Here is a 56,120-nt window from a genome sequence, read left to right as displayed (position 1 = left end):
CTTGTCTTCGTAGGGGACGGAGCACGGCGCCAGCCAAGGCGGCACGGGTGCATTTTGCAGGAAGTTTCGCTTTCCGGGGGCACGGCCTCGCCCGGCCGCGTCGCCTTGACGGGTGGGGTCCCCGGCCATGACGGCCGGCGTCGCACAAGCACGCCCTCGTGCGGCTGCCGTACTTCGAGTACGGGCGGGAGGCTCACCCGGAGTCGGCGTCCCGGCCGACTTAGAAAGCGCTTGTCCGGACATTGGCAGATCGAGTCGGAAGCCGTCAATCCTTCTCCCCCGCGGCCTCGGTCACGGTTTGGACTCCTCGGGAGACCGCGAGCCGGGCGGCGCCCACGACGGTGCCGAGATCGCCGACCGTGCTGCTGACGACTTCGGTGGGCCAGCTCAGCCGGGCGAGCTCGGCCCGCACACCGGGCAGGATCTGCGGGTCCGCGCCGGTGCTGCCGCCCAGGACGATCAGTCCCGGGTCCAGTACGGCGGTCACAGCGGCGGCGAGCCGGCCGACGTCGACGGCATGGCGGCCGATCACGGCGAGGGCCGCCGCCCGGCCCTCCCCGGCCAGGGCGAAGAGCTGCTCGGCGGTGCGCGGGCACGGCCGGTCCTCGTCCGGCCAGACCTCGGCCGCCCGCCGCAGGAGCGAGCGGGCGCCGATGTACTCCTCCAGGGCCTCATGGCGCGGCTCGCTGCCGTCGTCCCAGGGGTAGGGCAGCCGGGCCAGCTCACCGGCGGCACCGTTGGCTCCGCTCAGCACCTGCCCGCCGACCACGATGCCGAGGCCGATACCGACGCCGATCCGCAGATAGCCGAAGGTGCGCCGACCGCGCGCGGCACCCTCGTGCAGTTCGGCGAGGGCGGCGCAGTTGACGTTGTTCTCGAGGTGGACGGGAACGCCCGGCGGCAGGGCGACGGCCATGGCGTCGAAGGCAGGGCCGGCCTTGGCCGTGGCGGGGCGCATGCGGGCGCCCTCCTCCTCCCGTGCGGTGACATCACCGACGGCGACGACGACGGTGCGCAGCGGTGCACCGGCGGGCAGCGCGACGAGCGCCTCGCGCACGACGCCGGCTGCCTCCTCCCGGGTCCCGGTGGCCTGGGCGAGCAGGGTGCCGTCCAGCGCGCAGCCGCGTACCCGCGTGAAGGCGGGGCCGAGGTCGACGGCGAGTACGGCACCGGCGGCGGGGCCGAGGCGGTAGACGGCGGCGGAACGGCCCGTGCCGCTGGAGGCGGTGCCGGAGTGGGCGGCGAGCCCGGCGCTCTCCAGCTCCGCGACGGCGGAGGACACCGTCGGCTTGGACAGACCCGCCAGGGTCGCGAGCTGCGGCCGGGTCGCGGTGCCCGCCCCGGCAAGCACGGCGAACACCGCGCTCGCGCTCTCGGTCAGGCGAGAGGCTCTCGCCACGTCGTGTTCCACAGTTCTCCCGCACGGGTCATGGGCCGCACTCCCGGAGCGATCGCTTCCCGGGATGCGGCGATGGGATGCCCTGGCGCCCGCGGTTCCCGCCCCGCCGCGGCCCGGTGGGAGCGCTGCGGTGGTCGGGTGCGGGACGCCTCTTGACACGCACTGTACTTCGTTAGTTAACTTCCTAACGAACGTCACGGTACTCGCCTGCCGTGCCCGTCAGAAGCCCGTCCCGGGGCTTCCCTAGTTCATCAACTCCCCTTGCCCCAGGCACGGTTCGCCCGCCGTCGCAGCCAAGCGCAACGACGAAAGAGGATCCGTGCAGGACGCTCTTCCCTCATGCCCTCTCGTGGTCGGTATCGACGTGGGCGGCACCAAGACGCATCTCCGCGCCTTCGCGGGGGACGACCTGGTCGCCGACCATGTCCGCCCGAGCAGCGGCTGGCGGCCGCACGACCCCGTGGCCGCGGCTGCCTGGGTCGCGGCACTGGTAGCCGGGGCACTGCCGACGGGCGCGCGCCCTGCCGCCCTCGCCCTGGGCGGCCACGCCTGTGAGACGCCCCGGCAGTGCCACCAGATACGCACCGCCCTGCATCTGCACTTCGACGCGCCCGCACTCGTCATGGGCGACGCCGAACTCCTCGTACCCGCCGCCGGGCTTGAACGGGGTGTCGGCCTGGTCGCCGGCACCGGTTCCGTCGCGGTCGGCCGCCTCGCCGACAACAGCCCCGTCCAGGTCGGCGGCTGGGGCGCGGTGCTCGGGGACGAGGGCGGCTCCGCAGGTCTCGTCCGCGAGGCCGTACGGTCCGTCTGGGCGGCCCACGACCGCGGCGAGACCCCCGACGAACTCGCCAAGGGCCTGGTCGCCGCGTTCGGCGTCGCCGAGGTACCGGCACTCGGCGCGGCCCTGGAGCGCGCCACCGACGTCTCCGCCGAGTGGGGCCGGCACGCACCCGTGGTGTTCACCGCCGCCGAGGCCGGCTCCCTCCTCGCCCGTACGGTGATCACCGAGGGCGGCCGCTCCCTGGCCGCGCTCGTCCGACGGCTCGCCGACCGCGGAATCCCGGTCGAGGACGTCGTCGTCGCCGGCAGCACCGTGCTCGCCCAACCCGCCCTGTACGAGGCCTTCGTGACATCCCTGGCCAGGAGCGTTCCCGGGGCCCGCCCGAGGCCCCTGGACGCACCGCCGGTCGAGGGAGCGGTGGCGATGGCCCGTTCACTCGTATGACATGCGGCGTACGCCGGATCCTCCCTGATCCGACACAACTCGCCCGTAGATCTTCGCTCGTGGGACTCGGGAAAGCGCGTTCGACGCACACGTCACGTGCCGCACCATGAGTCACGATCGATCGCTCCACCTCCTTCCCGCGGCCGCAGGGCCGAAGAACTCAAGAGAGGCAGACGCATGCCGTCACCAGCCGGGCACCCCTCCCCCTCGTCGGTCCGTGAACGCGCCGTGAACCGGAGGGGGTTCCTCAAGACGTCCCTGGGTGCCTCGGCCGGCGTGCTGGCCGCACCCACCCTCGCCACCTGGCTGGCCGCCACGGACGCCAAGGCGGCCACGGCCTTCGCCGCGTTCGTCGACGACTACAAGACGAACGTCCTGACGAACCTGACGCCCGAGACCAACGCCGTGGTCCGCGTCCTCGGCGGCTTCGCCAAGGTGTGGAAGACGGGCGGCGCCTGGAACACCGGCACGCCGCTGATGCCCGAGGTGCTGCGCGCCAACATGGGCTACTGCGCCCGGATCACGTCCGCGCGCACGGAGGAGCAGGCGAAGGAGGCGTTCGTCTACGACCGCCAGCACCAGAGTTACGCGATGATCGCGGGCCTCGGCCCGCTGACCGACCTGTACAAGGCGGGTGCCAAGGCGGTCACCTCGATCACCCGGGCCCCCGAGGGCACGCCCGCCACCACCATCAGCGACGCCGTCCCGGCCGGCGCCCCCGCGGGCTCCGCGATCGGCGCGGGCTCCTACGACTCGGCGCTCGGCCAGGTGGCCAAGCTGGTCGACACGGTGCGCGGCCCGTTCGCCTCGGGCAACCCCGGCAAGTACGCCTTCCAGTACCCGCGTCCGTGGCGCATGAACGAGGACAGCGAGGTCGTCGACACGGGGGCGAAGGACGCGCTCGGCTTCCCGGTGTACGACTCGAAGGTGGTCGTCGTGACGCAGTTGCTGCGGCAGCGCGGCACGTCCGCGACCGACGACGGCGGCTTCCCGAGCGGTCACACCAACGCCTTCCATCTGGCGGCCCTGGGCTTCGCGTACGCCGTGCCCGAGCGGTTCCAGGAGCTGGTCACCCGCGCCTTCGAGCTGAGCCACACCCGGATCATGTCGGGCATGCACTCCACGGTCGACGTCCTCGGCGGCCGGATCATGGCCACCGCCCTGGCCGCCGCCGCCCTGGCCGACCCGGCGAACGCGGACCTCAAGGCGGCGGCACGGGCCCAGGCGCTGGCGTACTTCCAGGAGCAGACCGGCACGACGGCGGACACGCTGTACACGTACGCCCACTCGGACGGCACCGACCCGTACGCCGACCGGGACGCCAACGAGCGTGCCGTGCGGCCCCGGTTGACGTACGTGCTGACCCGGCGCGGTCGCAACGAGCCGCTGACCGTACCGAAGGGCGCGGAGGTGCTGTTGGAGACGCGCCTTCCGTACCTGGACGCTTCGCAGCGCCGCGAGGTGCTGCGGACGACCGCGCTGCCCTCGGGGTACGTCCTGCTGGACGGCTTCGAGCAGTGGGGCCGCCTGAACCTGTTCGCCGCGGCGGACGGTTACGGCGCCTTCGACTCCGACGTGACCGTGACGCTCGACGCGGCGGCCGGCGGCTTCAAGGCGGCCGACAGCTGGCGCAACGACATCGACGGCGACGGCGTCCTCACCAAGCGCGGCACGGGCACACTGACCCTGACGGGCCACAACCGGTACACGGGCGGCACCGTGCTGGAGGACGGTGTGCTGGCCGCCGGTTCGGCCCACGCGCTGGGCCACGGTGATGTGCGGGTGACCGGCGGGACGCTGGAGCTGGGCAAGTCGCTGCAGGTCCACGGCACTTATGCCCAGGAGTCCGGCACGCTGGAGGTGACGCTGCGGTCGGGCCAGGAGCCGGTCCTGGAGGTGACGCGCCGGGCGGTGCTCGGCCGGGGCAGCGCGCTGTCGCTGAGCCTGGACGCGAACAGGCCGCCGGCCGCGGGCAGCACGGTCCGCGTGCTCGGCACCCCGGTGCTGCGGGGCCAGTTCGACCGCGTCGAGCTGAACTCCGACACGCTGCGGGCCGTACCCGTCTACACGGCGGAAGGTCTGTCGGTACGACTCCTGAAGCGGTAACGCCCTTCGTGGCGGGAGCTGATGCAGAGTAGGCGCATGAGACGCCCCTGGATCGCTCCCGCCACCGCTCGCCCGGTGTCACCGCGGGGCGGATGATGACGCACGAACGGCACCCGGTCCTCGAACCGGCCCCGCTTCCCGAGGTTCCCGACGCCCCGGCGCCGAGGCGTCCGTGGTCCGGCAGGCGGTGGCTGGTGCCGCTCCTCGTGGTCGTGCTGCTCGCCCAGATGGCCGCGGCGATGGTGACCACCGCCGTCCAGCAGACCCCGACCATCGACGAGCCGGTGTACGTGGGGACGGCCGCCGACTATCTGCACGAGCACCGCCTGCGCTTCAACCCCGAGCACCCACCGCTGGGGAAGCTGGTCGTCGCCGTCGGCGTGGCGCTGGCCGACCCGCACGTCGATCCGTCCTTCACCGGCGGCCAGAGCCTCCTCGGACAGCACCTGCTGTACGAGTCCGGCAACGACCCCTGGCAGCTGATGCTGTGGGCCCGCCTCCCGGTGATCGCGCTGACGCTGCTGTTCGGGCTCGTCGTCTTCGCCTTCGCACGTGAACTCGCCGGTCCGGGGGGCGGGTTGGCGGCTCTGGCGTTGTACGCCTTCTCCCCCGACGTCATCGCCCACGGCTCGCTGGCCACGCTCGACGTGCCGCTGGCCGGATTCCTTGTGACGTCGGTGTGGCTGCTGTGGCGGGCGCGGCGACGACCGCGGTGGTGCCTGCCGCTCGCCGGGGTGGCGCTGGGGGCGGCTCTGGCCACGAAGATGAGCGCGCTGGCGGCGTTCCCGGTGCTGCTGGTGCTGGCCGGTGTGTCCGCCTGGTGCTCGGGTGCGGATTCGGCGGAGCGGCGCAGGAAGCTGCTCCGGGCGGCCGGGGGCGCCGCCGTCGTGGCGCTGGTGGCCGTCGCCGTCGTATGGGCGTCGTATCTGGCCGTCGATCCACGGCTGCGCTGGTCGCCGCAGCAGTATGTGCCCGTCGTGCACGGGCGGCGGGGGCTGCTGGTGGAGCTGCTGCCGTTCCCCGAGGCCTACCGGGACGGGATGCGCATCCAGTTCTCTCTGGAGAACCGTCCGTGGGAGGGCTTCCTCTTCGGCCGGGTGTACACCGGGTCCCTCTGGTACTACCTGCCGGTCGCGCTGCTGGTGAAGACGCCGCTCGGGATGCTCGCGCTGTGGGCGGCCGGTGCCGTCGTGGTGGTGGCGGTGCGGCGGCTGCGGCCCGTGGCGCCCTATCTGCTGCTGCCGGCCGCGGTGCTGCTGGCGGCGGCCATGGAGGGGGCGAGGGACTTCGGCACCCGGTACGCCGTCTTCCTCCCGATGTTCCTGGCGGTGGCGGCGGGCTGTGTCCTGGTCGTGCGGTGGCGGTGGGCGCCGGTGGTGGCGGGGGCGCTGGTGCTGTTCGTCGCGGTCAGCTCCGTGCGGACGTTCCCCTGCTATCTGCCGTACTCCAACGAGGCGTTCGGCGGGCCGGCCGGGACCCGGCTCCGGCTGCACGACTCCAACGTCGACTGGGGCCAGGACCTCGGCCGGCTCGCCGACCGGCTGCGCGAGCGCTACCGGGGCGAGCGGATCTGGCTCGTGTACAAGGGAAGCGGAGTGCCGTCCTTCTACGGTATCGACGCGTCCGATCCGCGTACGGTGCCCCGGCGTGAGGTGCGCGGACTCCTTGTCGTGTCGGACTCCGCGGTTGCCAAAGCGAAGGGCCGGCTGGCCGAGTTGATCGACAGCAGTCGACCGATCGACCAGGTCGGTCATTCGATCACGATCTATCGTCGCTGACCTCCGCTCCTAGTGGGCGGCGTACTGGAAACCGTCGGCGCTCACGTGCGTCATCACGCTGCTGGCCACGCGGTAGCGGCCGTTGGGCACGTACGCCGACCTGGTGACGTGCACGGCAAGGGGGCCCGCCCACTCGTAACCCTTGTGTTCGGCGTGCCGCATCAGGCTGTCGGTGAGCGCCTGGCCGACGTTGGTGCCGCGGCGCGTGAGTTCGTCGTACACGGAGTCGGCGAGCTCGACGTCGTAGGCGTTGGGGACCACGACCCGCGTCTCACTGCACACGACCACATTGCTGTCGCACTCGCGCCGCATCGCGTCGAGGAGTTCGACGGGTTCCTTGTCGAAGACCCGCGCCCACAGCGCCTCCCACCGGTTCTCCAGGGCCTGTTCCATCGCGCTGAGTGCGCTCATTCGCCTCTCACCTGCCGAAGGGTCTGGTTGCGTGTGCCGGTCTCGAAGGTCGTAGCCGGTCGATGGCCGTCGGTTGCCGTCGGTCGTCGCCGAGGGGGCTTTCGCGGGGGCGGGTTCCCGTCCGAAGCGCGCGTATCCCTCCTCTCGGCGGGTCGATCCGTCGCCCGGGCCGGTCGGCAAGGGCTTTCGCACAAGCCCTGGTCACCACGGTGCGTGAGCTATGTTGAGGCACTGTGGGAGACAAAGAAGGCGCACCCGTGCCATCGCCGCAGCAGGCACGCGCCCAGGCATCCGCGATCACCTCGGGGAAGACCGCACCGGAGACGGAGGCCTCCCCGACTTCCCAGCTCAGGGGCCTGTTCGACCGGCCCCGGCTGTCTCCTGGGCAGCGCCGCATCGCCCAGTACCTGATCGAGCACATCACCGAGGCGGCCTTCCTTTCGATCACCGATCTCGCGGAGCGGGTCGGCGTGAGCCAGCCGTCGGTGACGCGTTTCGCCGCGGCGGTCGGCTTCAGCGGTTACCCCGCGCTACGGGAGAAGCTCCAGGCGATCGCCCTCGGTACCCTCGCCGGCGGTCCCCCCGCGGCGGAGGAGAACGGCAGCAACGAACTCCAGGCGGCGGTCGACGCCGAGATCGACAACCTGGAGAACCTGCGACGCGACTTCGGCGACCCCGACCAGGTGATCGACGCCGGACGCAACCTGTCCCGGTCGACCCCGCTGACCATCCTGGGCCTGCGCATCTCGGCGTCCCTGGCCGAGTACTTCGCGTATGCGGCACGCCGGGTCCACCCGGACGTGCGGCTGGTGACCCGGGGCGGCAGCGTCGCCTACGACGCGCTGCTCCAGTCGCGCGAGGCGGGCGGCACCTGGGTGCTGGCGTTCTCGATGCCCCGGCACGCCCAGGAGACCCTGACCGCCGTACGGGTCGCGCGCAGCGCCGGACTCAAGGTCGCCCTGATCACCGACCTGGCGCTCGGGCCGGTGGCCGACGAGGCGGACGTCGTCTTCGCCATCGGCACCGGGTCCCGTCTGGTCTTCGACTCCTACGCCGCGCCCGGCGTGATGGCCGCCGCGCTGCTGCAGGCCATGACCGACGCCGACCCGGAACGCACGCAGGCGCGGCTCGAGGATTACGAGCACATTTCCGACCAGCACCAGTTCTTCCTGCGGGACTGACTCCAGGACTGGCTCCGCCTCCCCCATATCAGGACACAAGGGGATCACCCGTCCCATATCGCGCATGAATGTTTTCATGCTTCTTGCAAAGCAGACGGCATATATAAATACTGCTCACGGATCGCACCCCCGGCCATTCCGGGACACACGTTCCACACCCGCATCCGCCCGCACAGAGACGACGGTCCGCCCATGCGCACGCTGCACCACACGCCGCGCGGGCGCCGCCTGTCGTTGCGGGCTCTTGCACCGACACCCGAAGCCGCCGTCTCCTACCCGCGTCGGCGCCCAGGGTGTTCGGTCGGGCATCGCTTTCGCGAGCGCCCGTGGCGGCCCCGGTCATCCCCTAGACCGGGGCCGCCCCACCCCGTCGGATCACCCCCCACGACGCCGCACACCCGGGAGCGATGACCATGCCCCTGACGACCACGCGAACCACCACGCGGATCAGCCCCGACTGGCCGTGCCAGGTCAAGACCCCCGGCAGCTACGACTGGGAGCGCTCGGCGGCCAAGTGGCTGCGCGAACTGGTGCCGTCCCGCTACGCCAGCTACCCGGCCCTGATCCGCCACCCCGTGCTGCTCGCCCGGCATGCGCAGATCCAGGTCCAGCACGAGGTCCGGGTCGCCCGCACCGCCCTGCAGACCGCCCGCGCCGACCTGCCCGGGCTCGGCCTGCCGGAGTCGGTCATCGAACACACGATCAAGCTGTACGCGGCGGAGGTCATGCAGCTGCAGCACATCGCGCGCAGCGTGCGGGCGGTCACCCAGGCTCTGACCGAGCACGGGCACGGGCGCTGACCTTCTCACGGCATGAGCCGCCTCATGCGTGGCACACGTGATGAGCATGAGCACCACCGACGTACGGCGGGGCGATCCCGTCACCACGGTCCTCACCTGGCAGGTGCGCCCCGGCCATGAGCAGGAGTTCGAGCAGTGGACGCACGGGATCAGCGGCTGCGCCAGACGCTTCCCCGGCAACGAGGGCGTCTCCTGGCTGCGCCCTGAGGACGGTCACCGCTTCCACGCGGTGCTGCGCTGGTCCGATCCACACCGGCTGGCCGCCTGGCTGGAGTCGGAGGAACGGGCCGCGTGGCACGAGCGGATCGAAGGCATCGCCACGGAGATCGGCAGTGAGCGCCAGTCGACGACGGGGATGGAGACCTGGTTCGGCCTTCCCGGCACCACGGTGCAGGCCCCGCCCCGGTGGAAGATGGTGCTCACCACCTTCCTCGGCGCCTATCCGTTCACGTTCCTGATCCAGTGGCTGGTGGCACCCCACACGACGACATGGCACCTGCCGCTGCGCGCCGCGGTGTTCCCGGTGGTGCTGCTGCCCGTACTGACGTACTTGGTCATGCCGGCGCTGAGCCGCCTGCTGCGGCTGTGGCTGTACCCGCCGCCGGACCATTGACGAGTGCGCGGACGGGCGGTGCGGCGGGTGGCGCCGAGGCCACCGACGTCCGCTTCACCGGTGCGTGCGATCTGCCGCCACAAGGCAGCGATCGAGGCACGCCTCATGTGCGATGCTCAATCCGTGACGAGCGAGCCCGCCAGCCCCGCCGAGCCCGGAGCCGCGCCCGACATGGCAGCGCTGGCCAAGGTTGTTGCCCGGCAGCGTGCCGAGATGGACCGGTTGCGTGACCAGGCGGCGATGTCGGCCGTCCTGGAGCGGGCCAAGGGGGCGCTGATGGCGCTGACCGGCTGCACGCCGGACGCCGCCGACGAGGAACTGCAGCAGCGCGCCAAGGCCGGGAACCGGACACTGCTGGAGGAGTGCTGGATCACCCTCGGCGGGCTGGTGCCCCCACTCCACCACGCCGCACCACAGTCCGAGCCCGCCGTCCCCGAGCCCGTGATCTCCGGGTCCGAGAACGCCCCCGGGCCCGGTGTGCCGGTCACCAGGGGGACGCCCGACGCAAAAGCCACGGATGGTACGGGCGACGCCTTCGCCGCGCTCGGCCGGCTCGGCGAGGCCCTGGTCCGGGTCGGCACCGCGCAGGATCTCGCCCGGTGCCTGCTGGACCACCTGGCGCCCGAGGTGGGCGTCGACGCGGTCATGATCTTTCAGCGCATGCCCACCGGAGAGCTGGAACTCGTCGGGCACGCCGGCATCGAGGACACCCTGGCCGCCCAGTGGCGCCAGGTGCCTCCGCTGACCGGGATCGCCGCCCTGGACGCGCTCCGCGCGCGGGAGCCGCGCTGGCTGGAGAACCCCGACTCGGACCGGGAGCGGTACCTGCTCATCGGGGACCCGCCCGAACGCTGGCGCTCACGCGCCTGGCTGCCGGTACCGACCGGGGACACGGCCGAGGTCTGCATCGGCCTCCTGCGCCGCCGCGACGGGCCGTTCACCCCACCGGTCCGGCAGCTCCTGCGGGCCGTCACCCGGCTGTGCGCCGGCCGGCTTCGGGCGTTCGGCGCCCCGGAGGAGTACGCCGCCGACGGTGCCGCCCAGGCGGTGTTCGACGTGCTGCCGGGCGCGGCGATGCTGCTTGCGCCGCTGACCGCCCCGACGGGGGAGGTCGAGGACTACCGCATCGACGCGGCAACGGGCGACGCGGTCGACATCATCGGCCGTACCGGCCGCGAGCTGGTCGGGCACCGGATCCTGGAGTGCTTCCCCGGCATCGCGGGCGAGGAGCTGTGGCACGGGTGTCTGCGCACGCTGACGACCGGAGAGCCGTTCGAGGGCCCGCCGTTCGCCCACCAGCAGGTCGACGCCGGTACCGCGGAGCTCTCGACGTACGCGGTGCGGGCGGCGCGGCTGGGGGGCGGGCTGCTCCTCGCCTGGATCCGGCAGGACTCCTCGGACCGGCAGGAGCAGCGGCTGGCGGACGTGCAGCGACTGGGCAACCTGGGCTGGGCGACGTGGAACCTGGTCACGCACGAGGTCGACTGGTCGTCCCAGGTCTTCGACATCCTCGACCGGGACCCGGCACGCGGGCCGGTCCACCTCACCGACCTCCCGGGCCTGGCGCTGCCCGAGGACGTGCCCGTCCTGGCCCGCTCCGTCAGGGAGCTCATGCGCGGCAGGCGCCAGTTCGACGTCCCGTTCCGGATCAGGGCGGCCGACGGAGTCCGCCATCTGCGAGCCGTCGCCGAGGCGGTGCCGGCCCTCGACGGCACGCCCGTCGAGGTGCACGGCTTCGTGCAGGACCTCACCGCGCAGCGCAGCGCGGAACTCGCCCTCGTCGAGAGTGAACAGGAGATCCTGACCCAGCACGGCGTGCTGCGCGCCGAGCGGACGCTGGCCGCCCGGCTCCAGCACGCCCTGCTGCCATTGCCCACCCGGCCCGTTCAGCTGGCGGGCCTGCGCGTCGAAGTGGCCTACCTGCCCGCCCAGTCGGGGATCCATGTCGGCGGCGACTGGTTCAGCGCCATCGAACTGCCCGACGGCGACGCCCTGTTCGTGGTCGGCGACGTCGCCGGGCACGGCATCGACGCCGTCGCCACGATGGCGCAGCTGCGCTTCACCGCCAAGGGCATGGTCATCACCGGCTCGTCGCTGACCGGTGCGCTCGCCCGGCTCAACACGCTGCTGCTGCACTCCCGTGACTCCCACGCCACCGCGACCATGGTCCTGGCCCGCTACAACCCCCGTGAGCGTCGGCTGGTCTGGGCTCAGGCGGGCCATCCGCCGCCGTTGCTGCTCCGCGACGGCGAGGTGCGCTATCTGGGCCGCCCGGGCGGGATGCTGATCGGGGCGAGTTCCTCGCCGGTCTACCACGAAGCGGAGTGCCGCATGGAGCCCGGAGACCGGCTCATGCTGTACACGGACGGGCTGGTCGAGCGGCCCGCGGAGGGCATCGACCTGGGCCTTGCGCGGCTCGCCGAGGCGGTCCTCGCCCATCACACGGACGAGGCCGGCTCCCTGAGCCCGTTGCTCGCCGCGCTGCTGGAGGACGAGCGGCGGGACGACGTCTGCGTCGTCGACATCCGGGTGCCCGCCGAACCGGAATGAGGGGCGGCGAAGGCCCCGCGAGGGGAGGGCGCCGCCCTGCCCTCGCTCAGTCGTCCCCGCGATGTCGCCAGTACCAGAACGCGCCCACGACGACGGCCAGCAGGAACACGGTGGGCAGTACCAGGCCCGGGATACGGGAGCCGCTCATCGGCGTGGCCTTCGGTTCGGGTGGTGCGGGGTCCCTCGCACGGGAGCTGCCCATGGTGACGGCAGCTGCTCTGTGGTCGCACGCCACTTTCCCGACGCGTTGCCGGGTGTTCGAGTAGCGGGGCGGAACGTCAGTCCACCGGATGACCGGGGGCGATGGTGCGGGCGTCGTCGAGCCGCAGCACCGGTCCATCGTCAGCCCCCTCGCGCTCGCCGCTTGCCACCGGATCGAGGACGAAACCGACGTGATCGCCCCCGTCGGCGCGCAGCACGACCTCGCCGACGAACCAGGCCGCCGCATCCTCCAGTACGAGCGCCCCGCCGCGCTCCTCCCGCAGGCCGACGTGCTGGAACTTGTCCGTCGTGTCGCCGGTGCGCCCGCCGAACAGCTCGGCCAGTTCACGCTGTTCGCGGGTGAGCAGATGCACGGCGAGGAACTCAGCGTCCTGGGCAACACGGTAGGTGTGGTTCACCTTGGACAGCCACACCACGAACCGCACCGGCCGGATGGAGCACTGCGAGGCGAACCCGACCAGACAACCCGCCCGCTCCCCGTTCGCCGTGGCGGTCACCACGCACATGTCCGGGTCCAGCCGGTCGACGAACGCGTCGATGCCCGCCATGCTCACCTCGCTCCCGTTCGGTGGGTGTCACGCGGTGGGTACCCCGGTTTCAGCTCACCACGGCACAGCTGCCCATGCCATCCGGGGTGCCACGCCTTCACCGGCGGGCCGACGGTGCGGGCGGGGACACGGTCGGGCCCGGGGCACGGCCGGGGCTGCCTCGTGTCATCCGCCGCCGGTACGGGATTCCAGTGCGAGTCGCGTGTCGTCGCCGTAGACGCCGGTCTCGTCGCCGCGGATGCCGTACCAGAGCTGGAAGCGGGCCACCGCCTCGGTCAGGGCGGCGTCGTAGCTGCCGCTGGTCGAGCCCTGGTCGTAGACGTCCGGGATGCGCAGCAGACGTTGCTGGAGGTCGGTCACCTCGGGGCCGGCGGCTCCTTCGCGGAGGGTGCCCGGGCCGTCGGGGTCGGTGACGGCCGAGGCGGTGGGGGCGGGAGCGGTCGTGGTCGCCGTCGGGAGGGCGGGCTGTGCCGCACTGGCGTCGCTCCGGTCGGGCAGCAGGAAGGCGCAGCCGAATCCGATCAGGGCCGCCGCTGCCACGGCGCCCACGACGGTGGTGCGGCGCAGGCCGGGCACACGGCCGACGGGACCGCCGCCCCGTACCGGGTAGCCGTCGCTCGCGGCCGGGTGACCGCCGCCGGGTTTCACCTGCCCGTAATCCGTGACGGGCGGCAGTTCCTGCGTCTCCGGCTCGGGACGCGGCAGGGGCACCACTTCGTAGTCCCCGGTGCGCTCTTGGTACTGCCCGGTTTCATGGTCCCCGGTGCGCTCCTGGTACTGCCCGGTCTGCTCCCGGAACTCCCTGATGAGCTCCGCGAGGGCATCGGTGTTGCGGGGGCGCAGCACCCGGACCGGTTCGAGGGGCCGGTCGTCGGGTCGTTCGGGCGGCTGCCCACGATCGGTCGGTGTCGGCATACAGCACTCCTTCCGTCCCTTCCACAGGGACCTCCGGCATCCCCCGGGGAGTGATACGCGCCTGCCGCACCGGGAGTTCAGTACCCGCGGCTCCTGTCGATCCACCACTGCACCGCGCACGAAGGCATCCCGGAAGGCTCCGTCGTGACGACGGGTCCAAGACGCTCACCGGCACCGCGTGGGTCCACATCGGCGGGCGTGGCGGCCACGTCTTCTCACGTTGGGGTGACCGCGCGCCGTGGCGCGGCGAGGAACCGGTGCAGGGACGCCTTCATCGCACGGACGAAGGCGTCCCTGTCCTTGTCGCTCAGGGCGTCCATGGAGAGGTACGGGTTGAGGTCCTCCAGCTCGACGAGCAGGAGCCCCCCGCCCGGGGCACGGCAGGCGTCGACCCGCTGGATGCCGTGGTCGATGCCGTTCCAGTCGATGAACCGCCCGGCGAACTCGAGGTCGTCCGAGGTGGGTTCGTACGGTTCCAGCTGCCAGCGCCGGTCGGGACGGGGCGCGTAGAGGGCGTACTGGAAGTCGTGGTCCACGTAGTAGAAGGACACCTCGTAGGCGAAGTCGACGCACGGCTGCACCAGGACGTCCCCGTCGACCAGGTCGCGCACGCCGGCCGCGGGCACGATCCGCAGGCCCAGGGAGTCGGCGCCGAGCTTGGGTTTGACGACGTACCGGTCCGTGTCGGGCAGTCGGTGCAGGTCCTCCGGGCGGTCGACGGTGGGGATGACCGGGTACCCGGCGGCGCTCAGGTCGAGCAGGTACTGCTTGCCGGCCATGTCGGCCTTGCCGGAGAGCTGGTTGTAGACGCGGGTGCCGGCGGCGACCGCGCGCTTGCGGAACGCCTCGTACGCCTCCTGGTGGGTCAGGACCGGACCGCTGTTGCGGACGACGACGCCGTCGAAGGCTTCCATCAGCGCGGCCGCGTCCCGCGGGTGGCACAGGGCCAGGTCGAAGTCCTCGCGCAGACGGGAGGTGAGGAAGATGTCCTCGTCGCAGTAGCGCCGCCCGCGCGCCTGGTACGCCAGGTCGGTGACGTACAGGACGCGGGGGCGGGCGGACGGCATGCGGGACTCCTCGGCGGTGCGGGGAGCCGATCGTATGCGACCGGTGTCCGGGGAAAGGAAGGCGGGCAGCGCGATCGGAGGAGCATGATTCGGTCAGCGCGGACGGCGAGCACGGGGGAACACGGTGAGCAGGGAGAGAGCACTCAGTTCCCCCCAAATGATGCACTGAGTGCCATCGGCCCCGGTCAGGTGCTACTTTCCCGTCCATGAGCTCCAGCAGCGCGGCGCCCCGTCGCGGCGAGAAGGCGGAGGCGGCGGCCGCGAAGCCGCCCATGCGGGACGCGCTGGTCGCGGCGGCTTTCCGGCTGTTCCTGGAGCGGGGATACGAGCAGACCACGGTCGACGACATCGTGGCGCTGGCCGGGGTCGGGCGGCGGTCCTTCTTCCGGTATTTCCCCTCCAAGGAGGACGTGGTCTTCCCCGACCACGAGCGATGCCTGTCCGACATGACGGAGTTCCTGGCCGCCGGCGACGCAGGGGACGAACCGGTGGGCCGGGTCTGCGACGCGGCTCGGCTGGTACTTCGGATGTACGCCGAGAACCCGACGTTCTCCGTTCAGCGCTACCGCCTCACCAAGAAGGTGCCGGGCCTGCGCGCGTACGAGCTGTCCGTGGTGTGGCGCTACGAGCGGGCCCTTGCCGAATATCTGCGGGGCCGTTTCGCCGAACGGCGCGACGGCACCCTGCAGGCCGACGTGATCGCCGCCGCCGTGGTCGCGGCACACAACAACGCGCTGCGTTCCTGGCTGCGTTCGGACGGACAGGCGGACGCCGACACCACGGTCGACCGGGCCCTCGGATACGTGCAGTCCGCCTTCGGCAGCCCTCCCGCGTCCCTCGCCGGCGAGCAGCCCGAGGACGTGGTGGTCGTGGTCTCCCGGCGCGGGGCACCCCTGTGGCGGGTCGTCCAGGAGATCGAGACGACGCTCGGGCGCGACTGAACCCGGCAGCCGGAGACGGACGTCCACCCAGGCTCCGAGATCAGGGGTACGGAGTGCCTTTACGAGTGGCACTCAGTGCCATACTCTGTTGGCGTGCACGGTGGCACGGCGAACCGGGCACGTGCGTGCACGGTGACCCGCGCACGCGGGATTCCGGCCGAGCGCAGGGAGTTGACCAGCGTGTACCACCCCTCAGGAAGCGTTGTTCGTCAGACAGCGGGCTTCGCGACGGGCGTCCTGGATCCCGGGGCTCCGGATCGCCGGAGCGCGGACACGGACGCCATCCTCTTCCAGCGCTGCACCTGGTGCGGCACCGCCATGTACCACCGGCTGCTGTGTCCGGTCTGCCAGGGCAGCGACCTGCGGACGGAGCGCAGCGAGGGCGCCGGGACGGTCCGTCACTCCACGGTGGTGCACCGCAACACCCCCGCCGCGCGGAACGTGTCCCTGATCGAGATGGCCGAGGGCTTCGTCGTGCGGGGCCGGGTCATGGGCCCGCCCGTCGGCATCCACAGCGGGGACCGGGTCCGGCTCTCCACCGCGAAGGACCCGGTGCGGGGCGAGCCGGTCTTCCAGCTGATCGACGAGCCCTATCGCGCCTGGAGCTGACGGGACGGCAACCGACGCCGGCGGCGGCTGGACAACCCCGTACCCCTCCCCCGCCGAGTCGGCCTCACCACCCGCCGGGCCCCGCACCTCACCGCTCCCACACCCCGGGTATCAGCTCCCGCACCCCCACCGGTCGCCCCGATTCGAAGCACCGGTTGGCGGCGAGCCCGACCGCCAGCGCGAGTGCGCCGTCGCGTTCGGTGGCCGTGGGGTGTCCCTCGGCACCGGTGTCCGCCGGCGCACTCTCGTCCACGGTCCCGAAGAGCGCGTCGAGCATGCGCGGGTCACCCCCGCCGTGGGCCTCGTGAGCGGTTTCGAGCGGGACGTCGACCGGGGGCCGCCACAGCGGGCGGAGGGTGAGCCGCGCACCACCCGCGTTCTCGGCGGCCGTGTCGCCGTGCAGCGCGCCGCTGCCGGAGGTGATCCGGATCCGAGGAGGCTGCCAACGGCTCTCCTCCACCTCGAGCTCCAGCCGGCCGGCGCTGCCGTTGAACATGACACGGTAGCCCTCCCACGGGGAGTAGGCGGTCAGGTGGTACGTCATCGTCGCGCCGCGGGCGTAGCGGACGAGGACCGCCATGTCGTCCTCGATGGTGACGGGGCCGTCGAAGACGTTGCGGTCGCGGACGTAGCCGTCGTCCTGCTCGGCGTCCAGATAGAGGGCGCGCAGGGTGTCGTCGGCCGCGAGGTCCAGGGCGAAGGGGTCGTCCGCGGCCGGGGCGGCGCCGTGGGCGCGGTCGTAGTGGCGGCGCAGTCCGTGGCGTTCGCCCGCCTCACGGCCGTAGAAGGCGAGCCGTCCGTAGCCGAAGACCTCCTGCGGATGGTCGGCGAGCCACCAGTTGACCAGGTCGAAGTGGTGGCCGGCCTTGTGCACCATGAGGCCGCCGCTGTGCCGCTTCTCGCGGTGCCAGCGGCGGAAGTAGTCGGCGCCGTGCCGTACGTCGAGCAGCCACTCGAAGTGGACGGACAGGATCTCGCCGATCGCGCCGTCGGCGAGCAGGGCGCGGACCTTCTCGTGGGCCGGGTTGAAGCGGTAGTTGAAAGCGACGGTCAGGGTGTTGCCGGTGGCGCGGACCGTGTCGAGGATGCGCGCGCAGCGTTCGGCGTCGACGGTCATCGGCTTCTCGGTGACCACCCGGCAGCCGGCCCTCAGGGCCGGGACGATGTAACGGTCGTGCTCGGCGTCGACGGTGGTGACGACGACCTCGTCGATGTCCTCCTTGGCGAGCATGTCGGTGAAGTGGTCGGGTTCCCACTGGGTGGCGGCGGGTTCGCCGGCCTCGGTGAGCAGCCGGTTGTGGAAGGCCATCCGGGTCGGGCTGGGGTCGCAGAGGGCGGCGACGCGGTGGTGGGGGCGTTCGGCGAGGGCCCGGGTGAACATCCGGGCGCGGTGGCCGGTGCCGACGACGGCCGCGCGGTGGTGGGCGGTTCGGCTCATGGAAAGCGCTTCCCCCGCCCTGGGTCCGGCTAGTCCTCCGTGTTCCGGGTGGCTCGATCGCGTCGCTCGGCACCGGTCGGTTCCGCTTCACAGACAACCCACAGCCCTGTACTTCCCGTCCTTTGTGACGCGAGAGGCCCCCGGGACCAACGGGACGCCTGCGCTTGGGTTTTGAGGAGGGGACCATTGATCCGTGCCCGGCGAATATGTGTGACCGCCGTGGCGGTGCTGGCGGCCCTGGCGGGATCGCCCGGACCGGCACAGGCCCAACAGCCACCAGAAGCACGGCCGTCGACCGCGAAAGCCGACGGCGAGCTCCCGCCGGGCTGGCGGCTCACCGGGGAGGGTGCCGCGCATGAGCTGGTCTGGCGTGCGCCGAAGCCCGTGCCCATGGGAGACGCTCGTGTCGAGTTCCATGCCGAGGGTCGGCTGCTCGGGGTTCCGAAGGCCGGCAAGGACGGCCGGACGTTCCGGCTGGACCTCGGCGAGGCCCGCTCGGAGCAACTGACGGACCTTCAAGTGCTGGCCGGCGGGCGCCGGTTGGATACGACGTCGACCGGTGGCACCGACCGGCCCCGCGAGCGGGATTCCCGTGCGGCCGCGCAGCCGCCGGCCCCGCTGCCGGCGGGCGGCGTCGACCCCGGGCGACCGGGCTCGTACCGCACGGTCATCGGCGAATACGACCTCGCCCCGGTGAAACTGCCCGGCTTCTCCGCCCCGGTCGAGATGCGTGCCGAGGTGGTGGCCCCGCAGGGTGCCACCGGCAGTCGCCCGCTCGCACTGTTCCTGCACGGCCGCCACTCCACCTGCTACAAGCCCGGCGCCGAGGACGACGTGACCGGTGACTGGCCCTGCCCGGCCGGCACCGAGCCGATCCCCAGCCACAAGGGCTACCTGCGCGACCAGAAGCTCCTGGCCTCCCAGGGCTATGTGACGGTGTCGATCTCCGCGAACGGCATCAACGGCCAGGACTGGACGGCCGAGGACGGCGGCGCGCAGGCGCGTTCGTCCCTGGTGCGGCAGCATCTCGCCCGCTGGGCCGGCTGGTCCGCCCACCGGTCCACCGCCCCGGCCGCCGTACGCAAGGCGCCGAAGGCGGACCTCTCCCGCGTCCTGCTCGTCGGCCACTCCCGCGGCGGCGAGGGCGTGAACCGGGCCGCCATGGACAGCCTCTACCCGCCGCCCGCGGCCCAGGACGGCTATCGGGGCCCGGTGCGCTGGAAGGTGCGCGGCACGGTGCTCATCGGACCGACGATCTTCGGCCAGAATCCGGTCGCGGACGTGCCGTCGGTGACGATCCTGCCGGGCTGCGACGGCGACGTGTCCGACCTCCAGGGCGAGGTGTACGCCGACGGGACGCGCGGGATCAGTCGGGGCACCGCGCTGCACAGTGCCGTCTACGTGGTCGGCGCCAACCACAACTACTTCAACAGCGAGTGGACGCCGGGCCAGTCCGAGGCGCCCGCCTGGGACGACTTCTGGGAGGACGAGGAACAGCCGGACCCGGTGTGCTCCGCGGGTACCCCGACCCGGCTGGCCGCCGACCAGCAGCATCAGGCGGGGGCCACCTACATCGCTGCCGCTGCCCGGTTGTTCGTCGGCGGGGACGACCGTGTGCGTCCGCTGCTCGACGGCTCGGGCAAGCGGGCTCCCTCCGCCGACCCCGCCCGCGTCCTGACCCACGCGGTCGGCGCTCGCCGGAGTGCCGGGTTCCTGCCGGACGGCCCGTTGACGGTGACCGGCGCCCGGTTGTGTTCGGCCGTCGACCCCGACCCGGCCGTCGCCTGCCTGGACCCCGAGGCCGCCGGGTCCTCGCCGCACTTCGCCTGGTGGGACACGGGACGGGAGGCCGGCCGCCGCGCGGTCGCGCTGAAGTGGTCGGCGCCGGGTACGGCGGCGCGCGTCAGCCCCGCCGCGCCGCTCTCCCTCGCCGGTTCCAAGGACCTGGCGCTGCGGGTGTTCGTGCCGCCTAACACGACCGGCACGAAGCTCGACGTCTCCGTCACCGACTCCACCGGTCGCCGGGCCGAGCTCGGCCGGGTCCAGGTGGACGGGCTGCCGGGCAGCGACCGCACCGCCTCCTACTGGGCGCGCGAGGTCCGCGTGCCGCTGGCCGCGGCCAGCCGGGCCGGTCTCGACCTGAAGCACGTCAAGTCCCTTGAGCTGACGCCGCGTTCGCAGTCCGGGCAGGCCTGGCTGATGGACGCGTGGGGCTGGGCCCCCGGTACTCCGGCGGTGCAGGCGGCGGCGCTGCCGCGCGTCGACGTCGGCCGCACGATCGTCAAGGAGGGCGACTCCGGCACCCGCACCTACCGGGTCCCGGTCGAGATCTCCGGCCGCGGCAGCGGCCAGGTCCGCGTGTACGTCCTCGACCCGGACACCGGCCTCGGCACGGACCAGCTGGTGACGGTACGGCCCGGCAGCAACGCCATCGACGTACCGGTCGAAGTGAAGGGCGACACGGCGTTCTCCTACGACGTGCAGCACGACATCGTCGTGAAGGCGGTACGCAACGCGGTGGTCGGCTCGCACCGGGGTGGCGTCACCGCGGAGAACGACGACCCCGAGCCCGTGATCACCCTGACGCCGGTCGTGGACCGGGTGACCGAAGGGGAGACGCTGACCTGGCGGATGTCCCTGGCCGAGCCCGCCGCCGTGGATATCTGGCAGCCGGTGCGGGTGCTTCCGGTCTCCGAGGGTGCCGAGTTGTCCACCAAGGACGTGGACCCGCAGTGGCTCCTGGAATACTCCGGTGCCTCGCCCGACCCGGAGCGCCCGCTGTCCGGGGCCGACCTGTGGGTGTGGCTGGACATCCCGGCCGGGAGCACCGGCGTCGACTTCGACGTGCGGACCGTACGGGACCAGGTGGCCGAGCCGACCGAGTCCCTGCGTCTCGCGCTGACCGACTTCGACGCCGAGCCGCTGCCCGGCCGTCCGGTGCTGACGGGCACGGTGCTGGACGCGCCGTAAGCCGTCTCGCGATCGGGGGCACGGGCCGTGTGGTCCGTGCCCCCGATCGTCAGAGTGTCACGCGGATCCCGACGGTCCCGTCCAGTCCGCGGCGCAGTCGGCTGCCGAGGAGGGTGAGGCGGCCGAGGATGCCGTACTTGCGGGCGAGCAGCCGCCGGTAGCGGGCGGTCGTCTCCGGGTCGCAGATCTCGGCGGTGGCGGGCACCTGGTCGCCGGTCGGGTTGCCGCGCAGGTCGCAGGGGCCGACCAGGACGTCACCACGCGCCCGGATCCGCTTCACCTTCCAGGCGTCGGCGGCCGACCAGGCACCGAGCGCGTCCCCGTCGCGGACCACCCACACCGGGGTGGCGACTGCGGTGCCGTTCTTCCGATAGCTGGTGATCAGCAGGTACTTGCCCGCAGCGAGCCGCTCCAGCGCCGTGTCGTCCATGGCGGGCAGTCTAGGCAATCGCACCGGACGGGAGGAGGTGGAGCGCAGCACCGGGCGATCCGCAGCACCCCCGCAGCCGCGCGTGGTCACGTCAGCGCCGCGGCCATCCGCCGTACGCCCTCTTCGAGGATCTCCGGCGAAGTCGCCAGATTCAGGCGTACGTGACCGGCCCCGCCGGTGCGGAAAGGGAGCCCCGAGCTGAGTGCCACCCGGCCGCGGCGCAGGAAGACGTCCGCCGGATCGTCGCCGAGGCCGAGCGCACGGCAGTCGAGCCAGGCCAGGTACGTGGCCTCGCCGGGGCGGTACACGATCGCGGGCAGGTGTTCGGCCAGCAGGTCGGCGAGCAGGAGCCGGTTGTCGTCGAGGCCGTTGAGCAGGGCGTCCAGCCAGGCGGTGCCGTCGCGCAGGGCGGCCGTGTGGGCGATGACGCCGACGTGGCTCGGGCCGTGGCCGACCTCCTCGGGCAGCCGCGCGAGGTCGGCTGCGGCCGCGGGGCCCGCGACGGCGAGCGCGGCCTTGAGACCGGCGAGGTTCCACGCCTTGGACGCCGACATGAGGGACAGTCCCCGCTCGCCGCCCGGCACGCTCAGGTAGGGCACGAAGTCCACGCCCCCGGCAACCAGCGGCGCGTGGATCTCGTCGGCGACGACGCGCACGCCGTACCGCTCGGCGAGGGCGGCGACGGCGGCCAGTTCGTCGGCGGAGTGCACGGTGCCGGTCGGGTTGTGCGGGCTGCACAGGAGGTGGGCGGCCCGGCGACCGCCCGAGACGGCCTGCCGGAAGGTGTCCTCCAGGATGCCGAGGTCGAGGCGCCCGTCCGGGCCGAGCGGGGCTTCGGCCACCTGCCGGTCCATGTGCTCGATGAACTGGAAGAACGGCGGGTACACGGGCGGGTTGACGACGACCGGGTCACCGGGTCCGGTGACCAGTCTGATCATTTCGACCACCCCGAGCATCACGTCCGGAACGATCGCGGTGCGTTCCACCGCGAGCCCGTCCCAGCCCCACCGCTTCCCGGCGAAGGCGGCGAGCGCCTCGGCGTACGCGGTGCCCGCCGGGTAGCCGGTGTCGCCGAGTGCGAGGGCGTCGGTCGCCGCGCGGACCACGGCCCCGGCGAGCGGGACGTCCATCTCGGCGACCCACAGCGGAAGGACGTCGTCGGGGTAGGTGCGCCACTTCATGCTCGTACGGCATCGGAGGCGGTCGAGGGTGAGTGCGTGCAGGGGATTCGGTTCACCGGACGAGTCGTGCGGGATCCTGGTCATGGGGCACAAGATAGGGGGCTGTGGTGTGACCGGGAATCGTGAGGACGGGGTGCGGGCAGCGCGTCCGGTGTCCGTCGGCGGGGTGGGCGTCCTGGAGGTCGCCTGCGACGAGTCGGGGTCGGACGGCGAGAACCTCACCGGCGGGAACACCGACGTGTTCGCGCACGCGAGTGTGCGGCTGTCCGTGGAGTCCGCCGCCGGGCATGTGCAGGAGATCCGGGGCCGGATCCGCTCGCCCGCCGAGGAGTACAAGGCGAACCATCTGCTGCGGGAGAAGCACCGGGCCGTACTGGAGTGGCTGCTCGCACCCGCCGGCCCGATCCACGGGCACGCGCACGTGCATCTCACCGAGAAGGCGTTCTTCGTCGTGGACCGGGCCGTCGACCTGCTGCTCGACGACGCATCGGCGCAGGCCCTCACGCTGTTCCGGGAGGGGCGGCGGGCCTTCGGGGACGAGCGGTGGCGGGTGTTCCTCGCGGCGGCCAACCAACTGCTGCGGGTCAGGAACGACGGCGAGCCGCAGGAGCCCGTCGACGCCTTCTTCCAGGAGGTGGACAGCCTGCGGCGCGCGCATTCCGGTACGCCCGTGTCGGGCATCCTCGATCGTCTCTCGGCCGCCCGGCTCCGCGCCGACGCCTACCGGGCGGGCGTCAGCGGCGGGCCCACACTGATCCCGGTCCTCAATCCCCTGCTGCCCGCCATCGTCGCCACGGCCGCGCACTGGAGCGGGGGCGGCCGGTCCGTCCGGCTGGTGCACGACCGGCAGAACATGCTGACGCCGGAGCGCATCGCGTGGATCGAGGAGACGGCCCGGCGGGCCGGGGCCGGCCTCGACGGGTTTCGGCTCGTGGTCGCCCGGGAGGATCCGCGGGTGCAGCTCGCCGACTTCCTCGCCGGCATCGCCCGCAAGATCGCCTCGGACGAGCTGAACGGACGCGGCGATCCCGTGCTCACCGCGCTGCTGCGCCCCTACGTCGACCCGGCGTCCGTCTGGGGGGACGAGCCCAGTTGGGCGCGGCTCCGGTCGACGCCGGGTGGCACACCGGTCGACTCCGGCGTCCCCTCCGCACGTTGACGCCGGTGACGCCGGTGGAGGCCCGTCGGGGAGGACTCCGGCCTCGGCGGATTCGGAGAGATCACTCGTGCCGTGAACATGCCGGTCTCCGGCCACGTATGGATGGTGGGCGCTCAACGACCGGAGGGCCCCGTGGTGTTGACACCGCGAGTTCGGGTTCGGGAGCCATGCATGAGGCACGCACGACGACGGGTCCTCCGGCGAGTGACACGGCTGGCGGCCGTCGGCGGACTCCTCCTCGGAGGCACGATGGTCACACGGGCCATGGCGAGCGAGCCTCCCGACGGCTCCGCCGTCCCGCGGACGTACGCCTCGCAGCCCGCGGACACCGGGACAGCGCTCGTCTCGCGGCTCGGGAACTCCCGCACGGCGGGCACCTGGATCGGTGACGACGGCCGGCCGGTCGTCGCGGTCACCGACAAGGAGGCCGCCGCCGAGGTCCGGCGGGCGGGCGCCGAGGCGAAGGTCGTGTCGCACAGCATGAACGAGCTCAAGTCGGCTGCGTCTACGCTGCGTTCGGCGCCCCGGGTGACCGGCACGGCCTGGGCGATGGACTACCGGACCAACCAGGTGGTGGTACGAGGGGACAGCACCGTCTCGGCCGACGACTGGTCCCGGATGACAAAGGTCGCGGGCGGTATCGGCACGTTCGTCCGTATGGAACGCACCGAGGGCACCTTCACGCCCCGTCTCAACGGCGCGCTGCCGATCCTGTCGACCGCCGGCCGCTGTTCGGCCGGCTTCAACGTGACCGACGGGCAACGGGACTTCATCCTCACCGCCGGGCACTGCGGGCCCACGGGTTCCGTCTGGTTCGCGGACACCGGAGGCTCGGAGCAGGTGGGCAAGACGGTCACGCAGAGCTTCCCGGGCAACGACTTCTCCCTGGTGCAGTACGCGGACGGCAAGGCCGGCGACGGTGCCGCCGTGGTGGCCATCGGTGACGGCAAGGGCGTGCAGATCACGGGCGCGGCCGATCCGTCCGTCGGGCAGCGGGTGTTCCGCAGCGGCAGTACGAGCGGGCTGCGCGACGGCCAGGTGACAGCGCTCAACGCGACGGTGAACTACCCCGAGGGAACGGTCACCGGCCTGATCGAGACGAACGTGTGCGCCGAACCCGGCGACAGCGGCGGGCCGTTGTTCTCCGAGGGGGTCGCCCTCGGCGTGACCTCGGGCGGCAGCGGGGACTGCCAGTCGGGCGGTACGACGTTCTTCCAGCCGGTGACGAAGGCCCTGACCGACCTGGATGTCCAGTTGCTCGTGGCGACCCCTGCCGCGGGCGGCAGCGCGGCGCCCTCGCCGTCGGCCTCGGCCACGCAGAGCGCCATCGCCCCCGGTGCGGCCGCGCCCGGGGCGTCGGCTCCGGTGGCGGGCGGCACCGCGGGCGAGCCGCTGCTGTCCCGGCTCACGGACAGCAGGAACGTCGGTCCCGGGTTGCTGGTCATCGCGGGCAGCCTGATCGCGCTGGTGGCCACGCGGTACATCCGGGCGGAGCAGGACCGCAAGGCGTACCGGCGGTACTACTCGGCGACCTGGGGGTGACCCGCCCGGCCCCATCCGGCGGTCGGCGCTGCCGTGGCCACGGCAGCGCCCGGCAGACCGGCCGCCTGTCCGCGGGTGACCTTCTCGTGCAGCAAGGCGAGTCCGAGGACGGCCTGAGGGCCCATTCGATCAGGGGCGCCCGCGGAGGGCACAGCGATGCCCGGCCGGTTCCTGGGGATACCGGGCCGGGCGTCGAGGATCAAGAAGCGGTGGCGGGCCTTCGAGGAGTGTTCAGGCCGCTTCCGCCGGCTGCGGGGCCGCGGCGGCCCACTCCATGACGAGCCGCCGGTACTCCTCGCGCTGCTCGCCGTTCAGTGTCCCGCCCGACCGGAGCCACAGGGCCCTGATCTCCTCGTTGACCTCGTCAGCCGATCGTTCGGTAGCGGGTTCAACACTGGTGGACATGATGTGAAGCATACGGCTCCGGACGTGAAGGCCATGTGAGTAATCACGAGCTAATGGGACATTACGGACCGTGTTGCTGATCACGTCCATGTGTCAAACCCCGTGGCGGACCTCACACTTCGCCCGCCCCCAGCACCAGCACCCGGATCGCCAGCACGGCGGCGCCGCGCGCCCAGTCGTGAAAGTCGGACACCTTGGTCTCCAGGTCGATCGGGGCGGCCAGCGGGTGCCGGTGAGCGCGGATGGTGTCCTCGACCGTCTTGCCGGCCACGTCCATCAGCCCCACGCCTTCACCGGCGAGCAGGATCTTCTGCGGCATGGCGAAGTTGGCGATCTGGGCGACCAGGGTGCCAAGGGCGCGCGCGGCCTCGTCGACGACGCGGGCGGGCAGGGGCTCCCCGGCGGCGGCGAGCGCGAGGATCTCCTCGTAGGTGTGGTCGCGGCCGGTGGCGGCCTGGACCTGGTAGCGGATGTTGCCGATCGTCAGCAGGGAGACGGCGCTGCCGCGTTCGCCGTCGGGGGTGAGGGGGCCGTTGGGGTTCACGATCCAGTGGCGGCCGAAGCCGCGGTCCTCCTCCGCGTACGGCACGCGTTTGCCGCCCAGGACGAGGCCGTAGCCGATGCCGGCGCCGATGGTGAGGACGACGAACCGGTCGAGGCCGCGGCCGGCGCCGAACCAGGTCTCGGCCTCGACGAGGGCGGCGACGTCGTTCTCGACGACCACGGGCAGCCCGGTGCGCTCCTCGACGAGCGCGGCCAGCGGGACCTCGCGCCAGTGGAGGAACGGGGACTCCCCCACCACGGCCCGGTCCTGGACCAGGCCGCCGACACCGATGCCGACGCCGGCGATCCGGGGGTGGCTGCGGGTGAGTTCGTCGGTCATCTCGGCGAGCAGGTCGGCGACTTCGGCGGGGTCGTGGGTGGTGAGCGGCCGGTCATGGCGGGCGACGATGTCACTGCGAAGGGTGGTGACGACGCCGTAGACCATGTCCTCGGTGATCTTGAAGCCGAGGAAGGAGCGGGACTCGGCGACGACGTCGAGCGGCTGCGAGGGGCGCCCCTGGCGGACCTCCGCCGGGGTGCCCGCCTCGGGGACCTCGACCAGCAGGCCGGATTCGATGAGCGGCTTGGTCAGCCGGGTGAGGCTGCCCGCCGAGAGGTCGAGCCGCCGGGCGAGGTCGGTGCGCGACAGCGGACCGTGGACGAGCACCTCGATCGCCACCGAGCGTTCGCCGGAGCTCAGGGGAAGCCAGCTGGCGGCACCTGCGGTCATGTACGTCAGACTCCCACAAAGATTTCTTTCGCTGTAAAAACAACGTGACCATTCTAAGGCGCTTCGCCCGCCCCGGAAAAGATGTTTGCACACCTCTTGACGCCTGGATTCTTTCGCCACAAAAGTAAGTGGCCGAGGACGAGCCGCCGCAGACGAGGGAGTCTCCCGATGACTATCGCCTCCAGCAGCCCTCCGTCGCGTCTGCCACTGGGCAGCGCCGAGGGGGCACGGACCAAACCGAGGGCGGACCGGGCAGGAGCCGGTGAGAACCGGGGCGACGGGCGTCTGGCCGCGGTGTTCATCGCGCCGGCCCTGCTGGGCTTCGTGGTGTTCCTGCTCTGGCCGACGCTGCGGGGCATCTATCTGAGCTTCACCCGCTTCAACCTGCTCACGCCGGCGGAGTGGGTGGGCCTCGACAACTACGCCCGGATGGTCCACGACCCGATCTTCTGGGACTCCCTGACGGTCACCGTCGAGTACGTGCTGATCAACATCGGCATACAGACGGTCTCGGCTCTCGCGATCGCCGTACTGCTGCAGCGGCTGACGCAGTCCGCCGTGCTGCGCGGCCTCGTGCTCACGCCGTACCTGATGTCGAACGTGGTCGCCGGCATCGTCTGGCTCTGGATCCTGGACACCCAGCTCGGGATCGGCAACGAGATCATCTCGGCGGTCGGTGCCGACCGGATCCCGTTCCTGGCGGACGAGACGTGGGCGATCCCGACGATCGCTCTGATCAACGTGTGGCGGCACGTCGGCTACACCGCCCTGCTGCTCTTCGCGGGCCTGCAGGCCATCCCTGGCGACATGTACGAGGCCGCGAGGGTGGACGGCGCGGGCGAGTGGCGGATGTTCCTGCGGATCACCATGCCCCTGTTGCGACCGGTCCTGGCGGTCGTGTTGATCATGACGGTGATCGGTTCGTTCCAGGTGTTCGACACGGTGGCCGTGACGACCGGCGGCGGACCGGCGAACGCCACCAACGTGCTCCAGTTCTACATCTACGGCGCCGCCTTCGGCCGCTTCCAGTTCGGCTACGCCTCCGCGATGTCCGTGGCCCTGCTCGTGGTCCTGAGCGCGATCACCGTCATCCAGTACCGGCTCACCCGGGCCGGCCAGACCGACCTCGGCTGAGCGGAAGGAGTTCGCCATGGCTACCGTGACCTCCCCGACGACACGGACACACGTACGACCCCTCAGGCGCCGGCCCTCCCTCGGGCGGATCGCGGCCTGGGCGGTGATGACCGCGATCGTGCTCATCACCCTGCTGCCGTTCTACTGGATCCTGCGCACCGCGCTGTCCTCGAACGCCGGACTCGCCGCCAACCCGGCCGACCCCCTGCCGGTCGATCTGACCACCGGCGGTTTCGAGCGAGCGCTCGGCCTCCAGTCGACCAAGGAGGCGATCGCCCAGGGCGGTGCGGGCGGCGGACTGAAGTTCTGGCGCTATCTGCTCAACTCGGTGGTCGTCTCGACCCTTGTCACCGTCTGTCAGATCTTCTTCTCCGCCATGGCCGCCTACGCCTTCGCGCGGCTGCGCTGGCGCGGCCGGGACAAGGTGTTCGCGCTGTTCCTCGCCGGGCTCATGGTGCCGACCATCTTCACGCTGCTGCCGAACTTCGTCCTCATCAAGGAACTCGGCCTGGTGGACACGCTGCTCGGGATCTCCCTGCCGACTCTGTTCATGACGCCGTTCGCGGTGTTCTTCCTGAGGCAGTTCTTCATGAACATCCCGAGGGAGGTCGAGGAGGCCGCCCTGCTCGACGGCGCCGGGAAGGTGCGGATCTTCTTCCGGGTGCTGCTGCCGATGGCGTCCACGCCGGTGCTGACCCTGGCCGTGCTGACGTACATCACCTCCTGGAACGACTACTTCTGGCCGCTGATGGTGTCCTACAGCGACAGCTCGCGCGTGCTCACCGTCGCACTGGCCGTCTTCCGTGCGCAGACCCCGCAGACCGGCACCGACTGGTCGGGCCTGATGGCGGCCACGCTCATCGCCGCCCTGCCGATGCTGGTGCTCTTCGGGTGCTTCGCGCGCCGCATCGTCAGCTCCATCAGCTTCACCGGAATCAAGTAAGGGGCGGACATGCGGATTCGGCTGCACACACGGATACGTACGGTCGTGGCCGTGACCGGGGCGCTGGCACTCACCCTGGTCGGCGGATGCGCCAAGGGCGACGGCACCGGAGCATCGGCGAACACGGTGACGTACTGGCTGTGGGACGCCAACCAGCTGCCCGCCTACCAGGCGTGCGCCAAGGACTTCGAGAAGCAGAACCCCGGTCTGAAGGTGAAACTCACCCAGATGGGCTGGGACGACTACTGGACCAAGCTGACCGCGAGCTTCATCGCCGGTACCCAGCCGGACGTGTTCACCGACCACATCCAGAAGTTCGGCCAGTTCGCCGACCTCGACGTCCTGGAACCCCTCGACGATCTCGGTATCGAGGACGCCGACTACCAGCCCGGGCTCGCCGCCAACTGGATGGGCCAGGACGGCCACCGCTACGGCGCCCCGAAGGACTGGGACACCGTCGCCCTCTTCTACAACCGGAAGATGGCGAAGGACGCCGGCCTCACCACCGACCAGCTCAGCGACCTGGCCTGGAACCCGAAGGACGGCGGCACCTTCGAGAAGGCCATCGCCCATCTGACCGTCGACAACAAGGGCAGGCGGGGCGACGAACCGGGCTTCGACAAGAACAACGTCAAGGTCTACGGCCTGGCCACCAACGGCGGCGGCGACGGAGACGGCCAGACCCAGTGGAGCAACTTCACCGCCTCCGCGGGCTGGACCTACACCGACAAGAAGCGCTGGGGCACGAAGTACCAGTACGACAGCAAGACCTTCCAGTCGGTCATCAAGTGGTACTTCGGCCTGGCGAAGAAGGGCTACATGGTGCCCTTCACCGACTACAACTCCCAGTCCAACCAGGCCAACACGCAGGTCGCCGCGGGCAAGGCGGCCACCGCCTTCGACGGAGCCTGGATGATCTCCTCGTACGACGGCTTCAAGGGCATGGACATCGCCACCGCCGTCACGCCCGTCGGCCCGGCCGGCAAGCGCGCCACGATGATGAACGGCCTCGCCGACTCGATCACCAGGAACGCCCACAACAAGCAGGGCGCGAAGAAGTGGGTGCAATACCTGGCGTCGAACGAGTGCCAGAAGACGGTGGGGAGTTACGGCATCGTCTTCCCGGCCACGCCCGACGGCACGAAGGCGGCGGTCGCGGCGTACGAGAAGAAGGGCATCGACGTCTCGGCGTTCACCGAGCCGGTCGCCGACAAGAAGGACTTCACCACCTTCTCCTATCCGATCACCAACTACGCGGCCGACGTGTACGCGTTGATGCACCCGGCCATGCAGGACCTCTTCGGCAACGGCAAGTCCGTCAGCAGCCTCGACGAGACCAACGACCAGATCAACCTGATCCTCGACCAGTAAGCCACCAGTGAAGGGCACGCCCCACATGACGTTCTCCCTCGGCATCGTCGGCGCCGGACAGTTCTCGGGCCAGTTCGCCAAGCTGTTCCTGGCCCATCCCGGCGTCAGCGATGTCTACGTCACCGACCTCCTTGCCGAGCGGGCCGGGCAACTCGCCGCCGCCGAAGGCCTCACCGGCACCTTTCCCTCGTACGAGGCCATGCTGGAGTCGAAGGACGTCGACGCGGTCGCGATCTTCACCCAGCGCTGGACGCACGGACCGCTGGTCGTCCAGGGACTGAACGCCGGCAAGCACGTGTACTCCGCCGTCCCCATGGCCGTCACCACCGAGGAGATCGCGGCGATCATCGACGCCGTCAAGGCGACCGGTCTGACCTACATGATGGGCGAGACCAGCCAGTACAACCCCGCGACCGTGCACGCCCGCAACCAGATCGCGCAGGGTGCCTTCGGCCGGATCTTCTACGCCGAGGGCGACTACGTCCATGACATGGACTTGGGGTTCTACGAGGCGTACCAGTACAGCGGCGGCGCGAACTGGAAGGAGACCGCCAGCTATCCCCCGCTGCTGTACCCGACCCACTCGGTGGGCGGGGTGCTGGGCGCCTGGCAGACGCACGCGGTGAGTGTGTCGGCGATCGGCGTGGTCGACGAGCGCGGGGACGGCGTGTTCGACAAGGAGGTCAGCCGGTTCGGCAACGACCTCTCCAACGCGACCGCGCTCTTCGAGGTGGCAGGCGGCGGGTCGTTCCGTACGAACGAGTTCCGGCGGGTCGGCTATCCCTCCCACATAAGGGAGTCGCGTTTTAGGTTCTTCGGGACGGAGGGGAGCATGGAGCAGCTCGCCACGGTCGCCCTGTGGCAGGACAAGAGCGGGGTGCAGGACATCAGCGAGCTGCTGGAGCCCAAGCCCACGATGTCCCCTGACGATCCGTCACTTCAGCACATCGCGCCGGATCTTCGGGCCGCCTTCACCTCGGGGTCGGCGCCGGTGCACGACCGGGCGCGACTGCCGCGGGAGTTCGACAACCTGCACAACGGTCACGAGGGCAGCCACCACTTCCTGGTGGACGACTTCGTGACGGCCGTGAACACGCGAACGCTGCCGTCGGTGAACGCATGGGTGGCCGCCCGCTACACCCTGCCGGGCATCGTCGCGCACGATTCCGCGCGGCAGGGCGGGGCCAGGCTGGAGATCCCGGACTTCGGGGACGCGCCGGGGGCCTGAGCGTCCCGTGACGGCCGGGTGCCTGAGCCGCGTCAGGTGCCCGGCTTGCGGCCGTACACGAAGACGTCGTCGCCCTTCTTCAGCAGCGACCAGTACTTCTTGGCGGTGGTCGTCGTCATGTTGACGCAGCCGTGCGAGCCGGGCGGGTTCCACATGCTGAGGCCGACGGAGTGGAAGGCCTGCCCGCCGTCGAAGAACTGGCTGTAGGGCATCGGCACGTCGTAGATGCTGGAGACGTGGTCGATGTCCCGCCAGTAGATCTTCTTCAGGCCGGTGCGGGTCTCGTAGCCGTCACGGCCGGTGCGGACCGGGACGGGGCCGTAGACGAGCTTCTTGCCGTCCTGGATCCAGCTCAGCTGAAGGCTCAGGTTCACGCAGGCGATGCGGCCCTTGTTGACCGGGCACTTGCCGTCTTTGTTGGGGTTGGTTCCCACGGCCTTCTGCTTCAGCATCAGGTTCATCACGCCCCAGGTGACGGGGCCCGCGTACCCGGCGTTCGGCGTGATGCCGTGCTTGTTCTGGAAGGCCTGGATGGCCTTGCAGTCGGCGGCCGACTGCTTGCCGTCGACCGGCCGGCCGAGGAACTTCTCCACCTGCTTCTGGTAGGGGCCGGTCTGCGTGGTACAGCTCGCGGCCTGCGCGGGCGTGGCGCCCAGCGCGAGCGTGAGCGGTGCCACCAGTCCGGTGATCCCGAGTGCGACGGCGCCTCGTCTGCGTATGTCCCCCATGACGGACCTTCCTTTTTGCCTGGATCTGCACGGTTTTGCTCATCCGGTTTCACGTTCTTCGCCTGCTAGACCGGTGCCCGGCGCCATCGGTTGTAGCACCGCTCACGTTGCGACGAAACGGTGACATCTCACACCGCGGGCCGAGCGCTACCGCCTCGGTGCCGGCTCTCCGACGTCGGTGTCTGTTGCCGGGTCGGGAGTTCGCGGCGGGTGCGGACCGGGGAGAGGTAGACCGGCAGGAACGCCGTCGCCAGCAGCGCGCCGCCCACCCAGAGCGTCGGGCGTACGCCGGCCAGCTCACCGATCAGGCCCGACACGGCGGCGCCGACGGCGAGGGATCCCGACAGAACGAACCGGAACGTGGCGTTCATGCGACCGAGCAGGTCGTCCGCCGTCATCCCTTGGCGCAGGCTCACGCCGAGAACGTTGTCCATGCCCGTCTTGAACAGCGCGAGGACCCAGCCCGCACCGGCGATCCACAGCCAGGGACCGTGGCCGATCAACGGCACCAGGAGTCCGGCGGGCGCCAGACACACTCCTGCCAGCCCGAGGGTACGGCCGTGGCCCAGGCGCCCGGCGACGGCTCGGGCGCAGCGGGCGCCGAGCAGCAGACCCAGGCCGCCTGCCGCCCAGAACAGGCCCAACGCGCCGGCGGGGAGCCCGAGTTCGCGGACGAAGAGGATGGGCAGCATGGTGTTGACGATCTGCATGCCCAGATTGGTCAGGGCGGCGGTGAGGGCGAGGGCACGCAGTTCCGGGTTGCCGAAGACATGCCGCAGGCCTTCGGCGATCTGGGCGCGCAGTCCGGCGTGCCCGGCGCGGTGACCGGGCGGGGTCTCCTCGCGGCGGATGAAGGTGAGTTGGAGCGCCGAGGCGAGATGGGCGGCCGCCGCGCAGAACACCGCCACGGGTGCGCTGAGCAACTGGACGAGGGCACCGCCGGCGCTGCGTCCGGCGACGTTGCCCATCGCCTGGAGGCTGACCATGGCGGTGTTCGCCCGCACGAGGGCTCCGTGGCCCACCAGTCGGGGCAGGGTGCTCTGTGAGGTGACGTCGAAGAAGACGGTCGCGCACCCGTTCAGCAGGACGACGGCGTACAGCTGGCCGAGCGTGAGGGTGTCCGCCCACCAGGCGAGCGGGACGGAGGCGAACAGGACCGCACGGGCCAGGTCCGCCCCGATGAGTACCCGGCGGTGCCGCATCCGGTCCACCCAGGCCCCGGCAGGCAGCCCGATGAGCAGGAACGCCAGGGTGCTCAGCGTGGCCAGGACACCGACCTGGCCGGGGCCGGCGTCGAGCGCGGCGACGGCGAACAAGGGGACGGCGACGTAGGTGACGTTCGTGCCGAGCTGGCTGAGCGTGGTCGCGGCGAACAGATTACGGAAGTCGGCGGTACGCCATGGGGAGTCGGACAGCACGGAAGAACGCTGCACGAGACCGTCGCCGCAGGACAAGTGAAAAGATCTACAGATACCGTTAAGCGTTCCTAAGGTGTCCGATCGCCTGGCGGAACCCCGTGTTGGCCGCGGTGAGGCCGCCGTCGACGGTGAGCGTCGTCCCGGTGATCCAGGCCGCGTCGCGCGAGGCCAGGAAGGCTACGGCCGCCGCGATGTCCTCCGGTTCGCCGACCCGGCCGAGGGGGTACAGCTCGCGCACCGCGTCCAGCTCGTCCTCCCGGCCCTCCCAGGCGGTCGTGCGTACGGTGCCCGGAGCGACGAGGTTGACGCGGACCCCGCGAGCGGCGGCGTGTCCGGCGAGGGTGCGGGTCAGGGAGCCGAGGCCGGCCTTGGCGGCGCTGTAGGCGTGGTTGCCGAAGTCCTGGAGGCCGTTGACGGAGCCGATGTTGACGACGGCACCGCGTCCGGAGGCCGCGAGGTGCGGAAGAGCCGCCCGGGCGCAGCGGTATGCGCCGGTCAGGGTGACGTCCAGGTCGCCGGCCCACACCTCCTCGGGCTCGTCCTCGAAGAGCGGGGCGTCGGGGGTGCACCTGCAGGCGTTGTTGACCAGGACGTCGAGGCCGCCGAAGGCGGTGACGGCGTGGGCGACGGCCGCATCGACGGACGCCCGGTCCGCCACGTCGCACGTGAACGCCCGGGCCGCGAGCCCCTGTCGGCGGAGAGCGGCGGCGGTGCGCTCCGCCTCGGGCGGGTCGACGTCGGTGACCAGGACCTGTGCCCCTTCTTCGGCGAACCGCAGGGCGGTGGCGGCTCCGATGCCTCTGGCGGCGCCGGTGACGAGAACTCCGTACCCCTCGAAGCGCTGTGTGTGCGTCATGGGGCCGACGGTAGTGCCGCAACGATCAACCGGGCAGGTACCGTGCGGCCATGTCCGCGTTCCTGCAGCAACTCCCCGCCCTCTTCGGTGTCGTGATCGGCGCGCTCGGCTCGTACTTCGCGGTCGTGCGCAGCGACCGGGCCCGGTTCCAGCGTGAGCAGGCGGCCCGTTGGGAGGAGCGCAAGCTCTCCGTGTACGCCGAGTACGCACGGACGTTGAAGAAGTCCGTCACCCTGACGTACCGGGTCGCCGCCCACCTCGGCAACGACCCGCACCCCCACCCGCTGTCCCCGCAGGAGGCGGCACCGCTGATGGCCGAGGCGACGACCGCCCGGGATCCGTCCGGGGAGGCGCTGATCCTGCTGGGCAGTCCCGAGGTGGTGGAGCGGGCCCGGGCGTGGGTGGTCGCCGTGATGGAGATGGAGCGGTTCCTGCGCGAGGGGACGCGTGATCCGCAGGCGTGGCAGGGCCTGCTGGAGCGGCAGCGCGCCGGACGCGAGGGCTACTACGCGGCCGTACGGGACGACCTGGCGCTGCCGCCGGGTCACTCGGCGCGCTGGCCGCTGCCCTCGGGTGGCACCACGCTTCAGCGGTAGCCGGTGACGTCCGCCGGCTTGTCCGCGTCCTGCACCTCGACGAGGTAGCGCCAGGCGTCCGGGCGGCTGCCGTCGAGGTCGGTGAAGCCGTACACCTGGGCCAGCCCGCCGCTGGAGAGGGACTCGCCGTTCCAGCGCGCCACGTCGGGGTCGGCGGCGAGGGCGGCCACGGCGCGGCCCACGAAGCGGGGGGTCTCGGAGATCGCGAAGTGGGGGACGCGGGCGGTGGCGTCGCGCCAGTTGTCCTCGCGCACCCCGAAGTTGTCGAGCATCATCTCCGACCGCAGCCAGCCGGGCGTGAGGGCGACGGCGGTGGCGCCGCGCGGGCCGAGTTCACGGGCCAGGGCGAAGCCCATGCGCAGGACGGACGTCTTGGCGAGGTCGTAGAAGAAGCTGTTGCGGTAGGTGTCGCGGTTGTACTCGGCGGTCCCGTCGGTCATCTCGACGACCAGGCCGCCGGGGCGGCGCAGGAGCAGGGGCAGGGCGTGGTGGCTGGTGATCGCGTGCGTCTCGACGGCGAGCCGGAGCAGCCTGAGGCCCTTGTCCAGGTCGTGCTCCCAGACGGGGGCGTCCCAGGCGAAGAGGTGCTCGCCGCCCCAGACGTCGTTGACGAGGACATCGAGGCGGCCCTGCTCCTCCGCGATGCGGTCGACGAGCGTGCGGACCTGTGCCGGATCGAGGTGGTCGGTGGGTACGGCGATGCCGTGACCGCCGGCTTCGGTGACCAGGTCGGCGGTGTCCTCGATGGTCTCCGGCCGGTCGTACTCCGAGCGCCGGACGCGGGTGCTGCGACCGGTGACGTAGACGGTGGCGCCGGCCGCTCCGAGCTCCACGGCGATGCCCCGGCCGGCTCCCCTCGTCGCCCCGGCCACCAGCGCGACCTTGCTTTCCAGCGGCTGTGACATGTTCGGCCTCCCGTGCCTCGTCCCGATGTCCCTTCCAGGGTGACGGGTAAGCCGGACATCTTCTGTCGCCTTTTACGGTGGCCGTGGCGGCGAAGCCTTTCTGACGCCTGGATCGGCAACCGACTCGCCACCCGCCACGACGCGGGCATCGACAACCGGCCCTGCGTGCTCCGGATCCGTCACGGCCGGACGGCTCGGCCCCGCGTGCGGCCCGGGCCCTTTCTTAGCGGGATGTTAGATCTGGATTCCGGACCTTGTACGGGCTCGGCAGCCACCCGCATGCTCATGCGCACTCCCCGCATCGGGACATCTTCCCGTCTCCCGTCAAAGACGACTTCCCTTTGGAGCCGCCATGTCTTCCGCTGCCGTCATGCCTGGAACCCCGCCCGAAGACCTCCGCGCGAAACGCCGCCTCGCCCTGGTCGGCGGATCGCTCGGCAACCTCGTCGAGTGGTACGACTGGTTCGTCTACGCCAGCTTCGCGATCTACTTCGCCGACTCGTTCTTCCCCGGCGACAACCCGACCACGCAGCTGATGAACACCGCGGGGATCTTCGCGGTCGGATTCCTGATGCGGCCGGTCGGCGGCTGGGTTCTCGGCCGCGCCGCGGACCGGCACGGACGCAAGAGCGCGCTCACGCTCACCGTCACCATGATGTCGGTGGCCGCCCTGCTGATCGCCCTCGCCCCCACCTACGGCCAGGCCGGCTACTTCGGCGCCGTGGTGCTGCTGCTGGCGCGGCTGCTGCAGGGCATGAGCATCGGCGGGGAGTACGCGGCCAGCGCCACGTACCTGGTCGAGGCGTCCGCCCGCAACCGGCGCGGCCTCGGCTCGTCCTTCCAGTACGTGTCGATGACCTGCGGCCAGATCCTCGGCCTGGGCATCCTCATCACGATGCAGCACACACTGACCACCGCCCAGTTGGAGAGCTGGGGTTGGCGCATCCCGTTCGTGTTCGGCGCGATCTTCGCGCTGGTGGTGTTCTGGCTGCGGCGCCGGCTGGAGGAGACCGACGCGTTCACCGAGGAGACCGGTGGTGCGACGGGCCACGACGACAGCTCGCGCGGCACGCTGAAGGTTCTGTGGCAGCACCGCCGCCAGGCGGGCCTGGTCATGGCGCTCACCCTCGGCGGCACCGTGGCCTACTACACGTACACCACGTACCTCACCAAGTACCTGGTCGGCAGCGCGGGCATGGCGAAGAACACCGCCACGCTGGTGAGCTTCACCGCGCTGACCGTCTTCGCCGTGCTCCAGCCCCTCGCCGGGATGCTGTCCGACCGGATCGGCCGCCGCCCGCTGCTGATCACCTTCGCGGTCGGCTGCACCGTCGGCACGTACCCCATCATGACCGCGCTCGGATCGGCGTCCTCCTACTGGGGCGCGCTCGGCCTCTCCCTGCTCGCCCTGGTGATGATCACCGGCTACACGTCGATCAACGCGGCCGTGAAAGCGGAGCTGTTCCCGACCCGGGTGCGCGCCCTGGGCGTGGCGCTGCCGTACGCGATCGCCAACGCCCTGTTCGGCGGGACGGCGGAGTACGTGGCGCTGTGGTTCAAGGACAGCGGCCACGAGACCATGTTCTTCTGGTACGTGTCCGGGTGCGCCCTGGTCTCCCTGATCGCCTACGTCCTGATGCCGGACACCCGCAATGCCGCGCTCAGCCGCGCCGAGACCGAGGCGGACGCCGACGGCGCCCGGGGTGCGGCAGCCGCTCCCGTCGAAGCCGTCCGCTGAACCGACGACTGCACCCACGATGGAACCCACGGTGACCTGGGCGAGCCGCTTCCGTAAGCTGCTGCCCTGGTCACTGCGGCTCAAGGACTCCCATGCACGCGCTTCTCGTCGAGGACGACGACCGCATGGCCCAGGCCCTCGGCACGGCCCTCTCCCAGCGCGGGCACACCGTCCGCCGGGTCGGCCGGGCCATGGACGCCCTGCGGTACATCCGTGAGGCCGAGTTCGTGCTGCTCGACCTCGGGCTGCCGGACCTCGACGGACTTGAGCTGCTGCGGCGGCTGCGCACCGTCTGTCACGCGCCGCTGATCGTGGTCACCGCCCGCTGCGAAGAGCGCGACATCGTGCAGGGACTGCGCGCCGGCGCCGACGACTACGTGGTCAAGCCGTTCCGGATGAACGAGCTGATGGCCCGGATCGACACCGTGCGCCGCCGGACGGGCACGCCGTCGGTGCGTGCGGAGGGCGAGGAGGTTGCCGTCCGGGCCGGCGACGTGGAGATCGACGTCGTGGGCCGCGCGGTCACGGTCGCCGGGACCGCGGTGCGGCTCACCCGGCGCGAGTTCGACGTTCTGGCCTTCCTGGCCGCCCGCCCGGAACAGGTGCACTCCCGCGAGGAGATCCTGTACCGGATCTGGGGCGACGCCTTCCTCGCCGCCTCCCGTTCCCTGGACGTCCATGTGGCCGGCATCCGCGCCAAGACCGGTCGGTCCGACCTGGTCCGCACCGTCCACGGCTTCGGCTACCAGCTCGGCTCCCCACAGGCGCGCGGCGAGCGATGAGACGCAGACTCCTCACCGTGCTCATGGTGCTCATGGGAGCCGCGACGCTGCTGCTCTCCCTGCCCCTCGCCGGCTCCTACGCCGACGGGCGCACCGAGCACCTGCTCCTCCAGCGGCGCTCCGAGGCGGTCCGGTTCGCCGAGCTCGCCGACCGGATGCGCACCGACGCCGACCGTACCGAGCTGTCCACCGAGATCCGTCGCTACGCCGAGCTGTACGGAGCCCGGGTGACCGTGGTCGACACGACGGGACGTGCGGTAGCCCGGGCGGGACCGAGCACCTCCTCGTCCTCCGACCCGGCGGCGGACGAGTCCCTGCAGCGTGCCCTGACCGGCCGTTCCACCGAGCGCCTGCCCACCATCCGTCCATGGGGACCGGACACGGTGGTGCTGGCCGAGCCCGTCGGGCGGGACGAGCGGGTGAGCGGGGCGGTACTGCTGACCGTCCCCACCGAGGCCGCCCGCCACGACGTGACCGTACGTTGGTCCCTCATCGCGGCCGGCGCGCTCGCCGCCTTCTCGGCCGCGGCCCTGGTCGCCGTGGGCATCACCCGGTGGCTGATGCGCCCGGTCCGCGACCTGGACCGGGCCGTGGAGGGCCTTGCCTCCGGAAGCCTGACGACACGGGCCGTCTCCGACACCGGTCCGCCGGAGCTGCGTAGCCTGCGGCAGCACTTCAACACCATGGCCGAGGCCATGGCCGACTCCATCGGCCGCCAGCGCGACTTCGTCGCCGACGCCTCCCACCAGCTGCGCAACCCGCTGGCCACCCTCGTGCTGCAACTGGAGAACGTCGAACCGCACCTCTCACCCGGCCTCGGCCGGACCGAGCACGCCCGCGCCCTGGACGAGGCCGAACGCCTGGAGGAACTGCTCGACGGACTCCTCGCGCTGGCCCGCGTGGAATCCGGCAGCGCGGAACCGGCCGAGCAGGACGTGTCGCAGGCGGTACGCGAACGGGTCGTGGCCTGGACCCCGGTATTCCGAAAGGCCGGGGTGGAGCTGGCCGCCTCCGCCGTCCAGGACGACCTGCGGGCACGAGCCCTGCCTGACGCGGTGGGCCGGATCCTCGACGCGCTCCTCGACAACGCGGCCAAGTTCGTGCCCTCCGGCGGCCATGTCGAGGTGCGCGCCGTGCTCCGGGACGGCGAGGCGGCCGTACGGGTCGCCGACGACGGACCCGGGGTGCCCGAGGAGCAACTGCCCTTGCTGCTACGGCGGTTCGCCCGGGCGCCCGAACATCAGAACGTTCCCGGCAGCGGGCTCGGCCTGGCCATCGCCGACGAACTCGCCCGGCTCAGCGGCGGCCGGCTCGGCGTGAGTGGCAACGCCCCGCACGGCCTTGCCGTGGAGCTCCGGCTGCCGTCCTGCTGAGCGCGCCTGCACGCCCGCTCCGCCGCACGCCCGCCCCGCCGCACGGCTGCTCAGTCGTACACCGACCGGTAGTACGCCACGGCGCCGGGGTGCAGCGGCACCTCGGCGGTGGAGATGGCGAACCGGGGCTCCAGCCGGGCGCCCGCCGTCACCTCCCGCAGCAGCACGCGCCACCGGTCGAACACCACCTGGAGCACCTCGCGCACCGCACCCTCCGGCACGTCGGCACGGGCCATCAGATAGTTGCCGACCCCGATGGTGCCCACCGGCTCCGTCAGGCCGTACGCCCCGGCGGGAATCGTGACGGCCGTGTAGACCGGGCCGTACCGCTCGCGCAGTGCGCTCACCTGGCCCTCCAACGGCACGAACCGCAGCGGCAGTTCACCTGCGAGCGTCGACAGCGCGGGCGTCGGCACCCCGCCCGACCAGATCAGCGCGTCCACGGTGCCCTCGCGCAGCGCCGTCACCGACGCGGCGAGTCCGAGCCGCCGCTCCGTCACCGCCCGTTCGCCGGTCAGCCCGGCCGCCCGCAGCAACCGCCCGGCCACCACCTGCACGCCCGATCCCGCGGCACCCGCGGCGACCGGCCGCCCGGCGAGATCGCTCAGCGAGCGCACCGGCCCCTCCGCCGGTACGACGAGGTGCGTGTAGTTGACGTAGACCCGGGCGAGCGCCGTCACCGCGGCGCTGGGCCGGGAGAACGGCTCTCGTCCCAGCACCGCGTCCTGTGCCGCGTCCGCCATGGCCAGGGCCAGTTCCACCGAGCCGTCCTGAAGCCTCCGCAGATTGTCCACACTGGCCGCGGTGCCCACCGGAACGATCGCCAGCCGGCTCCCGCTCCCGGCGACGGCCTTCGCCAGGGCCGTGCCGAAGGCGTTGTACGGCCCTCCCTCGGGCCCTGTCGCGAACCGCAGCCGCCGTACCGGCCCCACGTCCTGCGTGCACCCGGCCGGCACCGCCGCCGCGACCACGCCGAGCCCGGCCGCCAGCGCTCGTCGACGGCTCACCGATGCGCTGGTCACCAGCGAAGAGTAACCGCCGCTGGTGGTCCTGCCGACCCGCGCGGGCTCCATGTGCCGGGGGCGCTTCGACCGCTTCGGCTTCGGCGTCGGGTGGGCGCTGCGGCGGTGTGCTGCAGGCGGCCCGCGGTGGGTCAGTGGCCCCGGGCGATCCACTCCTGAAGGTGCGGGGCCTCGGCGCCGATGGTCGTCGGGTCGCCGTGACCGGTGAAGACCTTCGTCTCGGGCGGGAGCGCCAGCAGGCGGTCGCGGATCGAGTCGATGATCGTCGGGAAGTGGGAGTAGGAGCGGCCGGTGGCGCCGGGGCCGCCCTGGAAGAGGGTGTCGCCGGTGAAGACGGTGGCGAGGTCCGGGTCGTACAGGCAGACCGCGCCGGGCGCGTGCCCCGGGGTGTGCAGGACCCGCAGATCAGCGCCGGCGGCCCCGATGACCTGGCCGTCCTGCAGCCAGGCGTCGGGGTCCCGGTCCGGGTGGGTCTGCTTCCACAGCGGCAGGTCGTCGGGGTGCAGCCAGATCGTGGCACCGGTACGGTCCGCGAGGGCGGGCGCGGCGTCGATGTGGTCGTTGTGGGCGTGGGTGCACACGATGGCCGTCAGGCGGCGGTCACCGACGGCCGCCAGGATGGCGTCGGCGTCGTGGGCGGCGTCGATGACCACGGCCTCGTGGTCGTCGCCGACGATCCACACGTTGTTGTCGACGTCCCAGGTGCCGCCGTCGAGCGTGAACTGTCCGGAGGTGACGAGGCGTTCGATGCGCGCGGTCATCACAGCACCACCACCGAGCGCAGGACGTCACCGTGGTGCATGCGCTCGAACGCCTTCTCCACCTCGTCGAGCTGGATGGTCTCGGTCACGAACGCGCCCAGGTCCAGGCGGCCCTGGAGGTGCAGGTCGATCAGCATCGGGAAGTCACGGGAGGGCAGGCAGTCTCCGTACCAGGAGGACTTCAGAGCGCCGCCCCGCCCGAAGACGTCGAGGAGCGGCAGTTCCAGCTTCATCTCCGGGGTGGGTACGCCGACCAGGACCACCGTGCCGGCCAGGTCGCGGGCGTAGAACGCCTGCTTGTAGGTTTCCGGGCGGCCGACCGCCTCGATGACCACGTCTGCACCGAAACCGCCGGTCAGCTCGCGGATCGCCTCCACCGGATCGGTCTCGCGGGAGTTGACCGTGTGGGTGGCGCCCATGGAGCGGGCAGTCTCCAGTTTGCGGTCGTCGATGTCGACCGCGATGATCTTCGCCGCGCCCGCCAGGTTCGCTCCGGCGATCGCCGCGTCCCCGACGCCGCCGCAGCCGATGACGGCGACCGTGTCCCCACGGCCGACCTGCCCGGTGTTGATCGCGGCACCGATTCCGGCCATGACCCCGCAGCCGAGCAGACCGGCGACCTGCGCCGAGACCGACGGGTCCACCTTCGTGCACTGCCCGGCGGCCACCAGGGTCTTCTCGGCGAACGCGCCGATGCCCAGGGCCGGGGACAGTTCCTGGCCGGTCGAGGCGAGGGTCATCTTCTGCTCGGCGTTGTGGGTGTCGAAGCAGTACCAGGGCTGCCCGCGCAGACAGGCCCGGCAACGCCCGCACACCGCACGCCAGTTGAGGATCACGAAGTCGCCGGGGGCGACATCGGTCACCCCCGCGCCCACCGACTCGACGACGCCCGCCGCCTCGTGGCCGAGCAGGAAGGGGAAGTCGTCGCTGATGCCGCCCTGCTTGTAATGCAGGTCGGTGTGACACACCCCGCAGGCCTGCACCTGCACCACGGCCTCACCGGGACCGGGATCCGGCACCACGATCGTCTCCAATCGCACCGGCTCGTCCTTGCCCGGTGCGATCACGCCGCGTACTTCCTGCGCCATGGTGCCGGCCCCTTCCATCGGCTCGTGTCTGTCCCTGCCCCGACCCTACGCGTGACTGATCAGTAACGGGACGGCATCCCGAGCCGTCCACCGCCCGGTCACCGCAGGAAGTCCCGCACGGCCCGGGCGAGCCTCTCCTCGCCCCCGGCCGTCCGCTCCACCGATGGCCGGCCGCCGGTGCGGGACGTGCACCAGGGTGTCGGCGACCTGTCGGGCAGAGGTGCCGGGGAGGACCGGTCCGACGAGGACGACGTCGGCGTGCGCGGCGGCCAGGACGGCCGTGCGCAGTGCGGCCTCGTCGAAGAGGCGGGCGGTGGACGCGTAGAGCACGACGAGGTCGAGGCCCGAGGTGGCGCGGAACACCGGGTCGAGCGTGGCGCCCACCGCGAGCACCACGGCTGTCTGCCCGGCGGAGGCGACCACGCGCCCGTGGTCTGCGTGGCACGCGACCGGCCCGCCCCGCGGGAGGGAGCCGACGTAGCCTGAGTGCTCCGCCCGACTTCCGAGGAGCGCCGTGAGCATCGCAGAGACCGAGTCCGGCCCGCCCGCGTGGCGGCTGCTCCTCGGTTACGTACGACCGCACCGGTGGTCCCTGCTGGCGGGCGCCCTGCTCTCGCTCGTCACCGGGGCCACCGGACTGCTGCTGCCGCTGGTGGCACGGGAGTTGATCGACGACCTGTCGCACGACCGGACGATCACCGGGGCGTTGATCGCCATGTCGGGACTGGTGGTCGCCAACGCGGCGCTGGGCGCGCTGGGTTCGTACGTGCTGCGGCGCACCGCGGAGTCGGTGGTGCTCGGCGCGCGGCGCGCCCTGTCGTCGTATCTGCTGCGGCTGCGCATCACGGCCGTCGACCGGACCGAGCCGGGCGACCTGATGGCCCGCATAACCTCGGACACCACCCTGCTGCGTGAGGTCACCACCGACTCGCTCGTCGGCCTCGGCACGGGCGGGCTCACGCTCGTCGCGACGGTGGTCATGATGGGGCTGGTGGATCCGGTACTGCTGGGCGTCACACTGGCCGTGATCCTGGGCGCGGGCACGGTCCTCGGCGTGATCGTGCCGCGCATCAACCGGGCCAGCCGGCGGGCACAGGACGCGGTCGGCGTGATGGGCGCCTCGCTGGAGCGGATCCTCGGCGCGCTGCGCACGGTGAAGGCGTCCGGCGCCGAACACCGCGAGGAGCGGACGCTGCACGCGGCCGCCGAGGAATCGTGGCGGCAGAGCGTGCGGGCCGCCAAGTGGTCGGCGGCGGCGGGCAACACGGCGGGGCTGGCCATGCAGATCGCGTTCATCACGGTGCTCGCGGTGGGCGGGGCGCGGGTGGCGACCGATGCGATCGACGTGGGCACACTGGTCGCGTTCCTGCTGTACGTCTTCTATCTCATGTCGCCGATCCAGCAGGTCGTCGGCGCGATCACCCAGTACCAGACGGGTGCCGCGGCCCTCGCCCGGATCCAGGAAGCGCTGCGGTTGCCGGCCGAACCGGCGGACCTGCCCGCGCCGTTGCCCTCCCCCGGCGCCGAGCCCGCGGCCGTCGCCTTCGCGGGTGTCCGTTTCCGGTACGCCGAGGACCTGCCGTACGTCCACCACGGCGTGACCTTCGAGGTGCCCGCCCAGGGCATGACGGCGTTCGTCGGCCCGTCCGGCGCGGGCAAGACCACCGTCTTCTCCCTCATAGAGCGGTTCTACGACCCGGAGTCCGGGCTGATCACGCTCGACGGGCGGGACGTCGTGGACTGGGAGCTGCCCCGGCTGCGGTCCGCGATCGGCTATGTCGAGCAGGACGCACCGGTGCTGTCGGGTTCGCTGCGGGACAACCTGCTGCTGGGCAACCCGGAGGCGGGCGAGGACGCGCTCACCAGGGTGCTGAAGACGACCCGCCTCGACGGTCTGGTGGCCAAGCTGCCCAAGGGCCTCGACACGCTGGTCGGGCATCGCGGCACCAAGCTGTCGGGCGGCGAGCGCCAGCGCGTCGCCATCGCCCGTGCCCTGTTGCGCCGCCCCCGGCTGCTCCTCCTGGACGAGGCCACCTCGCAGCTGGACGCGGTGAACGAGGCGGCGCTGCGCGACACCGTCGCGGATGTCGCCCGTACGACGACGGTGCTGGTGGTCGCGCACCGGTTGTCCACGGTGACGATGGCGGACCGGATCGTCGTGATGGACGCCGGGCGGGTGCGGGCGGTGGGCACCCATCGTGAACTGGTCGCCGCCGACCCGCTGTACGCGGAGCTGGCCGCCACGCAGTTCCTGGCGACGGCCGGGTGACGCCTGAGGGCGCTCAGCCCTCCAGCCTCCGCAGCCGCTCGGCGTCGCAGGTGCGGGGGCAGGTCACGCAGGCCTCGGCCGGCCGGATCGCGTAGAACATGCAGCAGCCGGCGCGGGTGCGCGTGACGTGCCGTCGGCCGTCGTCGCCCACCAGGTGGCGGAAGTCGGCGCCGGAGGGGTACGGCGCCACGGGGGCCGGCAGGACGTCGGTGGCGGCCCGCAGGGCATCACCCTCCTGGCCGAGCATCCGGCCGAGGTACCAGATCCCGGAGACGAGGTCGTCGGAGACCATGCCCCACAGAGTGCGCGCGCCGCGTCGTACGGTCGGGCCGATCGCGGCCAGCAATGGACGCATGTGATCGGCGACGGCCATCCTCAACGCGGCCCGCAGCTGCTGCTCCTGAGGGAGCGTCAGCACACCGGGCAGCGCGGCCACCGGGTCGCCGGCGAGGCAGGCGAGTTCGGCGCCCGGGGTGATCACGTAGGTGCCGGAGGCGAGGTCCAGCCGGAGGTCCTCAGGCCGGATCCGGGGCACGCGCCGTTCGAGATACCAGACGCCGCCCATCAGCAGCCCGACGGACCAGGCGTAGTCGTGCAGGGCGCGGGAGGCGGCGACATGGCGTCGCGGGACCATCCCGTAGCGGCCCTCGATCCGGGCGGCCTCGGCATCGACGAAGGCGTCGAGCTTGCCTTGATCCGACGTCAGTTGTTCTGCCGTCACGCCCACTTGAGCCGCTCCGTCGCCCGGCTCCGCGATCCGCACGGTGAGCGCTTCGCAGACGCCGGCCAGTCGCCCGTAGACGTCGGCCAGGGCATGGGTGACGGCACCGTCCGGCGAGGTCTTCAGGGCCACGGACATCGGCGCTCCAGAGCAGGGAAATCGGGCGGGAAGTCAGACAGGCAAGGCTTACCTTACCTGTAAGATCACAGGGCAGTGATCAAGGGGGTTCTCCCGCGTGATCACAAAACCCGCACGTCACAGGGATGCCGCAGTCACTTGAAAACCGACCACCAGACCCAGCAGCAGGGTCGGCAGCACCGGCCACAGCACGTCCAGGGGCCGACCCGACAGCGACCCGGCGCGCCGGCACCGGGCCTCGTCGTGCAGGCCGCGGAGCAGATACGCATGGACGTGGCGAAGGCGACCGGCGTGGAGATCCCGGTGAAGTAGGCAACTCCCGCTGTTCTCGGTGCGGGCCGCACCGCGCGTGCGGCCGCGTCAACCCCCCACCCGCTAGTGGAAGTTGTCTCAGAGTCATGCGCCTGTACCTGCTCGCCCTCAATCCGACCGACTCCGTCACCGAGGGCTTTCTGCCCGCCGCCGCCCGCCTGGGCCTGGACGTCACCGTCCTCACCGACCAGCCCGACGCGCACCGGGCCACGTATCCGGACGTCGCGATCCTGGAGTGCGACGTCCGCGACTTCCGGGCCGTGATCACCCGGATCTCCACGCATCACCGTCCCGACGCCGTCTTCACCAACAGCGACCACCTCCAGACCCAGGCCGCCCTGGCAGCCGCCTACTTCGGCCTGCCCGGCAAGGACTGGCGGGCCGCCCTGCGCACCAAGGACAAGGCCGAGATGCGCCGCCGACTCGCCGCGGCCGGCGTGGACGGCGTGGACGGCGTGGACGGGGTGTGGTCGGCCGAGCTCACCGAACCCGCCGCGCTCGACGCCCCGTACCCCTGTGTGGTCAAGCCGCGCGAGGGCGTGGCCAGCGAGGACGTCGTCCTCGTCGAGAACTCCGAGGAACTGGTCACCTGCTCGAAGGAGATCCTGGACCGGCGCCCGGGTGCCGTACTGGTCGTCGAGGAGTACCTCCCCGGCGAGCTGTACACCCTGGAGACCCTCGGCGACGGCACCGCCCGCCATGTCCTGGGCGGTTTCCACACCGAGCTGTCGCCGCCCCCGTACTTCATCGAGGAGAGGCTCACCTTCGTCCCGGCCCATCCCGAGCCGGTCGTCGCACAGGTCCTGGAGCAACTGGACGCGCTGGGCGTCGGGTTCGGCGCCTGCCACACCGAGTTCGTGGTGCATGCGGGCCGGGCACGGATCATCGAGGTCAACTACCGTGCCATCGGCGACCAGTGCGACCTGCTGCTGGCCCGGCTGCTGGACATACCGCTCTTCGAGCACATCCTGCGCACCCACCTGGGCGAGCCGCTCCCGGCCGGCCTGGGCGCCCGCCGTGACGGGGCCGCGTGCCTGGAGTACCCGTGCGCCGACCGTGCCGGAACCCTCGTCGGCGCTCCGGCCGCCACCGAACTCACCGTCGACGGCGTCCATCTGACGTACCGTCCACTGCGGTCGGTGGGCGAGCGGCACGCGCTGTACCGCACCAACCGCGATTACCTCGGCGTGCTGCGGGCTTGCGGCACGGACCAGTCGACGGTGGACCGCGTCTCGGCCGAGTTCCTGGCCGCCCGGCGCTGGGAGATTCAGCCGTGACCGCGCCGGCCGCCACGGACGCCTGTGCGCCGGAACTGCTCACGCGCGTGCTGAGCGCCCTCCTGCGCGAGGACGTGGTCGGGCTGCGCACCCGAAGCACCGTCGTACCCCGGCCGGACGGCGACTGGCTGCGGCTGCCGGCGCCGGAAGGCGACGCCCTGCTGCTGCCGGTCACCGAGGACGGTTACCAGTGCGTGTACGCCGCGCGGCTGCCGCACCTCGTGCGCGAGTCCGACGGCGCCGAGCTGACCTCATGCGACAGCGTGCTCGGCGCACTGTGTGCGCTCGCCGAGCCCGAGGACCGGGGCGGCTTCGACGCGTTCGCCGAGGAGTGCCGCCAGACGCTGGCCACGATGCGGCTGCACGCGGCCACGCGGTCGGAGCCGGCCGGGCTGCTGACCGCCCGGCACGGCCACGACCCGGCACGCTGGACCGGCCTGACCGCCGGCCTGGCGTACGACACACTCGCCGCCCGGCTCGATCATCCCGTCTACCCGACGGCACGCGGACGTTCGGGACTCACCGGCGACCAACTGCGCGCCTACGCACCCGAGTTCCATCCTCGGTTCGCGTTGCGCTGGCTCGCCGTGCCCCGGGACGCGGTCACCCTGACAGGCGCGCTTCCGGCGTTGTGGCCCTCCCCGGCGGTGCTCGGTCTGCCGGAGTTGCAGCGCACGCATGTGGCGTTGCCGGTCCACCCGTTGACGCTCGGTGCCCCTCTCGACGAGGCGCTGCGGGCAACCGGCCTCGCGGGCAGCGCCGTGCTCGCCGACCGGGCCCACCTCGAAGTCGTGCCGACCCTGTCGATGCGTACCGTGGCGACGGCTGCGGACCCGGCCCTGCACCTCAAACTCCCCTTGGCCACCGCCACGTTGGGCCTGCGCAACAAGCGGTCCGTCAAGCCCGGGACGCTCGTGGACGGCGCGGCGGGGCAGCGGCTGCTGGAGGCGGTGATCGCCCGTGAACCCCGTTTCCGGGACACGGTCCTGCACGCCGACGAGACGACCTACGCGCACGCCGGGCACGAGCTGCTCGCCGTCCTGTGCCGGCGTCACCCGGCCGGGCTCGACGACTCCGTGGTCGTACCGATGGCGGCACTCCTCGCGGAGGCCCCAGACGGACGGGCCGTCATCGAGCACCTCGCCGACCGTTTCCACGACGGGGACCCTCTTGCTCTCCTCGATGCCTGTCTGACGCTGCTCTTCGACTGGCAGACCACGCTCTTCGGGTACGGGATCGCCCTGGAGTCGCACCAGCAGAACGTCTCACTGGTGCTGCGACCGGGCAGTGTGCGGCTGCTGTTCAAGGACAACGACGGGCCCCGCGTCAACACCGAGCGGCTGGACGCCGTACTCCCCGGGCCGTGGGGCTTCGACGACATGCGGACCTTCGTCCGGGGCGACGGGCCGGTCGCCGACCTGTTCGCCACCATCACCGTCCATCTGTGCGCGGGCGCCTACGCGTTCGGGCTCGCCCGGCAGGGTCGCGCCCCGCTGCCCGCGCTGCTGGCGCTGGTGCGGGAGCGGTTGACGGAGGCGGTCGACCGGCTCGGCGGGGAGGCCGGGGCGGCGCTGCGCGCCCTGGTCCTGGACGCACCGGCGCTGCCGGTGAAGGCGATGGTCACGGCCGGGACACTGCTGTCCAAGGAACGGTCGGGCGCCGCCGACATCAACAAGCACTACACCACCGGCCCCAACTACCTGCTGACCGGCCGGGGTTCGGCATGAGCGCCGAGGCCCTGAAGCTGCCCCGCTCCGCGTTCGGCCGGGGCCGGGTGCAGGCCGTGGCGGGGCGGCACCCCGGCACGTCACCACTCCTGTCCGAGGGCCTCGTCGCCGTGCCCCACCTGTGCTGTCCGGTGTCGGCGCCGACGGTGCACTCCACGTCCCGGAACCGGCCCCGCGCCGGGATCGCCCTCGGCTTCGTCGGTGTCGCGGTCGGCCTCGGCGGACACGGCGTCGCCGGTTCCCCGCCCGCACTGATCGCCGTACGGCTGCTGCCGGGCGCCGGGCTCGCCCTCCGACTGGTCTGCCTCCGGGTGCCGGCCGCCGACTGTGCCCGGGGGCGGGCGCCCGGCGGGCCGTTCGGTGCGCTGGAGTTCTTCTCCAAGGCCGGCGCGGTCGCCGCCGGCGTGGCCCCGGCGGCGGGAAGTGCCCGCTTCCGTCCGGCCGCACCCGTGCCGACCGGCGGTGCCGCTGCCGCCGTCACCGTCCTCGCGATCACCGTCCCCCCGCTGAAGTTCCGCACCCGCTGGAGCCGCTGATGCCCTCGCTGACCCACTCGCCCGGGAGCGCCCCCAAGCTCTCGACTTCGTTCGAGCCCAAACCCAAAGGGGCCGCGCTCTCCCCCGCCGAACTGCCCACCGCCGACGAGGTGGTGGCCCACACCCTCCTCAACTGTCTGCTGCGCGAGGTCTCCGGCCCCGAGCACCAGTCCGTCGTCACCGACGGCCGGCTGCTGCTGCGGCTGCCGCGCCGCGGGGTCCTGCTGCGCGTCGCCCTGCGCCGCACCTCGCTGCTCGGCGCACACCGGTTCACCGGTCCGGTGTCCGAGCAGCGCGAGGGCGGCTGGAGGGAGGTGGACTGGCGGCGTCTGGCCGAGTACACGCACGACGAGCTGTGGCTGCGCACCGGCGTGCGCAACGAGGAGTTCCTGGAGCAGATCACCTCCAGCCACGCGGGGGTCACGACCGCCCTGACCACCGTACGAACCGACCGGGCCCCGGACGACCGCCTCTCGGTCTACCTCGCCTCCGAACAGTCGCTGATGTTCGGGCACCGCTTCCACCCCACGCCGAAGGCCCGCACCGGCGACCCGCGCGCCTGGTCCGCATACGCGCCGGAGGCGGGCGCCGCCTTCCCGCTGCGGCACCTCGCGGTCCGCAGCCACCTGATCGCCGAGGAGCTCGCCGACCCTGCCGCCGTCGCCCCGCTGGACCGGCAGCGCGAGGACGTCCCGGACGGCTACCGGCTGCTGCCCGCCCACCCGTGGCAGTACGAGACGCTCGGCGAGCACCCTGCACTGCGCGCGGCCCTCGCCGCCGGCGACATCCTCGACCTCGGACCCGGCGGACGGCCCTTCGCCGCCACCGCTTCCGTGCGCACCCTGTACGACGGCGAGACCTTCCTGAAGTTCAGCCTCAACGTGCGGATCACCAACTGCCTGCGCAAGAACAGCAGTTACGAGCTGTCCGGCGCGATCGCCCTCACCCGCGCCCTGGCCCCGGCCCTCGCCGACCTCGCCGAGCGCTTCCCCGGCAGCGCCGTGCTCCGCGAGCCCGCCTACCGCACCCTCGCCCTGCCCGGCCCCGACGGGACACCGGACCGCGCGCTGCTGGAGGGCTTCGGCGTCATCGTCCGCGAAGGGCTGCCGCGCCGGCTCGCGCCCGGCACCACTCCCCTGCTCGCCGCCGCCGTGGCCGACGAGTACCCGACCGGTGCCGCGCACATCTCCCGCCTCCTCGGGGGCGCGGACGAGCAGCGGGCCCTCGACTGGTGGTCGGCGTACCTCGACCTGCTTCTGCCGCCGGTCCTGGCCGCCTACTTCGACCACGGCCTGGTCCTGGAGCCGCACCTCCAGAACGTCCTCATCTGCATCGACGGCGACGGCATGCCCGCCCAGGTCCTCTTCCGCGACCTGGAGGGCACCAAGCTCGTCCCCGAGCACCACGCGGACACGCTCGCCGCGCTGCCGCCCGAGGTGGCGGGCCCGCTGACGTACGACGCGCAGCGCGGCTGGGACCGGGTCGTGTACTGCCTGCTCGTCAACCATGCCGCCGAGCTGCTCGCCGCCCTCGCCGACCTGCACCCGCAGGCGGAGGCCGCACTGTGGTGCCGGGTGCGGGAAGCCCTGCGGTCCTACGCCGACCGGAGCGGCTGTCCGCCCCGCCTGGCCGCCCTGCTCGCGGGGGTGCCGCTGCCCGCGAAGGCCAATCTGCTGACCCGCTGGGAGCGCAAGGCCGACCGCGAGGCCGGATACGTCCGGCTGTCGTCCCCTCTCGCCAAGGACATCCTGCGCGACACGACCGGGAGCACCCGATGACCGACCCGACGCCCGCGGTCCGCGACCGCATCCTCGCCCTGCCCTCCACAGAACTGCCCGCCTACGTCTACGACTTGGCGGCCCTGCGCACGCACGCCACCGCCGTGCGGGACGCGCTCCCGGAGCGGGTCGAGCTGTACTACGCCGCCAAGGCCAACCCCGAGCCGGAGATCCTCGCCGCGCTCGGCCCGTACGTCGACGGCTACGAGGTGTCCTCGGGCGGCGAACTCGCCCATGTCGCCAAGGCGGTACCGGGACGGCCGCTCGCTTTCGGCGGTCCCGGAAAGACGCCGGACGAGGTGACGGCCGCCCTGGAACACGGAGTCGAGCGCTTCCATGTCGAGAGCGAGTACGAGCTGCGCATGCTGGCCGAGTTGGCGCGGCGGATCGCGCCGAGGCGGCGGGTGGCGGTCCTGCCCCGCGTCAACCTGCCGGTGACCGACGGGTCGTTGGCGGGCAGTGCGCTGGCCATGGGCGGCCGACCGACGCCCTTCGGCATGGATCCGGTGCGGGCCGAGGCGGTGGTCCACGCACTCGCCGACGGCACCTACCCGCACCTCGAACTGCGGGGCATCCACGCCCACTTGGCGAGCGGCCTGCAGGCGGCCGAGCAGCTGTCGGTGGCCGAGACCGTCGTCTCGTGGGTGACGGCCCTCGGTGTGCCCCCGGCCGAGGTGAACGTCGGCGGCGGCATGACCGTCGACTACACCCACCCGGAGCGCCGCTTCGACTGGGCCGCGTACGGGAACGGTCTCGCCCGGCTGACCGAGGCGCACCCGGAGCTCACCCTGCGCATCGAGCCGGGGCGGGCGTTGACGGCGTACTGCGGCTGGTACGCCACCGAGGTGCTGGACGTGAAGCGCAGCCACGGCGAGGAGTTCGCCGTCGTCCGGGGCGGCACCCACCATCTGCGGACCCCGGCGACGAAGGGCCACGACCAGCCGTGTTCGGTACTGCCGGTGGACACCTGGCCGCACCCCTGGCCACGTCCGGCTGCGGAGGGCGAGCGGATCACCGTGGCCGGACAACTGTGCACGCCGAAGGACGTGCTGGCCCGACAGGTGCCCGCGCCGGGGCTGAGGGCGGGTGACCGGGTGGTGTTCTCACTGGCGGGCGCCTATGCGTGGAACATCTCGCACCACGCCTTCCTGATGCACCCCGAGCCCGGCTTCCACTTCCTGGATACGGCGTCCGCGAGATGAGACCCGGGCATGCGTCGAGGGCCGCCCGGATCTCCGGACGGCTTCGGGGAGCAGGCGGGAACGGTCGGCCTGGAGAGCGGGCAGCAGGCCGGTGCCGGGGCCACGAGGTCGGTGACCCGGTGCAGCTCGTTCAGCCCGTTCAGCTCGTCGACGCGGTTGAGCGCGGCCATGTTGAGCTCATGCTCTCAACAACGCCCAGGGGGCCTTGGCGGACACGTGCGCCCGACGCCGCCACAGGTCAGGCGGGGCGCGCGGACTGCGCTTGCCGAGCCCGCCGGAGCAGAGGAGTCTCGAAGGGAGAGGCCTCAGCGGCCCGCTCCTCGCCGGGCCGCGGCCTTAGAAGGAGGTTCATCATGGCCACAGCGGCAGGCTCCGGCTTCGACACCGAAACGTTGCGCCTGGGCATCGAAGGACCGATCGCGGAGACTCTAGTGTCGCTCTACGCGGACGACGCCGAGATCCGGATAGTGGACCGCAACACCCAGCCCAGCCATCCCAAGGTCCTGCACGGCCGTACCGAGATCGCCGAGATGTTCGACGAACTCTCAAGCCGCGAGATGACGCACAAGCTGGAACGGTGCATCGTCCAGGGCGACCAGCTCGCCTTCAGCGAGTCCTGCGAGTACCCGGACGGGGTGCGCGTCCTCGCCGACTCGATGGTGTCGCTGCGGGACGGGAAGATCGTCGAGCAGACCATGGTCCAGGCCTGGGACGAGCCGTAAGGAGCAGGAGGTTACGCTGGTGGCGGGCCGTGACTGGCGCTGAGGTGGAGCACCACCGGGGAGCGGCCCGCAGAATCGAATGCCGTGCGCCTGGGCGATCCCGTCGAATCAGCTCAGGAGTGGATCATGTCTCAGGCCCGGCTCATGGACGGCACCGCGCTCGCCCGGCGCACCCTGGAGGACACCGCCAAGCGGGCGGCCGGCCTCACCGAGCGCACGGGGCGGGCGCCCTGCCTGGCGACGGTGCTGGTCGGGGAGGACCCCGCGTCCGTCACGTACGTCCGGATGAAGCAGAACCGCTGCCGCAAGGCCGGCATCGAGTCGCGGCACGTGGCGCTGCCCGCCGCCACGACCACCGAGGAACTGGTCGGCACGCTGCGGGCCCTGTCGGACGACCCCGGTGTGCACGGCATCCTGCTCCAGCATCCGGTGGGAGCCCACATCGACGAGCGCGCCGCGTTCGAGGCGATCGCGCCCGAGAAGGACGTCGACGGCGTCACCTTCGCCTCCTTCGCGACGATGAGCTTCGGCCTGCCGGGCTTCGTGTCCTGCACGCCCGGCGGGATCATGCGGCTGCTCGACGAGTACGACGTCGACCCGGCGGGCAGGCGTGCGGTGGTCGTGGGCCGCAGCGCGATCCTCGGCAAGCCGGTCGGCATGCTGCTCCTCGCCCGCGACGCGACCGTCACCTACTGCCACTCCCGCACCCGGGACCTGTCCACGGCCGTCCGCGAGGCGGACATCGTGGTCGCCGCCGTCGGCCGGCCCCGGCTGATCGGAGGCCAGGACATCAAGCCCGGCGCCGTGGTGATCGACGCCGGGTACAACGCAGGGAACGTCGGCGACGTCGACTTCGACTCCGCCGCGGAACGGGCCTCGCTGATCACGCCGGTGCCGGGCGGCGTCGGCCCGATGACGATCGCCACACTGCTGGAGCAGACCGTGACCGCCGCCGCCCGGCAACTCGGGGTGTGATCAGCGCATCCAGGAGCTGTACTCCATGACGTCGCCCGCCCTGACGCCGTACTCGGGCTCGTCGACCGTGAAGGTCGCCTCCAGCCCGAGGACGGCGCCGGTGGCCGGATCCATGATCAGCATCCGGCGGGCGCCAGGCGCGTCGTACACGTACGCCTGGCCGCGCCGGCCGAGACGGTCGGTCACCTGACCGGCCGGCCGCAGCCCCTCGGTGTCCCCGAGGAGCCGGGCGAGCGCCGCGTTCTCGCGGGCGCCGAGGGTCCAGTGGTCCAGCAACACACCTACCGCGTCAAGGAGTTGGGGCGTGGTCAGCGGTGTGTCGCTGTACTGCGCCTCCTGCAGATAGGCGCGCAGCCGCGTCGGGTCGTGCGGCGGCTGCGCCTCGGGCGGCGCGTCGCTCCAGCTCGGCCCGAAGGTCTGCCTGCTGATGACGTGGCCGTCCTCGACCGGGCGGGGCTCGCCGTCCTCGTCGGACAGGACCGGGCGACCGGGATGCCTCGGGTCGGTCGCCACGACCAGTTCCGTGTGGCTGTCGTCGGCCTTCCAGCGCACGATGCGCTCTTCGGCGAGTGTGACCGGGGGTTTGTCCTCGGACATGCCCATGCTCCACGACAGGACGTGCGTGCCCTTGCGCAGCCTCGGCGAACCGTCGGCCGCATCCTGCTCGGCACGCTCGACGATGCGCTGCAGGGGTACGGGAGTGGAGTCGGCCCGCACGACCAGCGCGCGGGGGGCCGCGACCGCGGGGGGCGTGTTCGGGCCGCCGAGTACGAGGGTCAGCGCGAGGGCGGCGACGACGGCCGTGGCGACGAGGCCCCAGGCCAGCCGGGCGCGGCTCCAGGAGCCGGGGGTCTGCTCGTGCAGCAGCCGGTTGAGGTGCCGCTCGGCATGGTGGTCCAGGGGGCCGTCGCCGAAGTGGGGAGCGTCGGCCCGGACCGGGTTGGCGCGGCGCAGGAGTTCCAGTTCGTCAGCCATGGCCGTGTTCCTTCGACGGGTTCGACGCGTGTGCGTCGGCGGCGATCGCGGGGTGGATGCGGTCGATCTCGGCTCTCAGCCGCCGACGGGCCCGGTGCAGCCGCATCGAGGCGGCCCGTCTGCCGCAGCCGAGGGCCACGGCGACCTCGTCGACGCCGAGTTCCTCCCACGCCGTCAGACGCAGCACCTCCTGGTCGGCCGGGGAGAGCCGCGCGAGCGCGTCGTGCACCCAGCCGCCCGGTGTCTCGGCGTCGGGGCCTGCCGCGATGTACCGCCCGTGCGCGGTGTCGTCGTTGCCGAGCCGGTCGACGAGCCGGCGACGGCGCCCGTGGCCGCGTACCGCGTTGGCCAGGCAGTTGCGTGCCACTCCGTACAGCCAGGGCAGCGGGGACGCCGGCAGGTCGGCCCGGCGGCGCCAGGCGACCGTGAACACCTCCGCCACCACTTCCTCCACCTCGCCTGCACGCCCGTCCAACCGCCGCGCGACGTAGCGGCTGACCGCCCAGTAGTGCTCGCGATAGGCAGCGGCGAAGTTCTCGTCGTTGCTCATGTTCCGTTCGTGTCCGGCACCTTCGTGATCGTCACACCCGTCTTTCGTGACGTTCGTCGCTCCCGTCGAGTGTGACCTCCGGGCAGGGCGCGGACACAGGCGGGGCATGAGACACCTCAAGTGGCTGACGACCACTGACCACAAGACGATCGGCACGCTGTACCTGGTCACGTCGTTCGCGTTCTTCTGCATCGGTGGCGTGATGGCGCTGTTGATGCGCGCCGAGCTG

At 71.9% G+C, this 56,120-nt stretch carries 52 protein-coding genes and 1 riboswitch; of the genes, 29 read left to right on the top strand and 23 right to left on the bottom strand.

All coding sequences use genetic code 11. From position 1 onward, the window contains the following. Window positions 1-265: 265 nt before the first annotated feature. Window positions 266-1,399 carry an ROK family transcriptional regulator gene (locus ADK57_RS05990; RefSeq protein ID WP_234389991.1) on the bottom strand — a complete coding sequence of 378 codons (1,134 nt, stop codon included), beginning with the start codon at window positions 1,397-1,399 and terminating at the stop codon, window positions 266-268. Between the two features lie 319 nt (window positions 1,400-1,718). Here ADK57_RS05990 and ADK57_RS05985 point away from each other — a divergent pair, with 319 nt between their 5' ends. The 3 genes from ADK57_RS05985 (at window position 1,719) to ADK57_RS05975 (ending at window position 6,511) form a co-directional block, all read left to right on the top strand. After that, window positions 1,719-2,627, top strand: a complete 909-nt coding sequence (locus ADK57_RS05985) for an N-acetylglucosamine kinase (RefSeq protein WP_053748283.1) — start codon at window positions 1,719-1,721, stop codon at window positions 2,625-2,627. A 177-nt stretch (window positions 2,628-2,804) separates the two neighbouring features. Continuing rightward, entirely contained in the window at window positions 2,805-4,733 is a 1,929-nt protein-coding gene (locus ADK57_RS05980) for a phosphatase PAP2 family protein (protein WP_053748282.1), read from the top strand. Window positions 4,734-4,825: 92 nt separating this feature from the next. Further along, the gene (locus ADK57_RS05975; RefSeq protein ID WP_053748281.1) at window positions 4,826-6,511 is read left to right on the top strand and encodes a phospholipid carrier-dependent glycosyltransferase; all 1,686 of its coding nucleotides are present in this window, start codon (window positions 4,826-4,828) and stop codon (window positions 6,509-6,511) included. A 9-nt stretch (window positions 6,512-6,520) separates the two neighbouring features. Here the strand turns inward: ADK57_RS05975 and ADK57_RS05970 are convergent, their stop codons facing one another. After that, complete coding sequence (locus tag ADK57_RS05970) at window positions 6,521-6,922, bottom strand: DUF3662 domain-containing protein (RefSeq protein ID WP_053748280.1); 402 nt, start codon at window positions 6,920-6,922, stop codon at window positions 6,521-6,523. 257 nt (window positions 6,923-7,179) lie between these two features. On the opposite strand from ADK57_RS05970, the gene ADK57_RS05965 reads away from it, so the two are divergent. The 4 genes from ADK57_RS05965 to ADK57_RS05950 all read left to right on the top strand — a co-directional run bounded on the left by ADK57_RS05965 (window position 7,180) and on the right by ADK57_RS05950 (window position 12,066). After that, entirely contained in the window at window positions 7,180-8,103 is a 924-nt protein-coding gene (locus tag ADK57_RS05965; RefSeq protein ID WP_053748279.1) for a MurR/RpiR family transcriptional regulator, read from the top strand. A 407-nt stretch (window positions 8,104-8,510) separates the two neighbouring features. Further along, the gene (locus ADK57_RS05960) at window positions 8,511-8,903 is read left to right on the top strand and encodes a hypothetical protein (RefSeq protein WP_053748278.1); all 393 of its coding nucleotides are present in this window, start codon (window positions 8,511-8,513) and stop codon (window positions 8,901-8,903) included. 46 nt (window positions 8,904-8,949) lie between these two features. After that, on the top strand, window positions 8,950-9,516 hold the full coding sequence (locus ADK57_RS05955) for an antibiotic biosynthesis monooxygenase (protein WP_053748364.1): 567 nt from the start codon (window positions 8,950-8,952) through the stop codon (window positions 9,514-9,516). Window positions 9,517-9,687: 171 nt separating this feature from the next. Beyond that, window positions 9,688-12,066, top strand: coding sequence for a SpoIIE family protein phosphatase (locus ADK57_RS05950; protein ID WP_053748277.1), 2,379 nt, complete (start codon window positions 9,688-9,690; stop codon window positions 12,064-12,066). Window positions 12,067-12,112: 46 nt separating this feature from the next. Here ADK57_RS05950 and ADK57_RS49805 read toward each other — a convergent pair whose 3' ends face one another. The 4 genes from ADK57_RS49805 to ADK57_RS05935 form a co-directional block, all read right to left on the bottom strand. After that, complete coding sequence (locus ADK57_RS49805) at window positions 12,113-12,268, bottom strand: hypothetical protein (protein WP_159050018.1); 156 nt, start codon at window positions 12,266-12,268, stop codon at window positions 12,113-12,115. Between the two features lie 76 nt (window positions 12,269-12,344). Continuing rightward, window positions 12,345-12,836, bottom strand: a complete 492-nt coding sequence (locus ADK57_RS05945; protein WP_053748276.1) for a flavin reductase family protein — start codon at window positions 12,834-12,836, stop codon at window positions 12,345-12,347. 165 nt (window positions 12,837-13,001) lie between these two features. Further along, window positions 13,002-13,751 (bottom strand): peptidoglycan-binding domain-containing protein, encoded by a 750-nt coding sequence (locus ADK57_RS05940; RefSeq protein ID WP_053748275.1) that lies wholly within the window; start codon window positions 13,749-13,751, stop codon window positions 13,002-13,004. 215 nt (window positions 13,752-13,966) lie between these two features. Beyond that, the gene (locus tag ADK57_RS05935) at window positions 13,967-14,818 is read right to left on the bottom strand and encodes a hypothetical protein (RefSeq protein ID WP_053748274.1); all 852 of its coding nucleotides are present in this window, start codon (window positions 14,816-14,818) and stop codon (window positions 13,967-13,969) included. Between the two features lie 206 nt (window positions 14,819-15,024). Here ADK57_RS05935 and ADK57_RS05930 point away from each other — a divergent pair, with 206 nt between their 5' ends. Together ADK57_RS05930 and ADK57_RS05925 are read left to right on the top strand one after the other, a co-directional pair. Next, window positions 15,025-15,759: a TetR family transcriptional regulator gene (locus ADK57_RS05930; protein ID WP_053748273.1), complete on the top strand. Its 735-nt coding sequence runs from the start codon at window positions 15,025-15,027 to the stop codon at window positions 15,757-15,759. 180 nt (window positions 15,760-15,939) lie between these two features. Further along, window positions 15,940-16,368 (top strand): Zn-ribbon domain-containing OB-fold protein, encoded by a 429-nt coding sequence (locus ADK57_RS05925; RefSeq protein ID WP_053748272.1) that lies wholly within the window; start codon window positions 15,940-15,942, stop codon window positions 16,366-16,368. Between the two features lie 88 nt (window positions 16,369-16,456). Here the strand turns inward: ADK57_RS05925 and ADK57_RS05920 are convergent, their stop codons facing one another. After that, on the bottom strand, window positions 16,457-17,806 hold the full coding sequence (locus ADK57_RS05920) for a Gfo/Idh/MocA family protein (RefSeq protein ID WP_053748271.1): 1,350 nt from the start codon (window positions 17,804-17,806) through the stop codon (window positions 16,457-16,459). Window positions 17,807-17,992: 186 nt separating this feature from the next. Here ADK57_RS05920 and ADK57_RS05915 point away from each other — a divergent pair, with 186 nt between their 5' ends. Next, entirely contained in the window at window positions 17,993-20,776 is a 2,784-nt protein-coding gene (locus tag ADK57_RS05915; protein ID WP_053748270.1) for a hypothetical protein, read from the top strand. Window positions 20,777-20,825: 49 nt separating this feature from the next. Here ADK57_RS05915 and ADK57_RS05910 read toward each other — a convergent pair whose 3' ends face one another. Together ADK57_RS05910 and ADK57_RS05905 are read right to left on the bottom strand one after the other, a co-directional pair. Then, on the bottom strand, window positions 20,826-21,206 hold the full coding sequence (locus tag ADK57_RS05910) for a PPOX class F420-dependent oxidoreductase (protein WP_053748269.1): 381 nt from the start codon (window positions 21,204-21,206) through the stop codon (window positions 20,826-20,828). Window positions 21,207-21,292: 86 nt separating this feature from the next. Continuing rightward, a complete protein-coding gene (locus ADK57_RS05905; RefSeq protein ID WP_053748268.1) occupies window positions 21,293-22,471 on the bottom strand; it encodes a MalY/PatB family protein in 1,179 nt (392 codons plus the stop codon). 25 nt (window positions 22,472-22,496) lie between these two features. On the opposite strand from ADK57_RS05905, the gene ADK57_RS05900 reads away from it, so the two are divergent. Together ADK57_RS05900 and ADK57_RS05895 are read left to right on the top strand one after the other, a co-directional pair. Continuing rightward, window positions 22,497-23,546: a hypothetical protein gene (locus ADK57_RS05900; RefSeq protein WP_053748267.1), complete on the top strand. Its 1,050-nt coding sequence runs from the start codon at window positions 22,497-22,499 to the stop codon at window positions 23,544-23,546. Between the two features lie 171 nt (window positions 23,547-23,717). Then, complete coding sequence (locus tag ADK57_RS05895; protein WP_053748266.1) at window positions 23,718-25,088, top strand: S1 family peptidase; 1,371 nt, start codon at window positions 23,718-23,720, stop codon at window positions 25,086-25,088. On the opposite strand, the gene ADK57_RS49800 is transcribed toward ADK57_RS05895, so the two are convergent. The 3 genes from ADK57_RS49800 to ADK57_RS05885 form a co-directional block, all read right to left on the bottom strand. Next, the gene (locus tag ADK57_RS49800) at window positions 25,067-25,213 is read right to left on the bottom strand and encodes a hypothetical protein (protein WP_159050017.1); all 147 of its coding nucleotides are present in this window, start codon (window positions 25,211-25,213) and stop codon (window positions 25,067-25,069) included. The two genes, ADK57_RS05895 and ADK57_RS49800, sit on opposite strands and share 22 nt — an antisense overlap. 106 nt (window positions 25,214-25,319) lie before the next feature. Further along, the gene (locus ADK57_RS05890; RefSeq protein ID WP_053748265.1) at window positions 25,320-25,505 is read right to left on the bottom strand and encodes a hypothetical protein; all 186 of its coding nucleotides are present in this window, start codon (window positions 25,503-25,505) and stop codon (window positions 25,320-25,322) included. 100 nt (window positions 25,506-25,605) lie between these two features. Beyond that, window positions 25,606-26,766 (bottom strand): ROK family transcriptional regulator, encoded by a 1,161-nt coding sequence (locus ADK57_RS05885; RefSeq protein ID WP_053748264.1) that lies wholly within the window; start codon window positions 26,764-26,766, stop codon window positions 25,606-25,608. A 168-nt stretch (window positions 26,767-26,934) separates the two neighbouring features. On the opposite strand from ADK57_RS05885, the gene ADK57_RS05880 reads away from it, so the two are divergent. The 4 genes from ADK57_RS05880 to ADK57_RS05865 are packed head-to-tail and all read left to right on the top strand — an operon-like array spanning window position 26,935 to window position 31,442. Next, window positions 26,935-27,900, top strand: a complete 966-nt coding sequence (locus tag ADK57_RS05880; RefSeq protein ID WP_053748263.1) for a carbohydrate ABC transporter permease — start codon at window positions 26,935-26,937, stop codon at window positions 27,898-27,900. 16 nt (window positions 27,901-27,916) lie between these two features. Next, window positions 27,917-28,843 carry a carbohydrate ABC transporter permease gene (locus tag ADK57_RS05875; protein ID WP_053748262.1) on the top strand — a complete coding sequence of 309 codons (927 nt, stop codon included), beginning with the start codon at window positions 27,917-27,919 and terminating at the stop codon, window positions 28,841-28,843. A 9-nt stretch (window positions 28,844-28,852) separates the two neighbouring features. Continuing rightward, complete coding sequence (locus tag ADK57_RS05870) at window positions 28,853-30,214, top strand: ABC transporter substrate-binding protein (RefSeq protein ID WP_053748261.1); 1,362 nt, start codon at window positions 28,853-28,855, stop codon at window positions 30,212-30,214. Between the two features lie 25 nt (window positions 30,215-30,239). After that, a complete protein-coding gene (locus ADK57_RS05865; RefSeq protein WP_053748260.1) occupies window positions 30,240-31,442 on the top strand; it encodes a Gfo/Idh/MocA family protein in 1,203 nt (400 codons plus the stop codon). 32 nt (window positions 31,443-31,474) lie between these two features. On the opposite strand, the gene ADK57_RS05860 is transcribed toward ADK57_RS05865, so the two are convergent. From ADK57_RS05860 to ADK57_RS05850, 3 genes are all read right to left on the bottom strand, one after another. Beyond that, window positions 31,475-32,170: a L,D-transpeptidase family protein gene (locus ADK57_RS05860; RefSeq protein WP_053748259.1), complete on the bottom strand. Its 696-nt coding sequence runs from the start codon at window positions 32,168-32,170 to the stop codon at window positions 31,475-31,477. Window positions 32,171-32,298: 128 nt separating this feature from the next. Next, entirely contained in the window at window positions 32,299-33,588 is a 1,290-nt protein-coding gene (locus ADK57_RS05855) for an MFS transporter (protein WP_053748363.1), read from the bottom strand. A gap of 58 nt (window positions 33,589-33,646) precedes the next feature. After that, window positions 33,647-34,444: an SDR family NAD(P)-dependent oxidoreductase gene (locus tag ADK57_RS05850; protein ID WP_053748258.1), complete on the bottom strand. Its 798-nt coding sequence runs from the start codon at window positions 34,442-34,444 to the stop codon at window positions 33,647-33,649. Between the two features lie 50 nt (window positions 34,445-34,494). On the opposite strand from ADK57_RS05850, the gene ADK57_RS05845 reads away from it, so the two are divergent. Further along, window positions 34,495-35,040: a hypothetical protein gene (locus ADK57_RS05845; RefSeq protein ID WP_053748257.1), complete on the top strand. Its 546-nt coding sequence runs from the start codon at window positions 34,495-34,497 to the stop codon at window positions 35,038-35,040. On the opposite strand, the gene ADK57_RS05840 is transcribed toward ADK57_RS05845, so the two are convergent. Then, window positions 35,031-35,945: an SDR family oxidoreductase gene (locus ADK57_RS05840; RefSeq protein ID WP_053748256.1), complete on the bottom strand. Its 915-nt coding sequence runs from the start codon at window positions 35,943-35,945 to the stop codon at window positions 35,031-35,033. The genes ADK57_RS05845 and ADK57_RS05840 overlap by 10 nt on opposite strands. Window positions 35,946-36,315: 370 nt before the next feature. Here ADK57_RS05840 and ADK57_RS05835 point away from each other — a divergent pair, with 370 nt between their 5' ends. From ADK57_RS05835 to ADK57_RS05825, 3 genes are all read left to right on the top strand, one after another. Beyond that, entirely contained in the window at window positions 36,316-37,683 is a 1,368-nt protein-coding gene (locus tag ADK57_RS05835; RefSeq protein ID WP_053748362.1) for an MFS transporter, read from the top strand. A gap of 92 nt (window positions 37,684-37,775) precedes the next feature. Beyond that, window positions 37,776-38,465, top strand: coding sequence for a response regulator transcription factor (locus tag ADK57_RS05830; RefSeq protein WP_053748255.1), 690 nt, complete (start codon window positions 37,776-37,778; stop codon window positions 38,463-38,465). Continuing rightward, a complete protein-coding gene (locus ADK57_RS05825) occupies window positions 38,462-39,838 on the top strand; it encodes a sensor histidine kinase (RefSeq protein ID WP_053748254.1) in 1,377 nt (458 codons plus the stop codon). The genes ADK57_RS05830 and ADK57_RS05825 overlap by 4 nt, the downstream gene beginning before the upstream one ends. A gap of 50 nt (window positions 39,839-39,888) precedes the next feature. Here the strand turns inward: ADK57_RS05825 and ADK57_RS05820 are convergent, their stop codons facing one another. The 4 genes from ADK57_RS05820 to ADK57_RS46970 all read right to left on the bottom strand — a co-directional run bounded on the left by ADK57_RS05820 (window position 39,889) and on the right by ADK57_RS46970 (window position 43,132). Continuing rightward, the gene (locus ADK57_RS05820; RefSeq protein ID WP_234389988.1) at window positions 39,889-40,860 is read right to left on the bottom strand and encodes a TAXI family TRAP transporter solute-binding subunit; all 972 of its coding nucleotides are present in this window, start codon (window positions 40,858-40,860) and stop codon (window positions 39,889-39,891) included. A gap of 131 nt (window positions 40,861-40,991) precedes the next feature. Next, entirely contained in the window at window positions 40,992-41,621 is a 630-nt protein-coding gene (locus tag ADK57_RS05815; RefSeq protein ID WP_053748253.1) for an MBL fold metallo-hydrolase, read from the bottom strand. Continuing rightward, a complete protein-coding gene (locus ADK57_RS05810) occupies window positions 41,621-42,709 on the bottom strand; it encodes an S-(hydroxymethyl)mycothiol dehydrogenase (RefSeq protein WP_053748360.1) in 1,089 nt (362 codons plus the stop codon). Before ADK57_RS05810 ends, ADK57_RS05815 begins: the two co-directional genes overlap by 1 nt. 45 nt (window positions 42,710-42,754) lie before the next feature. After that, the gene (locus tag ADK57_RS46970) at window positions 42,755-43,132 is read right to left on the bottom strand and encodes a hypothetical protein (protein ID WP_234389986.1); all 378 of its coding nucleotides are present in this window, start codon (window positions 43,130-43,132) and stop codon (window positions 42,755-42,757) included. Window positions 43,133-43,223: 91 nt separating this feature from the next. On the opposite strand from ADK57_RS46970, the gene ADK57_RS05800 reads away from it, so the two are divergent. Next, window positions 43,224-44,978 (top strand): ABC transporter ATP-binding protein, encoded by a 1,755-nt coding sequence (locus ADK57_RS05800; RefSeq protein ID WP_053748251.1) that lies wholly within the window; start codon window positions 43,224-43,226, stop codon window positions 44,976-44,978. Between the two features lie 13 nt (window positions 44,979-44,991). Here the strand turns inward: ADK57_RS05800 and ADK57_RS05795 are convergent, their stop codons facing one another. Next, window positions 44,992-45,837 carry a (2Fe-2S)-binding protein gene (locus ADK57_RS05795; protein WP_053748250.1) on the bottom strand — a complete coding sequence of 282 codons (846 nt, stop codon included), beginning with the start codon at window positions 45,835-45,837 and terminating at the stop codon, window positions 44,992-44,994. 138 nt (window positions 45,838-45,975) lie between these two features. Here ADK57_RS05795 and ADK57_RS49795 point away from each other — a divergent pair, with 138 nt between their 5' ends. From ADK57_RS49795 to ADK57_RS05760, 8 genes are all read left to right on the top strand, one after another. Then, window positions 45,976-46,149, top strand: a complete 174-nt coding sequence (locus tag ADK57_RS49795) for a hypothetical protein (RefSeq protein WP_159050016.1) — start codon at window positions 45,976-45,978, stop codon at window positions 46,147-46,149. Window positions 46,150-46,235: 86 nt separating this feature from the next. Beyond that, entirely contained in the window at window positions 46,236-47,426 is a 1,191-nt protein-coding gene (locus tag ADK57_RS05790) for an ATP-grasp domain-containing protein (RefSeq protein ID WP_053748249.1), read from the top strand. Beyond that, the gene (locus ADK57_RS05785; protein WP_078972973.1) at window positions 47,423-49,153 is read left to right on the top strand and encodes an IucA/IucC family protein; all 1,731 of its coding nucleotides are present in this window, start codon (window positions 47,423-47,425) and stop codon (window positions 49,151-49,153) included. The genes ADK57_RS05790 and ADK57_RS05785 overlap by 4 nt, the downstream gene beginning before the upstream one ends. Beyond that, a complete protein-coding gene (locus ADK57_RS05780) occupies window positions 49,150-49,689 on the top strand; it encodes a hypothetical protein (protein ID WP_199830486.1) in 540 nt (179 codons plus the stop codon). Before ADK57_RS05785 ends, ADK57_RS05780 begins: the two co-directional genes overlap by 4 nt. After that, a complete protein-coding gene (locus ADK57_RS05775; protein ID WP_053748248.1) occupies window positions 49,689-51,467 on the top strand; it encodes an IucA/IucC family protein in 1,779 nt (592 codons plus the stop codon). Before ADK57_RS05780 ends, ADK57_RS05775 begins: the two co-directional genes overlap by 1 nt. Then, window positions 51,464-52,669 carry a type III PLP-dependent enzyme gene (locus tag ADK57_RS05770; protein ID WP_053748247.1) on the top strand — a complete coding sequence of 402 codons (1,206 nt, stop codon included), beginning with the start codon at window positions 51,464-51,466 and terminating at the stop codon, window positions 52,667-52,669. The genes ADK57_RS05775 and ADK57_RS05770 overlap by 4 nt, the downstream gene beginning before the upstream one ends. 353 nt (window positions 52,670-53,022) lie before the next feature. Then, the gene (locus tag ADK57_RS05765) at window positions 53,023-53,391 is read left to right on the top strand and encodes a nuclear transport factor 2 family protein (RefSeq protein WP_053748246.1); all 369 of its coding nucleotides are present in this window, start codon (window positions 53,023-53,025) and stop codon (window positions 53,389-53,391) included. Window positions 53,392-53,410: 19 nt separating this feature from the next. Further along, a riboswitch (ZMP/ZTP riboswitch) is annotated at window positions 53,411-53,494 on the top strand. Between the two features lie 23 nt (window positions 53,495-53,517). Continuing rightward, entirely contained in the window at window positions 53,518-54,366 is an 849-nt protein-coding gene (locus ADK57_RS05760) for a bifunctional 5,10-methylenetetrahydrofolate dehydrogenase/5,10-methenyltetrahydrofolate cyclohydrolase (RefSeq protein ID WP_053748245.1), read from the top strand. Here the strand turns inward: ADK57_RS05760 and ADK57_RS05755 are convergent, their stop codons facing one another. Continuing rightward, window positions 54,367-55,341 (bottom strand): CU044_5270 family protein, encoded by a 975-nt coding sequence (locus ADK57_RS05755; RefSeq protein ID WP_053748244.1) that lies wholly within the window; start codon window positions 55,339-55,341, stop codon window positions 54,367-54,369. Then, window positions 55,334-55,891 (bottom strand): RNA polymerase sigma factor, encoded by a 558-nt coding sequence (locus ADK57_RS05750; RefSeq protein WP_053748243.1) that lies wholly within the window; start codon window positions 55,889-55,891, stop codon window positions 55,334-55,336. Before ADK57_RS05750 ends, ADK57_RS05755 begins: the two co-directional genes overlap by 8 nt. Window positions 55,892-56,120 lie beyond the last annotated feature (229 nt).

It is taken from the genome of Streptomyces sp. MMG1533 (assembly GCF_001279775.1).
GTDB lineage: Bacteria > Actinomycetota > Actinomycetes > Streptomycetales > Streptomycetaceae > Streptomyces.
This window is presented reverse-complemented; position numbering and strand designations above follow the sequence as displayed.

Coding starts and splice junctions, on each gene's coding strand:
- ADK57_RS05790 (WP_053748249.1), top strand. CDS start 46,236: ATGCGCCTGTACCTGCTCGCCCTCAATCCGACCGACTCCGTCACCGAG.
- ADK57_RS05860 (WP_053748259.1), bottom strand. CDS start 32,170: ATGGGGGACATACGCAGACGAGGCGCCGTCGCACTCGGGATCACCGGA.
- ADK57_RS05910 (WP_053748269.1), bottom strand. CDS start 21,206: ATGGACGACACGGCGCTGGAGCGGCTCGCTGCGGGCAAGTACCTGCTG.
- ADK57_RS05945 (WP_053748276.1), bottom strand. CDS start 12,836: ATGGCGGGCATCGACGCGTTCGTCGACCGGCTGGACCCGGACATGTGC.
- ADK57_RS05930 (WP_053748273.1), top strand. CDS start 15,025: ATGAGCTCCAGCAGCGCGGCGCCCCGTCGCGGCGAGAAGGCGGAGGCG.
- ADK57_RS05920 (WP_053748271.1), bottom strand. CDS start 17,806: ATGAGCCGAACCGCCCACCACCGCGCGGCCGTCGTCGGCACCGGCCAC.
- ADK57_RS05835 (WP_053748362.1), top strand. CDS start 36,316: ATGCCTGGAACCCCGCCCGAAGACCTCCGCGCGAAACGCCGCCTCGCC.
- ADK57_RS05885 (WP_053748264.1), bottom strand. CDS start 26,766: ATGACCGCAGGTGCCGCCAGCTGGCTTCCCCTGAGCTCCGGCGAACGC.
- ADK57_RS05755 (WP_053748244.1), bottom strand. CDS start 55,341: ATGGCTGACGAACTGGAACTCCTGCGCCGCGCCAACCCGGTCCGGGCC.
- ADK57_RS05840 (WP_053748256.1), bottom strand. CDS start 35,945: ATGTCACAGCCGCTGGAAAGCAAGGTCGCGCTGGTGGCCGGGGCGACG.
- ADK57_RS05970 (WP_053748280.1), bottom strand. CDS start 6,922: ATGAGCGCACTCAGCGCGATGGAACAGGCCCTGGAGAACCGGTGGGAG.
- ADK57_RS05875 (WP_053748262.1), top strand. CDS start 27,917: ATGGCTACCGTGACCTCCCCGACGACACGGACACACGTACGACCCCTC.
- ADK57_RS05775 (WP_053748248.1), top strand. CDS start 49,689: ATGCCCTCGCTGACCCACTCGCCCGGGAGCGCCCCCAAGCTCTCGACT.
- ADK57_RS05770 (WP_053748247.1), top strand. CDS start 51,464: ATGACCGACCCGACGCCCGCGGTCCGCGACCGCATCCTCGCCCTGCCC.
- ADK57_RS05865 (WP_053748260.1), top strand. CDS start 30,240: ATGACGTTCTCCCTCGGCATCGTCGGCGCCGGACAGTTCTCGGGCCAG.
- ADK57_RS05890 (WP_053748265.1), bottom strand. CDS start 25,505: ATGCTTCACATCATGTCCACCAGTGTTGAACCCGCTACCGAACGATCG.
- ADK57_RS05960 (WP_053748278.1), top strand. CDS start 8,511: ATGACCATGCCCCTGACGACCACGCGAACCACCACGCGGATCAGCCCC.
- ADK57_RS05765 (WP_053748246.1), top strand. CDS start 53,023: ATGGCCACAGCGGCAGGCTCCGGCTTCGACACCGAAACGTTGCGCCTG.
- ADK57_RS05850 (WP_053748258.1), bottom strand. CDS start 34,444: ATGACGCACACACAGCGCTTCGAGGGGTACGGAGTTCTCGTCACCGGC.
- ADK57_RS05940 (WP_053748275.1), bottom strand. CDS start 13,751: ATGCCGACACCGACCGATCGTGGGCAGCCGCCCGAACGACCCGACGAC.
- ADK57_RS05880 (WP_053748263.1), top strand. CDS start 26,935: ATGACTATCGCCTCCAGCAGCCCTCCGTCGCGTCTGCCACTGGGCAGC.
- ADK57_RS05895 (WP_053748266.1), top strand. CDS start 23,718: ATGAGGCACGCACGACGACGGGTCCTCCGGCGAGTGACACGGCTGGCG.
- ADK57_RS05905 (WP_053748268.1), bottom strand. CDS start 22,471: ATGACCAGGATCCCGCACGACTCGTCCGGTGAACCGAATCCCCTGCAC.
- ADK57_RS05845 (WP_053748257.1), top strand. CDS start 34,495: ATGTCCGCGTTCCTGCAGCAACTCCCCGCCCTCTTCGGTGTCGTGATC.
- ADK57_RS05750 (WP_053748243.1), bottom strand. CDS start 55,891: ATGAGCAACGACGAGAACTTCGCCGCTGCCTATCGCGAGCACTACTGG.
- ADK57_RS05780 (WP_199830486.1), top strand. CDS start 49,150: ATGAGCGCCGAGGCCCTGAAGCTGCCCCGCTCCGCGTTCGGCCGGGGC.
- ADK57_RS05815 (WP_053748253.1), bottom strand. CDS start 41,621: ATGACCGCGCGCATCGAACGCCTCGTCACCTCCGGACAGTTCACGCTC.
- ADK57_RS05830 (WP_053748255.1), top strand. CDS start 37,776: ATGCACGCGCTTCTCGTCGAGGACGACGACCGCATGGCCCAGGCCCTC.
- ADK57_RS05870 (WP_053748261.1), top strand. CDS start 28,853: ATGCGGATTCGGCTGCACACACGGATACGTACGGTCGTGGCCGTGACC.
- ADK57_RS05825 (WP_053748254.1), top strand. CDS start 38,462: ATGAGACGCAGACTCCTCACCGTGCTCATGGTGCTCATGGGAGCCGCG.
- ADK57_RS05760 (WP_053748245.1), top strand. CDS start 53,518: ATGTCTCAGGCCCGGCTCATGGACGGCACCGCGCTCGCCCGGCGCACC.
- ADK57_RS05810 (WP_053748360.1), bottom strand. CDS start 42,709: ATGGCGCAGGAAGTACGCGGCGTGATCGCACCGGGCAAGGACGAGCCG.
- ADK57_RS05795 (WP_053748250.1), bottom strand. CDS start 45,837: ATGTCCGTGGCCCTGAAGACCTCGCCGGACGGTGCCGTCACCCATGCC.
- ADK57_RS05975 (WP_053748281.1), top strand. CDS start 4,826: ATGATGACGCACGAACGGCACCCGGTCCTCGAACCGGCCCCGCTTCCC.
- ADK57_RS49805 (WP_159050018.1), bottom strand. CDS start 12,268: ATGGGCAGCTCCCGTGCGAGGGACCCCGCACCACCCGAACCGAAGGCC.
- ADK57_RS05980 (WP_053748282.1), top strand. CDS start 2,805: ATGCCGTCACCAGCCGGGCACCCCTCCCCCTCGTCGGTCCGTGAACGC.
- ADK57_RS05955 (WP_053748364.1), top strand. CDS start 8,950: ATGAGCACCACCGACGTACGGCGGGGCGATCCCGTCACCACGGTCCTC.
- ADK57_RS49800 (WP_159050017.1), bottom strand. CDS start 25,213: ATGGGCCCTCAGGCCGTCCTCGGACTCGCCTTGCTGCACGAGAAGGTC.
- ADK57_RS05950 (WP_053748277.1), top strand. CDS start 9,688: ATGGCAGCGCTGGCCAAGGTTGTTGCCCGGCAGCGTGCCGAGATGGAC.
- ADK57_RS05935 (WP_053748274.1), bottom strand. CDS start 14,818: ATGCCGTCCGCCCGCCCCCGCGTCCTGTACGTCACCGACCTGGCGTAC.